Consider the following 55,548-nt stretch of genomic DNA (forward strand, 5'->3'; position numbering starts at 1 on the left):
CGTCGGCCGCGGCCGACAGGCGCTGGTGCCGGTAGATGGCGTCGAAGCACAGCAGCAGATTCAGGTCGAAGCGCAGCAGGTCCATGCCGGAGTGATATCAACGCCGTTGATATTGAAGATAAACCATTTTGCTAGGAATTGATATCGCTCGGTCATAGACTGGCTTCGCCATCACGAAAACAGGCGCCCACGAAGGCGCCACGGGAGACAGACGCTTGGACGCTCATACGACGCCTGGCGCGCATCAGGCCGGCCGCCTCCAGATCCTGGGGATATGCGGCAGCCTGCGGCGCCGTTCCTACAACCGCATGGCGCTGCTCGCCGCGCACGACCTGATGCCGGTCGAGTTGTCGCTGGAACTGGCCGAACTCGACGGCATTCCCATCTACAACGGCGACATGGAGGCCGAAGGCATTCCCGGGCCGGTGCGGCAACTGGCCGATCGCCTGCGCGCCGCGGACGGACTGCTCATCGCCAGTCCCGAATACAACTTCTCGGTCAGCGGCGCGCTCAAGAACGCCATCGACTGGCTCTCGCGGCTGGATCCCCAGCCCTTCCGCCACAAGCCGGTGGCCCTGCTGTCCGCCACCCAGGGGCCGGTGGGAGGGGCGCGCAACCAGTACGACCTGCGCAAGATCCTCGGCTGCCTGGAGGCGCAGGTGCTGCTGCGGCCCGAGGTATTCATCGGTTCCTGCCACACCAAGTTCGACGCCAAGGGCCGGCTGGCCGACGAAGCCACGCGCAAGGTGCTGGGCGACCAGATGACGGCCTTCGCCCATTGGGTCCGGCGCCTGCGCGCGCTGGACCAGGCGCGCGCCTAGAACAACAGGAGGAGACACCATGAAAATCGCATCCCCCCGGTCCGGCCGCATGGCCGGATTCGCCCTGTGCGCGGCCCTGGCCGCCGCCGCCCTGGCCATGGCCCCCGCCATGGCCCAGCCCATCAAGATAGGCATCATCACCGACAAGGTCGGTCCCGCCAAGCCCTATGCCGAACCGGTAACGGCCGGCGCCGTCTTCGCCGCCAAGGAGCTCAACGCCAAGGGCGGCATCCTGGGCCGCCAGGTCGAGCTGCTGATCGAGGACGACCAGGCCCGACCCGACATCTCGGCCACGGCCGCGCGCAAGCTGGTGGAGGCCGGCGCCACCTTCATCCTGTCGCTGTCGCTGACACCGTCGACCCAGCAGGTGCAGACCGTCACGCTGGAAACCAAGACGCCGCAGCTCACGCCGTCCAACAGCGGCGACACCCTGACCACGCAGATCGACAATCCCTATTTCTGGCAGACCGGCCCCCTGGGCTCGACCCAGATCGCCACCCTGCTGGCCTACGCCGCCAACCGCAACTTCAAGCGCGTGGCGCTGGTGGGGGAAAACTCCGACCTGGGCCAGCTGACCAACCGCTCGTTCAAGGCCGGACTGGAGAAATCCGGCGCGCAGATCGTGGCCGAGGAAGTGGTCCCGCGCGGCTCGACCACCGCCGACCCGCAGATGCAGAAGGTGCGCGCGGCCAAGCCGGACGCCATCTTCCTGACCGGCGTCACCACGCCCGAGAACGTGCTCATCCTGCGTTCATACCGCCAGCTCGGCCTGAAGATGCCGGTGCTGGGCAATTTCAACCTGTCGGTACCGCAGACCGCGGTGGTGGCCAAGGGACTGCTGGACGGCGTGGTGTTCGTCGACGCCTTCGACCCGGCCAAGCCGGAAGCGCGCCGCTTCATCGAGGCCTACAAGAAAGAGAACGGCGTCGAGCCCTACAACCTGAACGGCTACGGCTACGACGGGCTGATGCTGGTGGCCGACGCCATCAAGCGCGCCGGCGGCACCGACAAGGAAAAGGTGCGCGCGGCCATGCAAGCCACGCAGGGCTACGTGGGCGTGCTGGGCGCGGTGGGGTCTTCCTATGGGTTCTCCGGGGGCAAGCGCACGGGCTTCGACCGCAACGGCATGGTGGTGCGGGTGTACGAGGGCGACAAGCAGGGCAAGGTCGTCTTCTCGGGCGCGCAGTGACGCGGGTGCAGGGGCCTCATGACCGATCTACTCGAACTTCTCGTCAGCGCCGCCGCCAGCGGCTGTATCTACGGACTGGTGGCGCTGGCCTACCTGCTGATCACGCGCCCGACCGGCATCATCAACTTCGGCGTGGGTGAATGGGCCATGGTGGCGGCCTTCGGCGCCTATGTGGCGCTGTCCCGCGTGGAGCTGCCCTATGCCGTGTCGATTGCGCTGGTGGCCGCGCTGATGGTGGCCGTGGGCTGGCTGACCGAACGGCTGGCCGTGCGGCCGCTGGTGGTCAAGGGCGCGCCGCCGCTGGCGCCCGTGCTCGCGCTGCTGGGCATGCTGGTGGTGTTCCGCGAAGTGGTATCGCTGGGCTTCGGCCCCGATCCGCAACCCGTGCCGCCGGCCTTCGGCTTCGGCCGGCTGGAACTCGGGTTGCTTGCCGGCTCGTACCAGAGCTTCTTCATCATCGCGGTGGCCCTGGCGGTGTTCGGGGGCGCCTGGTACTTCTTCGAACGTACCCTGACCGGCCGGTCGTTCGAGGCGGTCGCGCTGGACCGCCGCGCCGCCGCGCTGATGGGCATCAACCTGTCGCGCGTGACGGCCCTGTCCTTCTCGGCCGGGGCGGTGGTGGCCGGACTGGCCGGCGTGCTGGTGGCGCCCAACGTCTCGGCCCACTACCTGATGGGCATGCCGCTGGCCATACAGGGCTTCACCGCGCTGGTCATAGGCGGGGCGACACGGGTCGAGGGCGCCCTGCTGGGCGGCCTGATCCTGGCCTTCGCCGAGCAGTTCACGGTGCGCTACGCGCCGGTGCCGCCGGGCCTTGCCATGGGCGTGCCGCTGGTGCTGCTGATCGCCTTCCTGCTGGTGCGCCCGGCGGGCCTGCTGCGTCCCCGGGAGGCCCGCGCATGAAGTCCTTTCTTTCCTACGCCGTGGCGGCCGTGGTGCTGTCGGCCATCGCCTTCGCGCTGGGGGCCTACCAGACCGACATCTACCGCAAGATGCTGCTGTGGATCGCGCTGGCCATCAGCTACAACTTCCTGTTCGGCATCTCGGGCCAGATCGCCTTCTCCCACTTCAGCTTCTATGGCATCGGCGCCTACACCATCGTCATCCTCGTCACGCAGGCGGGCCTGTCCCTGCCGCTGGCGGTGCTGGCCACGGTGGCGGTCTGCGTGGCGCTGGCGCTGGTGGTGGCCATACCCGCCACCCGCCTCGAAGGCTTCTACCTGGCCCTGGCCACGCTGGCCTTCGCCCAGCTCTTCATCGTCGTGCTGAACGAGGGCGGCGCGATCACCGGCGGCACCGGCGGGCTCGCCAGCTACCGGCTGCCGGACATCTTCGGCGTGCATGTCACGGGCCCCTGGTACACGGTGGTGATCGTGGTGCTGATGCTGGCGACCATGGCCATCATCGGCCGGCTGGACCGTTCATGGTTCGGCCGCGCCTGCCGCGCGGTGCGCGACAACCCCGAAGCCGCCGCGGCCATGGGCGTGGACGTGCGGCGCACCAAGGTCATCGCCTATGCCGTCACCAGCGCGCTGGCGGGCGTGGCCGGCATGGTCTACGCCTTCGTCGACAACACCGTGAACCCGCACATCTTCGGTCTGGAGAACGCCTTCCTGCTGCTGTTCATGGTGATCGTCGGCGGCAGCGGCCGCATGGCGGGCGCCATCCTGGGCGCGGTGCTGCTCTACCTGATGCCGCTGGTGCTCTCGCCCATCATCGGGCACCACCATGCCCTGGTGTTCGGCGTGTTCATGGTACTGGCGGTGCTGTTCCAGCCGCGTGGCCTGATCGGGCTGTGGGACCGGCTGCAAGCCCGTCGCCACCCGTCTCCCTCGGCCCTGCCTCGCGTGCCGGCGGTCGAGCCCAAGGCAGTGAAACGGGAGGGCCTGGCATGAATTCCCCCCTGTTGCAGGCACGCGGCCTGTGCAAGCGTTTCGGCGGCCTGCACGCCGTTTCGGACCTGGACCTGGACGTGCGCGCGGGTGAAGTGGTGGGCGTGATCGGCCCCAACGGCGCCGGCAAGACCACCACCTTCAACATGATCGCCGGCGCTTTCGCGCCCACCAGCGGGACACTGGCCTTCGACGGCCGGTCCCTGGCGGGCGTGCCCACGCACGGCTTCGCGCCACGCGGCATCGTGCGCACCTTCCAGCACAACAAGTCCTTCGACAGCCTGTCGGTGCGCGAGAACGTCATGGTCGGCATGCACACGCGCATGCCGGCGTCGCTGTGGCGCGTGCTGGCCGGAACCCCCGACTCCTATCGCTCCGAGCGCGAGGCACGGCGGCGGGCGGACGAACTGGTGGACTTCGTCGGCCTGGGCGAGTTCGCGCAGGCCGAGGTCTCCACGCTGTCGTTCGGCCAGGGGCGCCTGCTGGAAATCGCCCGCGGACTGGCGGCCGGCCCGCGCCTGATGCTGTTCGACGAACCGGCCGCCGGATTGGCACCGGGTGAATGCGCGCGACTGGAGGAGATCATCCTGGGCATCGCCCGCCAGGGCATCGCGGTCCTGCTGATCGAGCACGACATGCGCTTCCTGATGGCCCTGGCCGACCGGGTGGCGGTCCTGAACTTCGGCCGCAAGATCGCCGACGGCACGCCCGACGCGGTGCGCGCCGACCCGGCGGTGATCGAGGCCTACCTCGGCAACGTGGAGAACCTGGCCCATGCTTGAACTACGCAATGTCAGCGGCGGCTATGGCCACGCACCCGTGGTGCGCAACGTCGACCTGCGGGTCGAACGGGGCGAGACCGTCGCGCTGCTGGGGCCCAACGGCGCGGGCAAGACCACGCTCCTGGCGGCGCTGTCGGGCATCCTCGTGCAGCGCTCGGGCACGGTGAAGCTGGCCGGCGCCGACATAGGCGGACTGCCCAGCCACCGCATCGTCGAATGCGGGCTGGTCCAGGTTCCCGAGGGCCGGCATGTGTTCGCGCCGCTGTCGGTGGAAGACAACCTGCGCCTGGGCTCGGTCACGCTGGTCCGGCGCGACCGTTCGCGTGCCGAGGAACGCTTCGATTTCGTCTACCGGCTGTTTCCCCGGCTGGCCGAGCGGCGCCGGCAGCTTGCCGGCACCCTGTCGGGCGGCGAGCAGCAGATGGTGGCGATCGGCCGGGCGCTGATGTCCGCGCCGCGCGTGCTGCTGCTGGACGAACCCTTCCTGGGCCTGGCGCCGCGCGTGGTGGACGAGATCCTGGCGGTGCTGGACCGGCTGCGGGCCGATGGCCTGACCATGCTGCTGGTCGAGCAGAAGCTGGACATCGCGCTGCCCTTCACGCGCCGCGCCTATGTCCTGATGAAGGGCGGTATCGCGCTGGCCGCCGACAGCGCCGAGCTGGCCCGCCGCGACGACCTCGCCCAACTCTATTTCGATCTGGCGCGGCAGGCGGCATGAGCCCGACGCGACCCCACGTTTCATCCGGAGCAACACCATGACATCTTTCGTACCCATCCGCGGCCTGCACCACTTCGCCTACCGATGCCGCGACGCCGAGGAAACCCGCCGTTTCTACGAGGACATCCTGGGCCTGCCGCTCACGCACCTGGTGCGAGCCGAGACTATCCCCAGCACCGGCGAAGACTGCCCCTACGTCCATCTGTTCTTCGAGATGACCGACGGCAGCAACGTCGCCTTCTTCGACCTGGGCGACAACCAGGCGGCCGACCCCTCGCCCAATACGCCGCGCTGGGCCAACCACCTGGCGCTGCGCGTGGACTCGGTACAGGCGGTGGAAGAAGCGCGTGCCCGCCTGCTGGCCGCCGGCGTGGAAGTCCTGGGTCCCGTCGATCACGAGGGCTTCGTGCAATCCATCTACTTCTTCGATCCCAACGGCGTGCGGCTGGAGCTGACCACCACCGTGGCCAGCGACGAGGAAATGGCCGGCTACCGGGCCACGGCGCGCGCCCAGTGCGATGCCTGGACCCGCGAGAAGGCCGCTCGCCTGGCCGCCGCGGGCTGACCACAGGGAGATCTCGCACAGCATGAGCAAGGACAGCCCCCTCCACGACACCCAGGCCGAATGGGTGCACGTCGAATTCCCCGAACAGGCCGCCTTCAAGTCGGTATACGGTTTCGCAGGCTCGCTCGGCACCATCCACCTCGAAGGCGTCCGCTACGTCCCCAAGGGCGTGAAATCGCGGACCCTGCTGGTCTTCATGCATCCGGCCACCACGCTGCAGCTGCTGCCCATGCCGCGCGCCCTGGCCGCCCGCGGCCTGCACGTGCTGTGCGCCGGCAGCCGGTATGCGCGCAACGACAGCGCCCTCATCATGGAGAACGTGGCGGTGGACCTGGGCGCCTACATCCGCCATGCCCGCGAAACATGGGGCTACGAGAAGATCGTGCTGATGGGCTGGTCGGGCGGCGGCTCGCTGTCGCTGTTCTACCAGTCGCAGGCCGAACGGCCCACCATCACCCACACGCCGGCGGGCGATCCCTGCGCCATCACCACCGCCGGACTGATACCGGCCGACGCGATGATCTTCCAGGCGGCGCACGTCTCGCGCGCCGTCACCTTCGCCGACTGGATCGACCCCAGCGTCGTCGACGAGAACGATCCCGATCGCCGGGACCCGGAGCTCGACCTCTACCACCCCGATCGCAAGCCGCCCTATTCGGCCGAATTCCTCGCGCGCTTCCGCGCCGCGCAGCTGGCCCGCATCCGCCGCCGCACGGCATGGGTGAAGGAAACGCTGGAGACCTTGAAGAAGCGCGGCGGCAAGGAAATGGAGCGCGGTTTCGTCACCCACAGGACGATGGCCGAACCCCGATTCCTGGATGGCGCCATCGACCCCAACGACCGCCCCATCGGCACCTGCTTCATGGGCGTGCCCGAGACCGCCAACAACGGCCCCATCGGGCTGGCGCGATTTTCCACGCTGCGCTCGTGGTTGTCGCAATGGTCGCCGGACGACACCAACGCGCACGGCGAGAAATGCGCCGCCGGCATCCACGTGCCGCTGCTGGCGATCGAGCATTCGGCCGACGACGCCGTGCCGCAGCCTCACACCCGCCGCATCTTCGATGCGGCGGCAAGCGCCGACAAGAGCATGACCGTGATCCGGGGTGCCAACCACTATTTCGTCGGCCAACCCGAACATCTGCAACAGGCGGGGGACCTATGCATGGACTGGCTTAGGCAGCGCGGACTGCTTGACTGACCGGCGCGCCCTCCGCCGGTCGCAGGCCCGGGGCACGGGCCTGTCCTGACCGTCCGGCGCGCCACCACACCTGACGACGGGTTTCGCATCCGGACGCCCCCGCGCGCCTGGAGGACCCTGCTTTGCCCATCGCCAGGCCATCACCAACAAGAGGGGAGACACCATGAAGACACGCATCGCGGCCTCCGCCGCGGCAGGCTGCGGACTGCTGGCAGCGGCCCTGGCCGGCACCGCCCAGGCCCAGACCAGCGTCACGCTGTACGGCATCATTTCCGAGGGCCTGTCCTACACCAATAACATCGGCGGCAAGAGCCTGACCGAACTCAAGGCCAACGTCATGCAGGTCTCGCGCTGGGGGCTGCGCGGCACCGAGGACCTGGGCGGCGGCACGCGCGCGCTGTTCAACCTGGAAAGCGGCTTCTCGCCCGACACCGGCACCTGGACCCAGGGCCGCCTGTTCGGCCGCACCGCGATCGTCGGCCTGGCCAACGACACCTGGGGCCAGGTCACCATCGGCCGGCAGATGGACGCCATGTCGCAGACCCTGGTGGGCTACGAATCGGCCATCCAGTTCGCGTCGATCGGCACCCACATCGGCGACAACGACAACCTGTTCCCGGTGGCCCGCATCAGCAACTCCGTGCAGTACATGAACAAGTTTGGAGGATTCCAGTTCATCGGCGTCTACGGCGCCGCCGAGAAACCCGGCGACTCCACCGACAACCGAAGCATCAGCGCCGGCCTGGGCTATACCCAGGGGCCCTGGTCGGTGGGCGTGGCCTACCACGACATGCGCCGGCCCAACAGCGCCACCAACCCCAACGGCGCGATCTACGGCGACTGGGGCATCACCTCGCCCTTCGTCACCAGCCCCGGCGGCGCGGGCGTGAACCGCCAGTCCATGTACGGCGCGGGCGGATCCTACTCCATCACGCCGGCGCTGAAGGTCTCGGCCCTGTACACCCACAGCAAGTTCGACTACTTCGACAACAGCGACCTGAAGCTGTCCAACTACGAGGGCACAATCACCTACTTCATCAACCCCAGCACCCTGGTGGGCGCCGGCTATATCTTCACCGACGGCAAGTACAGCAGCAACGGCAACAAACCCAAGTGACACCAGCTGAACCTGGGCGTGGACTACTTCCTGTCCAAGCGCACCGACGTCTTCCTGGTGGGCATCTACCAGAAGGCCGCCGGCGACGCCCGCTACGCGCAGATCTTCAGCAACCTGCCGTCGGACTCGAAGACGCAGATGTCCGTCATCGCCGGGATACGGCACAAGTTCTGAAGCTGTCCCCGCGCCGGTGTGGCACGCCGGCGCGGGCCGGTCTCGGCCGGGCGGATAGTGGCCAGGGCCGTGCCCTTCGGCGCGCTCAGCGGCGAGGAATGGCGGAACCTCTCGCGATCAGTTCGGGCCGGATGCGGATCTTGCGCAGCGCGGGCGCGGGACCGCCTGGCTTTGCCTGCGCGCCGATGCGCGTGAAGACCAGCTCGGCCGTGGACGCCGCCAACGCATCGATGGGCAGCCGGATGGCCGCCAGCGGCGGGGTCGTCAGTTCGTACCACTTGGGATCGCCATAGCCCACGACCGAGATGTCCGACGGAATGGACAGGCCATGCTCGCGGATGACCGCCAGCGCGACGATGGTCAGCTCGGAACTGCCAATGACCACCGCGGTGGGCCGCTCTCGCGCGGCCAACAGCCGGCGCATGGCCTCGGCACCGTACTCCTGGCGCGGTGGCACCTGCACGACCAGATCGGGGTCCGCTTCCAGCCCCGCCTCGGCATGCGCCTTCACGAAGCCGCGCAGGCGGTCGCGCCCCGGCTTGATGCGCGCGTATCCGCCCACGTAGCCGATGCGCCGGTGGCCCAGCGCCAGCAGGTGGGCCGCCGCGTCATGCGCCGCCGCGGCATCGTCCATCGCCACCACGTCGGTGGCCAGCGCCGCGACGCTGCGTATCAGTTGCACCGCGGGCGTGCCGGCCAGCAGTTCGACCGTGCGGGGCAGGGGCGCCGGCGAAGGCGTGATGACGATCCCGGCGGCGCGGGCCTGGATCAGCGCCTGGACTTCGCCGCACTCGGCGTCGGGATCGTCCTCGGTGATCGCCAGCACCATCTGGAAGCCCGCGTCCCGGCAGCGCTCCGCCAGGCGCTTGGCGATCGCGCTGTAGAAATCGTTCTGGATGTCGGGGATGACCAGCCCCACCAGCGGACTGGCGCCGCCGCGCAGGATGCGCCCCGAGGCGTTCAGCACGTAGCCCAGTTCCCGCGCCACCTGCCGCACCCGCGCCTTGGTGTCGTCGCTGAGCTTGGGATGATCGTTCAGCGCGCGCGAGACGGTGGTGTGCGAAATGCCCAGCGCGGCGGCGATGTCCTTGATGGTGACGGGACCGTGGGCGGGCTTGGAACTGGCCATGGGCTTCCTGTGGGCATCCGGTGCCCAGAGTGTACCCGTCCGCCTGTCCGTGCGCGGGCAGGCGGCCACCCCAGGCGCGCGGCTATTGCACGCTAATGCCGGCGTCCTTGACGATGCGCGCCCACTTGGCGAGATCCTCCTTGATCACGCCGGCGAAGGCCTGCGGCGTGTCGCCGATGGGTTCGCCGCCCAGTTCCCGGAAACGGCGCCGCACGTCGTCGGCCTGCAGAATGCGCGCCAGTTCGGCATGCAGCTTATCGATGACGGGCGCGGGCGTGCGGGCGGGCGCCAGGATGCCGTACCACGACGAGACATCGAAGCCGGGCACGCCGCCCTCGGCCACGGTGGGAATGTCGGGCGCCCCGGCCGCGCGCTTGCCCGAGGTCATCGCGATGGCCCTGAGCTTGCCGCTCTTGATGAAGGGGTCCGCGGTGGCCAGCGCCGTCACCAGCAGCGGCACCTGTCCGCCCACCACGTCCGTGACCGCCTGCCCGCCGCCCTTGTAGGCCACGTGCGACATGCGTATGCCCGTGCGCGACTTCAGCAGTTCGCCCGCCAGGTGGCCGGTGCTGCCCAATCCCGCGGACGAGAAATCCAGGTCGGCGTCGGCGCGCTTGCCCAGGGCCACGAGCTCGGGCAGCGTGGAGGCCTTCAGCTGCGGATTGGCGACGATGATCAGCGGTACCAGCACCACCCGCGACACTGGCGCGAGGTCGCGCTCGACGTTGAACGGCAGCTTCTCGTACAGGCTGGGATTGATCACCATGGTGCCATCGGCGGCGAACAGCAGCGTGTAGCCGTCCGGCTCGGCCTTGGCGACGATGTCCGTGCCGATGTTGCCGTTGGCGCCGGGCCGGTTCTCGACCACGACCTGCTGGCCGAAGGCGGTGGAGAGTTTCTGGCCCACCAGCCGCGCGAACACGTCGCTGGTGCCGCCCACCGCGAACGGCACGATCAGGCGGATGGGCTTGTCGGGATAGCGGGCGGCGGGCTGGGCGGACGCCGGTCCGGGATTTGCCAGCAGCAGGGCGGAAAGCAGGCTGGCGGCAAGCGCGAGGCGCCGCCCGCGGCCGCATCGTCGGGTATCGGGGTCCATATGCAGGTCTCCTCTGGCGTCTGTGCGCCTTGATGGTGAGTCAGTCCGGACCGGTCTCGGCCAGTCGCCGCCTGACGTATTCCACCAGCCCGCCCTGCCGGATCATGTCGGCCAGGAAGGGCGGATGGACGGGAAACGGGTAGGCGCGCGCCCCCAGCCAGACCTGTCCGCCGTCCAGGTCCACCCGGATCGCGTCGCCTTCGCGGGCATCGCGGACCGCGTCCGGGCAGGCCACCAGCGGCAGCCCGTTGTTGAGCGCGTTGCGAAAAAAGATGCGGGCGAAGCTCTCGGCCACGATGCACGAGATGCCTGCCGCCTGCAGCGCCAGCACCGCATGCTCGCGCGAGGAACCACAGCCGAAGTTGCGGCCCGCGACCAGCACGTCGCCGGGCCGGACCCGTGCGGCGAATCCGGGGTCCAGCGGTTCCATGCAATGGCGGGCCAGCACTTCCGGACGATGCGAGGTCAGGTAGATGGCGGGAATGATCACGTCGGTGTCGATGTCGTCGCCGAAACGGCGCACCGTTGCGCTGGCTTGCGTCACAACGCCTCCGGATGGATGAGTTCGCCCGCCACGGCGCTGGCCGCCGCGACGTGGGCGTTGGCCAGGTAGACCTGGGAACCCGGATCCCCCATGCGGCCGCGGTAGTTGCGGTTGGTGGTCGCCACGCAGACCTGGCCTTCGGCCAGCACGCCCGTGCTCAGCCCGGCGCAGGCGCCGCAGGTCGAGGGCGACACCAGCGCGCCGGCCTCGGCGAAGATATCGATCAACCCCTCGGCCAATGCCTGCCGATAGATGTCCCGCGTGGCCGGCACGACCACGCAGCGCACGCCGCGCGCCACCTTGCGTCCGCGCAGGATGGCCGCGGCCTGGCGCAGGTCGGTCAGGGTACCGTTGGCGCAGTTGCCGATGTAGGCCTGGTCCACCCGCACGCCGCGCACCTCGGCCACGGGCGCCACGTTGCCTGGCGAGTAGGGCTTGGCGCACAGGACCGGCAGCGTCTCCAGCGCCACCTGCAGGCGGCCGGCATAGTCGGCGTCCGCGTCCCCGTGCTCGATCATGCCTGCGCCGCCGGTTGCGCGCCGTGCCCATGCCCGCGTCGTGTCGTCGGGCGGCACGATGCAGGTCTTGGCGCCGGCTTCCACCGCCATGTTGCACAAGGCCATGCGCTCGTCCATGGTCACTCCGCCCATGCCGGGGCCGCCGAACTCCATGCTTTGGTAAGCCGCCCCGTCCACGCCCAGGCGCTGGAGCAGGTGCAGGATCAGGTCCTTGCCGGTCACATAGGGCTGCCGCTCGCCGCGGAACTCGATGCGCAACGTGGCCGGAACGGTGAACCACAGCTCGCCCATCGCCAGCGCCGCCGCGATGTCGGTGGAACCCATGCCTATGCCGATCGCCCCGAAGGCGCCATAGGTGCAGGTATGGGAATCGCCGCCGACGATCAGGTCGCCGGGCCGCACCAGCCCCAGCTCGGGAAGCAGGGTGTGCTCGATCCCGCCCGTGCCGATGTCGTAGTGGTGCCGCACGCCGTGCTCGTCGGCGAAACGCTGGAGCGACCGCAGCGCGCGCGCCGAGGCCACGTCCTTGGGCGGCGCGAAATGATCGCCCACCAGCACCGCCAGGTCCGGTTCGCGCAGCCGCGCCACGCCCATCTGCGCCAGCCGCTCGAAGGCGATCGGCCCGCTGACGTCGTTCAACAGCGCGCGGTCGATCCGGGCCGTGACGATCTCGCCGGGGCGCACCCGGTCGCGCCCGGCGTGGCGGGCGAAGATCTTCTCGGTGGCGGTCATGCCCATGGGCGGCTCCCGGATGCCATCAGCGCGCCGCCCGGCGCTCGCGCTGGCGGACCAGCGCCGTCAACGTCGCGTTGACCGGGGCCTGCATGCCCGCCAGCGCCGCTTCCCGGGGCACGGCGCCGTTGATGACATCGATCTCGCTGGGCCTGCCATTCTCGAGATCCTGCAGCAGCGACGGCTTGGCATTGGGGATCTTGGCACCGAACGCGCGCACATGGGCCACCGGATCCTGCACCGCCAACGCAACGCCGCGCGCCCGCGCGACTTCCCAGGCCTCGACCGCCGCGGCCCGGCTGACCGGCCCCATGTCGGCATCGTCCATGACCTCGCCCACCGTCATGCCGGTCAGCGCGCACGGCGCGCTATAGGCCACGTTGCAGATCAGCTTCTCCCACTGCATGGCGGCGATGTTGTCCACGGCCTCGGCCTTGAAGCCGGCCGCCCGCCACAGGGCCGCGATGGCGTCCACCTGCTCGCGCGCCAGCGTCGAGTAGGCGCCCATGCGGATGATCTCCATCCCGTTGTGGAAAGTGTGGCCGGGACCGCGCATCTGCGCGCCGAAGCCGCCGGCGATACCGACCGCCACCCGCTCCGCGCCCACCGCCCGCGCCACCATGTCCGCGCTGCCCATGCCGTTCTGGATGGTCAGTACGCGGGTGTCCGGCCCCACGGCCGGAACCAGCCGGCCTGCCGCCTCGGCCACGTGCGCGGCCTTGACCGCCACCACGACCAGGCCCATGGCTTCGTCCGGCACCTGTTCCAGCGCGCGTACCTTCACCACCCGGTCGCCGCTCGCGCCTTCCACCCGCAAGCCACGGTCGCGCATGGCTGCAACGTGCTCGCGCCAGGTGTCCACCGCCACCACTTCGTTGCCGCCCGCCGCCAGCAGGCCGGCATAGATGGAGCCCATGGCCCCGCAGCCCATCACCAGGATCTTCATGCGCGTCTCCTTCACGCCAGCAGTTGTCCGATCGCCTCGCGCAGCTCCGGCTTGCGCTCCAGCCCGAAGCCGGGCGCGCTCGACGGCGCGATGCGGCCGTCGCCCGCCACGCAATCGTCGCAGTAGCCGCCGAAGGGCTGGAACACGCCGGGATAGGCCTCGCAGCCGCCCAGTTGCAGTCCCACGGCGATATGCAGGTTGATCAGGTGGCCGCCATGGGGATAGAGCTGCGCCCGCCGGTAGCCATGCGCGTCCATCTCGGCCAGGATGCGGCCATATTCCGTCAGGCCGTAGCTCAGCCCCGCGTCCATCTGGAAGATGTCACGGTCCGCCCGCATGCCGCCGAAGCGCAGCAGGTTGCGCACGTCGGCGGCCGAGAACAGGTTCTCGCCCGTGGCCACCGCACCCGGATAGCCTTCGATGAAACGACGGTTGGCATCGAAATCCAGCGGATCGCAGGCTTCCTCGAACCAGCGCAGCCCGTACTGCGCCATGGCCTTCCCATAGGCCGCCGCCTCGTCCACCGAGAAGCGGCCGTTGGCATCGACCGCCAGCCTGGACCCGTCGCCGGCCACCTCCAGCGCCGCCTCGACCCGCGCGACGTCGGTGGCCAGGTCGGCGCCGCCTATCTTCATCTTGAAGGCCGAGAAGCCCATGTCACGGTAGCGCAGCAATTCGTCGCGCAGGATGGCGCACGGATCGCCGGGATAGTAGTAGCCCCCCGCGGCATAGACGTCCACATCGTCGCGCAGGCGCGAGACCCCATGGGCGCGGCTTATGGTCTGGAACGCCGGTTCGTCGTCCAGCTTGGCGTTCAGGTCCCAGAACGCCAGCTCCAGCGCGCCCACCGCGGCGGCCCGGTCGCCGTGGCCGCCGGGTTTTTCGTTGCGCATCGCGCAGGCGTGCACCTTGGCGGGATCGAAGCGGCGGCCCAATGCATCCAGCAGGGATTCCGGGCGGGCGGCCAGCAGGCGCGGGAAGAAGCGCTCGCGCAGCAGTCCGCCCTGGGCGTAGCGGCCGATGGAGTCGAAGGCGATGCCGGTGACCGGCTTGCCGTTGCGCACCACGTCGGTGACGACCGCCACCAGCGAGACGGTGTGCTCCGAGAAATTGACCAGGGCGTTGGAGATGTTGCCGCGCAGCGGGACCGTGAGTTCCCGCAGCTCCTTGATGATCATGGTGCCTGTTTCCTGTGGATGGCCCTTGTCGCCCGGCGACGCCGGCCGCTTCTTTTTCATACCGGCCGCCAGCATAAATGCACACGTGTGCATTCGTCAAGGGAGCGCATGGCCGGGGGAAAACCCGTGGCCCGCCATGCTATCGTCATGCCCAGTCCGGCCGCCGCCGCGGCCCCTCCGATACGGCCTTCCTCATGGACGCTCTCAACGCCTTCTTCTCGACCCCGGCCATCCGGGCCATCTGGACCGACCAGGCGGTGATCGCCGCCATGATCCGCTTCGAATCCGAACTGGCCGCCGCGCAGCGCGACTGCGGCGTCATCCCGGCCGACGCAGCCGCGGCCATCATCGATACCTGCTCGTCCTTCTCGCTCGACGCCGGCAAGCTGGCGGCCGATGCCCGCGTGGCCGGCACCCTGGCCATCCCGCTGGTCAAGATGCTCAAGGCCGCGGTAGGCGGGCGCAACGAAGGCGCCGCCGCGTACGTGCACTACGGCTCGACCAGCCAGGACCTGGCCGACACCGCGATGGTCACGCTGGCCCGGCAGTCGCTGGACCTGCTGCGGACCGAGCTGGTCCGGCTGGGCGATGCGCTGGCCGGGCAGGTCGAGGCCCATCGGCGCACGCCGCTGCTGGGCCGCACGCTGATCCAGCCCGCCGCGCCCGTCACCTTCGGCTGGAAGGTCGCAGGCTGGCTCGACGCCGCGGGGCGCAGCAGCGTGGCCCTGAAACGCGCGGGCGACGAAGCCTGCACGCTGCAGTTCGGCGGCGCCAACGGCACGCTGGCCACCCACTACGGCGAAGGCCAGCGCGTCGCGCGGGCGCTGGCCGACCGGCTGGGCCTGCGCGTGCCCGCCATCTCGTGGCAGGGCGGACGCGACCGGCTGGCGCGGCTGGGCAGCGAGCTGGCCATCCTGTGCGGCGCACTGGGCAAGATCGGCCGCGACATCTCCCTGCTCATGCAGGCCGAAGTGGCCGAGGCCTTCGAACCCACCGGCGAAGGACGCGGCGGCTCGTCGGCCATGCCGCACAAGCGCAACCCCGTCTCCAGCATGTACCTGATGGATGCCGCGTATCGCGCCCCGGCGCTCGCGTCCATCCTGGCCGGAGAGCTCGCTTCCGAGCACGAACGCGGCCTGGGCACCTGGCCCAATTCGCTGCCGGTGCTGGCCGACCTGTTCAGCCTTGCCGCCAGCAGCATCGCCGCGGCGGTCGACATCGCCGAGGGCGTGCGCGTCGATGCGCAGGCCATGCAGGCCAACATCGACCGCCTGTACGGCGTCGTCTATTCGGAAGGCATTTCGCTGCGGTTGTCGGCTCTGCTGGGCCCGGCGCAGGCGCAGCGCATCATCGGCCAGGTGTGCGAACAGGCCATTTCGCAGCGCACGCCGGTGGCCGAACTGCTCAAGCAGATTCCCGAAGTCACCGCCGTGCTCGGCGCGCAGGACATCGATACCCTGGCCGGCCCGCAGCCGCAGATCGCCGCGTGCCAGCCCATGTGCAGCGCCGTGCTGTACCAATGGCAGGAACAGAAGACCCTTATCCAGGAGGACTAGAACATGCCCCACGTTGTCAGCGGCGACGCCCGCATCTACTGGCGCAGCGACGGCGACGAAAACCTGCCGCCGCTGGTGCTGGGCAATTCCATCGGCACCGACTTCGCGGTCTGGGACGACGTGCTGCCGCGCCTGATGCGCCATTTCCGCGTGATCCGCTTCGATGCGCGCGGCCATGGCGCCTCGGACGCGCCGGCCGGCGACTACACGCTGGAGCAGCTGGGCAACGACCTGGACGCCGTCGCCACGGCTGCCGGCGCCGAAAGCTTCGACTACGCCGGCGTCTCGCTGGGCGGCATGGTGGGCATGTGGTACGGCATCAACAAGCCGGGGCGCCTGCGCCGCCTGGTGTTGTGCAACACCTCGTGCCAGATGGACCCCAAGGCCTGGCAGACCCGCATCGACACCGTGCGCGCCAACGGCATGCAAAGCATCGTCGACATGGCCATGGGCCGCTTCTTCACGCCGGAATACGTCGAACGCAACGGCATCCCCTACCAGCGCGTGCGCACTACCTTCCTGCAGACGTCGGCGACCGGCTACACCGGCTGCTGCGCGGCCATCCGCGACATGCAGGTGGCCGACGATCTGCACCGCATCACCGTCCCCACGCTGGTCGTCACCGGCGAGCGCGATGTCTCGACGCCGCCGGCCGCGGGCGAATTCATCGCCGGCCGGATCCCGGGCGCCACGGCCCGCATGCTGCCCGCCGCCCATATCGCGGCCAGCGAGGTGCCGCTGCAGTTCTGCGACACGCTGATCGAGTTCCTGACCGATCCGCCGGTCGAGACCGAGCAGGACCGCTACGATTACGGCATGGCGCGCCGTCGCCAGGTGCTCAGCCCGGCCTACGTCGATGCCCGCAACGCCGCGATCACGCCCTTCAACCGCCGCTTCCAGGCCTTCATCACGCGCTACGCCTGGGGCGAGGTCTGGACTTCCAGCCGCTTCGAGGACACCACCCGGCGCATCGCCGTGCTGTCCATGATGCTGGCGCTGGGCCGCTGGGAAGAGTTCGAGATGCACGTGGCCGCCGCACTGCGCGCCGGCATCGAGCCCGCCGTCATCGAGGAAACCCTGGTGCAGGCCGCCATCTATGCCGGCGTACCCGCGGCCAACACCGGCTTCCACCTGGCCGGCAAGGTGATCGAGAAGCACAAGCAGGGCTAGCGCCTGCTCCCGTCCGGGGCTCCGGGGGGGGGCGAAATTCCCCACGCCCCCCGCCTGGACCACGTATCGGCGCGGGACGCAGGAAAATGCCAAAAAAAACCCGGATGGCCAGGCCATCCGGGCTGTAAATGGGGGTGCGCCCGTACCGCGGCAACGCCCCCTCCTTGGTCGTTCAGGCGCCCACGGGCTTGCCGTCCTTCCGGCTGACCACGATCGTGGCGGACCGCGCGTCGCCGCCGCCGGCGCGCTTGGTGTTCCACACGCCGTTCGGGTGCTGGATGTTGATGAAGAAGGTCGCAAGGTCGGGCGTATAGGCGATGCCCGTGATCTCGCAGCCCTTGGGGCCTACCAGGAAGCGCTTGGACTCGCCCGTTTCCTGATCGATGTAGTACATCGAGTTGTTGCCGAAGATGTCGGTGATGTTCGAGCCCGTGCCCGAATCGGTCTGCACCCACAGGCGGCCCTGCGGATCGACGCGGATGCCGTCGGGGCTGGAAAACTCGTCGCCCTTGATGTTGCCGGTCACGTTGGCCGCGGCGCCGTCCGCCGGGTCCTGGCCGGCCAGCAGCAGCAGTTCCCATTCGAACGTCGTGGCCAGCGGCGAATCGCCGCGTTCCTTCCAGCGCACGATGTGGCCGTGCGAGTTGCTGATGCGCGGATTGGCGGCGCTGGTGCGCTTGCGGCTGCCGTTGTTGGTCAGCGTGCAATAGACGGTCTTGTCCACGCCCACCGTGATCCACTCGGGACGGTCCATCAGCGTGGCGCCGGCCACGCGCGCGGCGACCTTGGTATTGATCAGCACGTCGGCCTGGCTGGCGAAATTGACGATGACGGGCGTGGGCGGCTGGTCCGGCGCGGTCTGCGTGTAGTTGCCCGGGTCGATGGCGTTCAGGGTGAGGTTGTTCTTGCCGTGCGTCAGCTCGACCCAGTTGCCGGTGCCGTCGTCGTTGAAGCGGGCGGCGTACAGCGTGCCTTCGTCCAGCAGGTTCAGGTTGGCCGCGCGGTTCTTGGGGTCGTAGGCCTTGCTGGGAATGAACTTGTAGATGCAGCCCGGCGTGCCGTCGTCGCCCATGTAGAACGCGACGCGGTTGGCCTCGTCCGTCATGTACGCGGTGTTCTCGTGGTCGAAGCGGCCCATGGCGGTGCGCTTGACCGCGGTCGAGGTCGGCGTGTAGGGATCGATCTCGACCACCCAGCCGTAGCCCTTCTCGTCCTGCGTGGGATCCAGGTAGTTGTCCGTCGTCTCTTCGCAGGTCAGGTACGTGCCCCAGGGCGTCGGGCCGCTGGCGCAGTTGTTCAGCGTGCCCACCACCTTGCGGGTGCTGCTGACGGCCGAGGCGGCCGGGCCGCCGACGTTGTAGACGGTGTTGCCGGTATAGCGCTTGTTGTAGCGGGAGTTGGCCTTGACCGCCCACGTGCCGTCATCGCCGCGCGCGACCTCGACGACCGAGACGCCGACGTTCGACAGACGCGTCTTGGTGCCTTCCACGGCCAGGTTCAGCGTGGCGTTGTCGGTGCTTTCATGGTTGATGGCCAGCAGGCCGCCCTTGTTGGGGTCGACGCCGTCCAGCGGATAGAAGTGCATGCCGTCGTGCTGGCCGCCGGCCTGCGTCTCGGTGTCCGGCCACGACTGGGGCGTACCGGCGTACCCGGCGGAACCCGTCTCGCACTTGTCGCCGGCCGAGTACAGGATCTGCACCTGGTAGTCCTTGGGCACGGTCACGGTGTCGGCCGTGATCTTGTCGGCCAGCCGTTCGAACTTCACCGAGTAGTCGGGGCCGACCGGATCGGTGTCACCACCACCGCCACCTCCGCCGCCGCCCGGCGCGGGCGCGGAATCGCCGTCGCTGCCACAGGCGGCCAGCGTCGTGGCACCGAAGACCGACAGGATAGACAGGCCGAAGCTGTTCCTGAGCAGCGTGCGGCGAGCGGGGTTGGCGGCGACGATCTCGTCGAACATCTGGCCGGGGACGGTGACTTCTCCCTGCGCCTCGCGAGACGGAGCGCGCAATTTATCTGTCAGGTAGGACATTCAAACCTCGTGGTGTGAAAAGACGGTATTAAGCTGCTTGTCAGCTTGACCGAGCGCGAGGTTAAAAGACCCAGATGACAGCCGGGTTACGGACGAAAAAAAGTCCGCCCCGCGAGGCGGACCCGGAAGCGGCGGATAGACATCAGCGCAGGTGCGCGGTGGCTTCCTCCTCGACCATGGCCTTGATCTCGCGCGCCATCGGCTCGCGCAATTCTTCCAGCACGTGCGCCACCAGCCCGATGGCCCGCGACATGACGCCTATGCCCCGGACCACGCGCCAGGGAATGCCCAGTTCGCTGGCCACCGCGGCGATGGCGCCGGTGGCGTTGACCGGCAGGCTCTTGCCCAGGCGCGACTGCGCCGCCTCGGCCACCGCCTGCATCAGCGCCACGTAGGGTCCGTCGAAGCCGTTGTCACGGGCGATCTCGAACAGGCGCGGGGCACGCGGGTCGACCGGCTTGTGGATGTGGTGGCCGATGCCCGGCACCGTGCGGGCGCGCGCCGCGTGTTCGTCGACGATGCGGGCCGCCAGGGCGGCGATGTCCCCGGGCCGGGCCGGATCCGGCAACGCCTCCTGCAGCATGCGGGCGGCATTCTCCATGCTGCCCACGAACACGCTGCCCAGGCCGCTGAGTCCGGCCGCCACCGCGGCCTGCATGGCTTCGGGCGCACCCGCCAGCGTCATGCGGGTCACGATGGCGCTGGGCGTCATCCCGTGCTCGACCAGGATCACCGCCAGCGCGTTGAACACGCGTGACTCGCGCTCATTGGGCAGGCGGTCCATCATTTCCAGGAAGGCCATGTCGCCCAGCGACACCTTGCCCATGATGTCCTGGCACAGGTCCAGCCCCTTGATGGTGATCTTGTCTTCGGTGCTCCAGCAGATGTCGGTCCTGAGTTGCTTGCGCTTGGCCATGGGTCGTGTCTCCTTCGATGTCAGATTCGCATTGTGCCCGCGACGGCGGGGGATGGGTTCAGGCCTGCAGGTCCACGATCCGTTCCCTGACGGCGGGATCGTCGCGCAGCAGGTTCTTGGCGATCTTGTGCGTGGGCGTGTGCGGCAGCTCGGGCAGCAGCGCCACGTAGCGCGGCACCTTGATGGCGGCCAACCGGCCGCGGCACCACTCGGCCACCTCGGCTTCGGCCAGCGTGGCGCCCGGGCGCGGCGCCACCACCACCAGGATCTCGTCCTCGCCCAGTTCGGACGGCACGGCCAGGGCCGCCGCCTCGAACACGGCGGGGTGCTCGTTGATGACCATTTCGAGTTCGGCGGCGGCGATGTTTTCGCCGCGGCGGCGGATGATGTCCTTCTTGCGCGAGACGTGGAAGAAGAAGCCGTCGGCATCGCGCCGCACCAGGTCGCCGGTCTTGAGCCACTCGCCTTCGAAGGCCTGGCGGGTCTGTTCGGGATCGCGGAAGTACCCCTGCATGACGATGGGCGTGGCCACCCAGAGCTCGCCGACCTCGTCCGCGCCCACGTCCCGGCCGGCATCGTCGACCACGCGGCATCGCGCCCAGGGCCGGGCCGGATCCGGATGCGCGGCCACCACGCCCATGCTGCCCGGCTTGTCGGGCCCGTCGTAGGGATTGCAGGTAACGCCGGGAATCTCGGTCATGCCGAAGCCCGAGAACAGGTGCGGCACTCCGAATTCGTCGCGGAATGCGGGTGCCGACTTCCTGCGCACGCCGTATACCGCGCGCAGGCGGTGATCGGGCCGGTATTCACGCCGGTCGCGGGAAGCGAGGATGGTGCCGATGGCCTCGATGATGTTGACCACCGTGGCGCCGTTGTCGGCCGCCACCTGCCAGAACGTCGAGGCGGAAAAGCGCGGCACCAGGATCATCGCCGCGCCGCAAGCCAGCGCGCCGCCCACCGAGTAGAACAACGCATTCATGTGGAAGAACGGCAGGATGATCATCAGCCTGTCGTCGGGCTGCAGGTGCACGCGCGCGACGTTGGCCTCGCCAGCGGTCACGAGGTTGTACTGGCTGTGCATGACGCCCTTGGGAAATCCCGTGGTGCCGGACGTGTAGATGATGACGCAGGTATCGGTGGCCGCCGGGACGGGTAGCGGCGCCTGCCCCACCGGCTGTGCCAGCGCGGCGGCCAGCGACCCGGCATCGTCCTGCGGGCCGTCCATGGTCATCAGCCAGGGGGGGACCTGGAACCCGGCGGCGATCGGCCGCACCAGGTCGAGCAGGCGCGTTTCGGCCAGGATGCCCTGCACCTCCGCGTGCCGCAGCGCATAGTCCATCTCGCGCGGACCGAAATCGGGATTGACCGGCACCATGGTGGCGCCCAGCCGGGCCAGCGCGAACAGCGCCAGCACGTGCGCCTTGTCGTTGCGCCCGGCCACCGCCACGCGGGCGCCGGGCCCGATTCCCCGCGCGGCCAGCGCCCGCGCCAGGCGTTCGTAGCGCCGGCCGAACTCGGCCCAGGTCCAGCATTCGCCGTCCTGGATCAGGAAAGGCCGGGACGCTTGCTCGGCGCACCGGCTCAGGAAGGCGTCGTGCAGGGTTCCGTCGTGGGGGCGATAGCGGTTCAGGACTTCGAGCGGACTTTGCATGGTCGAGCGGCTCGGAACAGGATTCGACCTTGCCAGTTTACTTCCTGGATACGTGCGTGCACAATTGTATTCAAACGAATACCGATAGTGCCCGACCCCGCCTGCGGCGGCGCCACGGGCACGAACCCCGGCCCCCCTCAGGAGGAGACATGAAGCACGCATTTGGCGCAGCGGTCTGTCTGGCCGCTTTCGCCCTGCCCGGCCACGCCGCGCCGGCCGACCACTATCCCGAAAAACCCGTCCGCATCGTGGTGCCGTTCGCCGCGGGCGGCGGCGGCGATTTCATCGCCCGTGCCTTCGCCGAGAAGCTGTCGGCCACCCTCAAGCAGCCCGTCATCATCGACAACCGCGGCGGCGGCAATACCGTGACGGGCACCGAGGCGGTGGCCAAGGCCGAACCCGACGGCTATACGCTGCTGATCGTCAGCCCCAGCTTCGCCACCAACCCCACGCTGCTGCCCAAGCTGCCCTACCGGACGCCCGACGATTTCGCGCCCATCGGCCTGGTCATCACCTACGCGATGGGACTGGCCGCGCGCGCCAACCTGCCCGCCAACGACATTCCACAGTTGCTGGAACTGGCTGCCAGGCAACCGGGCAAGCTGACCATCGCCACCTCGGGCGAGGGATCCGCCTCGCACATGGCCACCGAACTCTTCAAGGCCGCCACCCACGCCAACATCCTGGACGTGCCGTATCGCGGCGCCGGTCCGGCCATGCTCGACGTCGCCAGCGGCCACGTGGATCTGGCGTTCACCGGCCTGTCGCAGATCAAGCCCCACCTGGACAGCAAGCGGGCCAAGCTGCTGGCCACCAGCGGACTGCGGCGCCTGCAGTCGGCGCCCGACGTCAAGACCATCGCCGAACAGGGCGTCAAGGATTTCGAGGCCGTGGTGTGGTGGGGCATGTTCGCGCCGGCCGGCACGCCCAAGCCCATCATCGACAAGATCAACGGCGCGCTGCGCACCAGTCTCGCGGACCCGGAGGTCGCCAAGCGATTCGACGTCATCGACGGCGAGGTACGCGTGTCGTCCCCGGAGGAATTCGGCCGTTTCGTGCGCGAGGAAATCACGCGCTGGAGCAAGCTGCTCAAGCCTTCCAAGGCGGCGACAGCCTCGCCTTGAACCAGGGCGGCACGCGGGAGCAAGGCACGGACTTGGTTATGATCCTTGCTTTGCCACCCGCCATTCCGCCGTCCATGCCCAGAAAGAAAGCGGCGCCCGCCGTGCCCAGCGCGAAGAACCTGGGACAGACCTCGTGCTCGCGCGGCGAGCAGGCCTACCAGTATGTGCGCACCGCCATCCGCACCGGCGAACTCGCTCCCGGCACGCGCCTGCGCGAGATCGAGCTGGCCGAATTGCTGGGCCTGAGCCGCACGCCCGTACGCGAGGCCCTGAGCCGCCTGGAAAGCGAGGGGCTGGTGGCAAACGAGTCCGGACGCGGGCTCATCGTGACCGAGCTCGACCAGAGCATGGTCAACGAACTGTATGTCATGCGCGAGGTGCTGGAAGGCACGGCCGCGCGGCTGGCCGCGCGCCATGCTTCCGACGTGGAGATCTCGGCCCTGAGGGAGATCGCCGACCGCGACGCACAACTGGTCGGCCAGCACGAACAGCTCGCGATCAACAATCGCTTCTTCCATGAGACGCTGTACCGCTGCGCCCACAACCGCTATCTGCTGAAGACGCTCAATTCGCTGCAGGAGTCGATGGCGCTGCTGGGCCCCACCACGCTGGCCATACCCGAGCGTGCCGACGTCAGTTCACGCGAGCACCAGGAAATGGTGGCGGCGCTGGAACAGCGCGATCCCGATCTTGCCGAGCGCATCACGCGGGAACACATCCGCGCCGCCTACAAGGTGAGGCTGACGCGCATGCTCCGCGCACTGTAAGGCGCCTGGCCCGATCCTAGTTGCCTCCCCGCAACTATCGTCCGGGCCGCCAGACGCGGCCCGGTATCGGCGTATCGGCCCGCTTGTTGTTGTAACGCAGCATCCTCCGGCGCGTGCGCGAACGGCGCGCGCCATGGCGCGCGCAAACCCTCTTCTCCATACCACAGCCCTACGGTGCGATGCTGCGTCGCATGATCGTTGCGATGCGCATCGACCCTTGCCGCGCCTTGCCCGCGCGGTCGCGAATGCGCCGCCCCGCGCGGCCCTCCGGGCCACGCCGAGCGCCGTGCCGTGCTCAACCGGGCATACAATGTTCGTTCACGTGCCGCTACTGTTCTATATATAAAACAATGGATTCTTCGCTTACCGATAAGGCGCTCGCCTATCATCAGTTCCCCATCGCCGGAAAGATCTCCGTCGTCCCCACCAAGCCGCTCGACAACCAGCACGACCTGTCGCTGGCCTATTCGCCGGGTGTCGCCGCCGCGTGCGAAGCCATCGCCAACGACCAGCAGGCCACGCGCTACTACACGTCGCGCTCGAACCTGGTGGCGGTCATCTCGAACGGCACCGCCGTGCTCGGCCTGGGCAACATCGGGCCGTACGCCGCCAAGCCGGTCATGGAAGGCAAGGCCTGCCTGTTCCAGAAGTTCGCAGGCATCAACGTCTTCGACATCGAGCTGGCCGAGACGGATCCCGACAAGCTGGTCGACGCCATCGCGATGATGGAGCCCACGTTCGGCGGCATCAATCTCGAGGACATCAAGGCGCCCGAGTGCTTCTACATCGAGCGCCGGCTGACCGAGCGCATGTCGATCCCGGTCTTCCACGACGACCAGCACGGCACGGCCATCGTCGCCTCCGCCGGCATCGTCAATGGCCTGAAGCTGGCCGAGAAGTCGCTGGACCAGGTCAAGCTGGTCTGCTCGGGCGCCGGCGCCGCGGCCATCGCCTGCCTGGACCTGCTGGTGCGCCAGGGGCTGAAGAAGGAAAACATCCTGCTGGTGGATTCCAAGGGCGTGGTCTACGAAGGCCGCGACGCGTCCATGGAGTTCAACAAGTCGCGCTATGCCACCACCAGCACCGCGCGCACGCTGGCCGATGCGGTCAAGGACGCCGACGTCTTCCTGGGATGCTCCGCCGCCGGACTGCTGACCCCGGAGATGGTCTCGACCATGGCGCTGCGCCCCCTGATCCTGGCGCTGGCCAATCCCGAACCCGAGATCCGTCCGGAAGTGGCCCGCGCCGTCCGCTCGGACTGCCTGATCGCGACGGGTCGTTCGGACTACCCGAACCAGGTCAACAACGTCCTCTGCTTCCCCTTCCTGTTCCGCGGTGCGCTGGACGTGGACGCCATGCGCATCACCGACGAGATGAAGCTCGCCTGCGTGAACGCCATCGCCAATCTCGCGCAGCAGCCCATCCCGCCCGAAGTCGCCAAGGCCTATCCCAACCACAAGCTGGAATTCGGCCCCGACTACTTCATTCCCACGCCGTTCGATCCCCGCCTGATCAGCGAAGTCGCGTCCGCCGTCGCACTGGCCGCGATGGATTCGGGCGTCGCGCGCCGTCCCATCGGCGACATCGACGCCTACCGCCAGTCGCTGCTGAAGTAGTCTTCCCACACGCTGGCGCAGGAGCGGAACGGCAATTTGCCTTCCGCTCTGGCGGCGAGCGGATCATCACCTGCTGGATACCCATCCGGGGCACAGCGGATCCGGCTCCGCCGGTCCGCCAGTGCCGCCCCTTGGGGGACGCGCGAAGCGCGTAGGGGGGATCCATCCATAGAGGGCTTCTCATGTCGTCGTTCACGCACAAGATCGTCTTCCTGGACCGGGCCAGCCTGCAGGCCACCATCCGGCCGCCCGCCTTCTCCCACGCCTGGGTCGATCACGAGATCACTTCCCGCGATGAGGTCGTGGCGCGATTGAAGGATGCGTCCATCGCCGTCACCAACAAGGTGCCGCTGCGCCGCGCCGAGCTGGACCAGTTGCCCGCGCTGAAGATGATCGCCGTGGCGGCGACGGGCACGGACATCATCGACCTGGCCGCCTGCCAGGAACGCGGCATCGTCGTGTCGAACATCCGCAACTACGCCACCGCCTCGCTGCCCGAGCATACCTTCGCGCTCATCCTGGCGTTGCGCCGCAACCTGCGCGCCTATGCCGCCGACGTCGAAGCCGGCAAGTGGCAGCGGTCGCAGCAGTTCTGCTTCCTCGACTACCCCATACGCGACCTGTCCGGCAGCCGGCTGGGCATCGTCGGCTACGGCGCGCTGGGCCGGTCGGTGGCCGCGCTGGGCCGCGCCTTCGGCATGGAGATCTGCGTCGCCAGCCGCTCGCCGGTGGACGAGCCGGGCATCGTGAACCTGCCCCTGCCGGAGCTGCTGCGCACCTCGGACGTCGTCACGCTGCACCTGCCGCTCAGCGCCGCCACGCGCAACATGATCGGCCGCGCCGAACTGGCATCCATGAAACCCACCGCGCTGCTCATCAACACCGCCCGCGGCGGGCTGGTGGACGAAGCGGCGCTGGCCGAGGCCCTGCGCGCCGGCACCATCGCCGGCGCCGGCTTCGACGTGGCCGACGGCGAACCGCCCGCCGACGCCAATCCGCTGCTGCACGTCAGGCAACCCAATTTCATCCTGACCCCGCACGTGGCCTGGGCCAGCCAGGAAGCCATGCAGACGCTGGCCGACCAACTGGTGGACAACCTGGAAGCGTTCGTCGCGGGCAAGCCGCGCAACGTGGTCCTGCCGAAGTAATACTCGCGCATACGCGCAATTCCTCATGGACGATCGGTGGCCACCGATCGTCCATGAGCACGGGACGGGGGCTAGGGTAGAGGGGTCTTCCAAGGAACTCTCATGCAGCCCACCATCGGCTTCGTCCCGTCCTCCGCCCCCAGGCCCGCCTTCACGGAAACCTTCACGCTGTCGGAGCCGGGGCAGCCGCTTCCGGCAGATCCCTCCCGACGGGCGCCGCCCCCTCTGCTCGACCTGCGCAATGACTTGGTCTTCAAGCTCTTGTTCACGCGCGCGCCACATCTGCTGGCCGACCTGATCAACGCCGTGCGCCACGACGAGACTCCGATCGTCGTCGAACGCATCCTCAACCCCCAGCTCGATGCCAGTGATCTGGACGGCAAGACCATCGTGCTGGATCTGCACGCGCGCGACGCGAGCGGCCAGCTCTACAACATCGAGATGCAGGTACGGCGCTACGAGCGCTGGCCGGCCCGCAGCGCCTACTACCTGGCCCGCACGCTGTCCGAGCAGATCCAGCGAGGCCAGGACTATGAACTGCTGAAGCCGGCGATTGCCATCCATTTCCTGGCGCACGATCTGTTCGACGATCCGGGGCAGGCGGACTGGCGTTTCGAATTGCGCGACCGGCGCCAGCCCGCGATACGACTGGGCAAGGAACTCCAACTGCATATAATCGAGCTAACCAAGGCGGAGCGCCTGGGGTGCCTGCCGGCGGCGCTGTCGGCCTGGGTCGCGTGCTTCCAGCACGGATGGGAGGAAGCCAGCATGAAGGACATCACCCACGAACCGGTGCGTGAAGCGGTCGGCAGGCTGAAGGTCCTGACCATGGACGAAGATGCGCGCTGGCGCGCGTATGCCCGCGAGAAGGCAATCGCCGACGATGCGGCGGCGCTGGCCTACGCGACTCGGACTGGGTTGGAACGGGGCCTCGAGCAAGGCCGAGCGCGAGGACTTGAACAAGGTCTCGAACAAGGTCTCGAACAAGGCCTGGCCCAAGGCCTTGCCCAAGGTCGCCGGCAAGGCGAATCCGCCCTGCTCGAACGCCTCCTGGCCCGCCGCTTCGGCCCCCTGCCCGATGCCACGATCCAGCGCCTGCGCGACGCGTCGGACGCCGACTTGGAAACCTGGTCCGTCAGCGTACTGGATGCCGCGACGCTGGCCGAAGTGTTCGGCGACTAGGCGACGCTACACGCCGCTCGACTCCTGCCGCCAGCGTCCATACCCCGCCGCCCGCAGTTCACAGGCAGGGCAAGTCCCGCATCCGTAGCCCCAGTCGAATCTCTTGCTGCGATCGCCCAGGTAGCAGGTATGGCTGTGCTCGGCCACGACCTCGACCAGCGCGTCGCCGCCCAGGTCCTGGGCCAGTTGCCAGGTCCGGGCCTTGTCCAGCCACATCAGCGGCGTCTCGAAGGTGAAACGCTGCCCCATGCCCAGCGACACCGCGACCTGCAAGGCCTTGACGGTATCGTCGCGGCAATCGGGATAGCCGGAGAAATCGGTTTCGCACATGCCGCCGACCACGACCTCCAGCCCGCGGCGATAGGCCAGCGCCGCGGCCATGGTCAGGAAGACCAGGTTGCGTCCTGGCACGAAGGTATTGGGCAGTCCGGCATCGGTCAGCCTGATCTCGGTATCGCGCGTGAGCGCGGTGTCGCTCAGGGCGCCCAGCACCGACAGGTCGATGGCGTGGTCCTCGCCCAGCCGGGGCGACCAGGACGGGAAGCGGGCGTGGATCTCGCGCAGCACGTTGCGGCGGGCATCGAGTTCCACGCGATGGCGCTGACCGTAGTCGAAGCCCACGGTCTCGACCCTGGCGTAGCGGTCGAGCGCCCAGGCCAGGCAGGTGGTGGAGTCCTGGCCACCGGAGAACAGGACGAGTGCCTTGCGCGCGTCCATCAGTCGATCACCGCGGCGCAGGCGTCGGTGGGCGCGGCGGCGATATCACCCACCACGGGGACGATCTTGAGACCGGCGGAGGCGATGCGGCAAGGCGCGGCCACCACGCCGCAACCATTCAGCGCGGTCGCGCAGGCGAAGGCAAGCAGAAGACTTTTCATGTAACCCTGGCAGGAGTGTCGTGCGTGTCGCCACCAGGGTAGCACTATGGGATGGCATGTCGTGCACCGGGAGCCCGCGGCCCCCGGAACGCCCCCGTCAGGCCTTGGCCAGGACCGGCTTGGCACGCGGCCGGCCGAGATCCGGCAGGAAGGCGGTCAAGAGACCCAGCAGCGGCAGGAACGAGCACAGGTGGTAGACGTATTCGATGCTGGTCACGTCGGCCACCTTGCCCAGCACCGCGGCACCCAGGCCGCCCATGCCGAAGGCGAAGCCGAAGAACAGGCCCGAGACGGTGCCTACCTTGCCCGGCATCAGCTCCTGGGCGAACACCAGGATCGCGGAGAAGGCCGACGCCAGGATCAGGCCGATGACGAAGCTCAGGACGCCGGTCCATGCCAGTCCCACATAGGGCAGCACGAGCGCAAACGGCGCCACGCCCAGGATGGAGCCCCAGATCACCTTCTTGCGGCCGATGCGGTCGCCGATGGGGCCGCCCAGTATCGTGCCCAGGGCCACCGCGATCAGGAAGGCGAACAGGTGCATCTGCGCGGCCTGCACCGACACGTCGAAGCGGTGCATCAGGTAGAAGGTGTAGTAGCTCGTGAAGCTGGCCATGTAGAAATACTTGGAGAACAGCAGCGTGAGCAGGATGGCCATCGAGCCCGTGACGGTCCCGCGGCTGAGCGTGGGCGCGGGCGCCGCCGGCCGGGCCTTGCGCGGGCCGGACAGGTGCTGCCGCTTGTACCAGGCACCCACCTGATAAAGCACGACCATGGCCAGCAGCGCGGCCAGCGCGAACCACGCCAGGCTGTCCTGGCCGCGCGGAATGATGAACCAGGCGGCCAGCAGCGGTCCCATGGCGCTGCCGGCGTTGCCGCCCACCTGGAAAATGGACTGCGCCAGGCCGTGGCGGCCGCCCGACACCAGGCGCGCGACGCGCGAGGATTCGGGATGGAAGATGGACGATCCGGTGCCCAGCAGCGCCGCGGCCACCAGCAGCATGGCGTAGTTGGGCGCGAAGGCCAGCAGCACGATGCCGGCCATGCTGCACGCCATGCCCATGGGCAGCGAATAGGGCTTGGGATTGCGGTCGGTGTACAGGCCGACCAGCGGCTGCAGCAGCGAGGCGGTCAACTGGTAGAGCAGCGTGATCAGGCCGATCTGGGTGAACGACAGCGAAAACTCGCTTTTCAACAGCGGATACACCGCCAGGATCAGCGACTGCAGCATGTCGTTCAGGAAGTGCGAGAAGCTGATCGCGCCCAGTATCTTGAAACCGGTGCGTTCAGCCTGGGCGGGCGGAACTTGGGCAGGGTTGACGCTTTGCATGGAGTCTCTGGAGATGCCCGATGGGCTCAGGGTTTTTACGTATTTTCGTAAGCGTACCTGTCCAGATTGCGCCTGTCTTGCGAAAATAAGGCACACGCCTTCTAGAAATGGACAAAAGCTCCCATTTTCCCGACTACCACGACTACGACCGCCGCGAGCGGCCGGTCACGGCCATGGCCAAGGACTTCCCGCCGGACTACCGCACCGGGCCGCACCAGCACCCTTCGGGTCAACTGGTCTACGCCCTGTACGGCGTGGTGGTCGCGCATACCGAGATGGGCCGGTGGGTGGTGCCGCCCACCCGGGCCCTATGGATGCCGCCCGCCGTGCGCCACGAGTTGCGCATGGTGGGCGCGGTGCGGATGCGCACCGCCTACATCCACGCGGAAGCCGCCCGGCAACTGCCGCCCCACTGCTCGGTCATGGCGATCTCGCCGCTGCTGCGCGAGCTGATCCTGGCGGCGATCGACATCCAGGGCCCCTACGACGAAGATACCCGCGACGGCCGGGTAATGCGGCTGCTGCTGGATGAACTGCGGCAACTGCCCACGCTGCCGCTGCGCCTGCCCCGGCCCGCAGACCCGCGCCTGCAGGCGGTGTGCGAAGCCATCGTCGCCGCTCCCGACGACAAGACCACCGCCCAGGGCTGGGCGGCCCGGCTGGGCGTGGACGCCAAGACCGTGCACCGTCTTTTCGTGCGCGAGACCGGCATGACCTTCGGCCAGTGGCGCCAGCAGGCCCGGCTGCTGGAGGCGCTGGAGCGCCTGGCCGAAGGGGCGAAGATCCTGGATGTGTCGCTGGAGCTGGGCTATGCCAGCCCCAGCGCGTTCTCGACCATGTTCAAGCGGCAGTTCGGCGTGGCGCCGAGCGCCTTCTTCGACCAATAGACGGCCATTCGGTCAGGGTTGATCCAGGAAATCCGCGACGACGGCGTTGAACCAGTCCTCGCGCTCCAGATGCGCGGCGTGGCCGCAGCCCGGCAGTACGCACAGGCTGGCGCCTGGAATGGCCTGGCGCAGCGCCAGCGCGGCGTCGGGCGGATGCGAATGATCGTGCTCGCCCAGAACGACCAGCACCCGCGCCGTCACGCCATCGAGCCGCCCGGTGAAATCGGCACGCTGCATGGCCTCGATCGCCGCGCTGCCCGCCTGCTCCGACATGCGCGCCCCGTCTTCGACGCAAGCCGCATGACGCGGGTCGTCCTCCCCGCGCGCGAACCACGTCGCCGTCACGCGGCGCACGCAGGACGCCACGCCGTCCTCGTGCAGCCGGGCGATGGTGCGCTCGGCCGGCTCGAAGCGCCGGCGCGGATCGATGCGCAGCCCCGCGCCGTACAGGACCGCGCGGCGCACGCGCTGCGGATGCGTGCGCAGCAGTTCCTGCACGACGAAGCCGGCCATCGAATGGCCCAGCGCGTCGAAACGCGCGAGCCCGTGCGCATCGGCCTGCCGCAAGGCCTCGGCGGCGAAGCCCGCGAGATCGAGGCAGGGCGGCTCGCCGCCGCGCGCACCGAACCCCGGCCAGTCGAAGGCCACGCAGCGGCGGTCCGCCAGCGCCGCCACGGTCGGCCGCCAGATGGCCGACGAAGCGCCGAAGCCGTGCAGCAACAGCAGGGGCGTGCCGTGCGCCATCGTCAGTTGTCCAGCATCACGCCGGACTTGCGCACGATGTCCTGCCAGCGACGCGCTTCGCTACGCAGCGCGGCCTCGAACTCGGCGGGCGAGCCCTTGCCCGGCACGAAACCGCCCTGGGCATAGGACTCGCGCACCTGGGGCATGGCCAGCACCTCGTTCAGCGCCTGCGACAGGACGGCGATGACGGCCGGATCGGTGCCCTTGGGCGCCGCCAGTCCCCACCAGTTGCTGAGCACGACATCAGGCATGCCGGCCTCGGCCGCGGTGGGCACCTCCTTCAGGCCCGGATAGCGGGTGGGTGAAGCGACGGCCAGCGCGCGCACGCGGCCCTGCGGCATGTACGAGGCGGCGATGCTGTAGCCGCCTATGTAGAGCTGGATCTCGTTGGCCAGCAGGGCCTGCACGCCCAGCGACGACCCGCGGTACGGAATGTGGGTCATGCTGGCGTGCATCGCCTCGCTCAGCATGTAGGCCGACAGGTGGGGCGTGGTCCCGGCCCCCGGCGAACCGTAGTTCAGCTTGCCCGCATGCTGCCTGGCGTACTGCGCGAAGGCGGCGTAGTCCTGCGCGGGCACCGCGGCGCTGATGTAGATGAAGGCGGGCACGTCGGCCAGCTTGCCCACCATCGCCAGGTCCTCCAGCGGATCGAAGCCCAGCTTGCGATACAGGAACTGGTTGATGACGAAGTTGTTGGTCGCCCCCAGCACCAGGGTGTAGCCGTCGGGCTTGGCGCGCACCACGTCCTGCACGCCGATGTTGCCGCCCGCCCCGGTGCGGTAGTCGATGACCAGGGGCTGGCCCAGCCGCTTCTCCAGCAGCGGCTGCACCTGGCGGATGGCGATGTCGCCCGCCGCCCCCGGCGCATAGGGCAGCACGATGCGTATGGGCCGGTCGGGATAGCCGGCTCGTGCGCCGGCGGCCAGACAGCAGAGAAGGCCGGCGGCGAACAGCGCGGCGCGGCGGCTAACGGTATCGGTCACGGCATGCCCTCCTTCAAGCGATGCGCCGGATCTGCCGCCGGCGCGGCGGCGTGACGCTACAGGTCGATGCGCATCAGGTCGTGCGCCAGGCGCAGCGGACCGTCGTAGTTCTTGCGTATGTCGGCCACGATCTCGTCCATCAGGTGCGGCCCCATCAGCTCCACCGGCAGGTGCTTGGCGGCGGCGCGCCGGAGCACCGGGCTGGTGGAATCGAAATGGCCGAAATGCGTGGCCACCAGGCTCTTCACGTTGGCCCGGCGGGCGATCTTGCCCAGGTCCGTGGGACTCGTGTGGGCATAGGTCCCGACGCCGGTCTTGGCGCGGTGGGCGATGAAGGACTCGGGGAAGGTGCACTCGTGGATCAGCAGGTCGGCGTCCTGGGCCAGCCGCACCATGGCCTCGCAAGGCGCCGTGTCGCCGCTGAAGGCAATGACCTTGCCCTCGGCCTCGACGCGCACCCCGAAACATTCGCAGATGTCGCGCGGGATGTGCTCGACCCAGTCCACCGAGATCTTCACCTTGTCGTCCTCGAACACCACGCCGGGCTGGACCTCGCGCACCTCGGGCCGCGCCGCCTCGATGTTCTGCTGGCGCACGGGATAGGCGCTGCGGGCGCGGAAATCGGCCTGGAACGCGCCGTGCTCGAACAGGTGGTCAACGAAATGCCGGGTGCCCTTGGGGCCCAGCACCAGCGGCGCGCCGGTCTTGTTCAGCATCCAGCTGGAGATGACGAAGTAGGGATAGTCGCAGATGTGGTCGTGGTGCAGGTGGGTCAGGAAGACGAATCCCACCGTGGCCGGGTCCACGTTGGCGCGCACCATCTGCCGCGTGGCGCCTTCGCCGCAGTCGAACAGGTAGTGCCGGTGGTCGTCCAGCGTCAGGAGGATGGCCGACTGGCCTCGGTCGGGGTCCGGCAAGGCGGCGCCGGTGCCCAGCATCGTGATCTTCATCGGGGTCTCGCGGGTAGGGGGAAAACGGGCCCAGTGTAGGCACGCAGTGACTACCAATGCATAAATTCTTAGAATCAAGTGAAAACCAATAGGAATCACTCTTTGGACACCGCCTACCGTATCCCTACCGTCCGTCAGATACGTTCCAGGCTGCGGCTGCGCCACCTGGACCTGCTCGAGGCGCTGCACGCCACCGGCAGCGTGCACAAGGCCGCCGCGCGCCTGGGCATGACCCAGCCCGCGGCCAGCAAGCTGCTGGTGGAACTGGAAGAAGCCTTCGGCGTGCCGCTGTTCGTGCGCTCGCGCCGCGGCATCTCGCCCACGCCGTATGGCGAGACGCTGGTGCAGAAGGCCGGCGTGCTGCTGGCGGACCTGGACGGCGCGCGAAACGAGATCGAGGCGCTGACCCGCGGCGCCACCGGCCGGGTGCGCGCCGGCGTGCTGCAGGTGGTGCTGCCGGTGCTGGTGCCGCGCGCGCTGGCGCGCATGCACGCGGCCCATGCGGGCATCACCGTGATGATCCAGGAAGGCACCAACGACCTGCTGCTGGCGGCGTTGGCGCGGGGCGAGCTGGACTGCATCATCGGGCGCCTGATGCAGGGCGCCTCGCAGGCCATGTTCCGCACCGAAGTGCTGTACGACGAACCCATCTACGTCGTCGCGCGGGTCGGGCATCCGCTGGCGCGCTCGAACCGCGTGACGCCCGCCACGCTGGCGCGGCAGGCGTGGATCCTGCCCCCGCCCGACGCGCCGCTGCGCCAGCGCATCGATGCCTATTTCGCCGAACAGGGCCTGACGCTGGGCGTGCCGCTGGCCGAATCCGTCTCGCTGCTGGCCAACGAGGTCCTGCTGCGCAACACCGACGTGCTGGCCGCCATGCCCCGCGGCGTCGCGCGGCACTATGCGCGGCTGGGGATATTGACCATCTTGAACTTCCGGCCGTCGTGGGCCTTGCCTTCGGTGGGGGTCGTGCTACGCTCGGACGTGGCGCCGTCGCCCGCGCTGGAATTTTTCCTGCGGGCGGTCCGCGAGGAAGCCGCCGGACTGCGCCACCAGGCGGAACAGGAGTAAATCCTGGCGCCTGGAATCGCCTCATCCCGCACCGTGGATCATCAACGGACAGGAAACGAACTCTTCCGTTTTGCACGATTGATTGCCTGACAGTACGCGCCTATATTGCCGACAAAGGCCACGCCACAGGAGCTGCCATGTCCGCCTCGAGCGCCCACCGTCTGCCCACGTTCTTCATCCCCCATGGAGGCGGTCCCTGCTTCTTCATGGAATGGCCCGGCGATCCCCACATGTGGGACCGCATGGCCGCCTTCCTGAAGGGACTCGCCGCGTCGGCGGGCGCCCGTCCCGACGCGGTGCTGGTGATCTCGGGCCACTGGGAAGAGGACGACTTCACCGTCAACGCCAGTCCCAACCCGCCCCTGCTGTTCGATTACTACGGCTTTCCCGAGCACACCTACCGGCTGCAATACCCGGCGCCGGGTTCGCCCGCGCTGGCCGGCCGCGTGCGCGAGCTGCTGGGGCAGGCGGGTATCGCTTCGGGCTCGAACACCGAGCGGGGGCTGGACCACGGCGTGTTCGTGCCGTTCAAGCTGATCTTTCCCGACGCCGACATTCCTGTCGTCCAGTTGTCCATGAAGACCGGCCTGGACCCCGAGGCCCATTTGGCGGCGGGCCGCGCGCTGGCGCCGCTGCGCGACGAAGGCGTGCTGATCGTGGGCAGCGGCATGAGCTTCCACAACATGCGGGGCTTCGCGCCGGCGTTCAAGCCGGCCTCGCAGCGCTTCGACGACTGGCTGGCCGAGACCGTGGCGCTGCCGCGCGAGGCGCGCGAACGGGCCTTGGCGAACTGGACCTCGGCGCCCGACGCGCGCGTCTCGCAGCCCCGGCCCGATCACCTGCTACCGTTGATGGTGGCGGCGGGCGCGGCCGGCGACGACCCCGGCAGCCGCATTTTCCAGGATGAAGTCATGAACGTCATCGTCTCGGCTACCCGGTTCGGGTAGGGAAACCCACCCCCTACGCCCTTCGGGCGCCGTGGTCCTGGACACAGTCTTTTTCACCCGCGTGTCACTCTTGAAGGAAAATAGCCAATGCAGACCTCCACCAACGACACCCTCACCGTCTGGGCCCCCCGCGCGCAAGCCGTCATGCGCATCGTCATCGCCTACGTGTTCCTGCAGCACGGCACGGCCAAGTTCTTCGACATCCCGTCGCTGGGCATGCAAGGCATCCAGCTGTTCTCGCTGATGGGCCTGGCCGGCGTGCTGGAGATCGGCGGCGGCCTGCTGATGATCCTGGGCCTGTTCACCCGGCCGGTGGCGTTCATCCTGTGCGGCTTCATGGCCGTGGCCTACTTCATGGCGCATGCGCCCAAGGCCTTCCTGAGCCCGCTGCAGAACGGCGGCGAGCCGGCGGTGCTGTACTGCTTCGTGTTCCTGCTCTTCGCCGTGGCCGGCGCGGGCGCCTTCAGCATCGACGCGTCGCGCGGCAAGGCCTGAACGCTTGGACACGCTGGTCAGCATGAAGGTGTTCCGCCTCGTGGTCGAGGCGGGCAGCTTCGCGCGGGCGGCCGGACAACTGGGGATTTCGCCGGCCATGGCCAGCAAGCACCTGGCCCACCTGGAACGCAGCCTGGGCGCCCGCCTGCTCAACCGCACCAGCCGGCACGTCAGCCCGACCGAGGCGGGGCAGGTCTACTTCGAGCAGTGCTGCGAAGCGCTGGACCTGCTGGACAACGCCGAGGCCACCCTGCAGGACAGCCATGCCGAGCCGCGCGGCCAGTTGAAGATCACCGCGCCGGTCTGGTGCGCCAACGGCCGCTTCGCCGGCATGCTGGCGTGCTACCGCGAACGCTACCCGCGCGTGGTCATCGACCTGCGCCTGAGCAACTACAAGGTGGACCTGGCCGAGGAAGGCTTCGACCTGGCCCTGCGCGCCACCACCACGCAGAACGCGCCATCGCTGATCGTGCGGCCGCTGTGCGAGGTCCGCTTCGTGCTGGCGGCCTCGCGCGACTACGTGGAACGGCACGGCCCCTTCGAGTCGCCCGCCCGGCTGGCCGACCGTCCGGCCGTCCTGCCCGCCTACATCAAGCGATCCGAGGAAATCCCCCTGCTGGGACCCGGGGGACCCTCGACGCTGCGCGTGCCCACGGCGCTGAAGACGGACGACTCGTCCCTGGCGCGACACAGCCTGTTGGCGGGCATCGGACCCGGCTACCTGCCGGAATGGCTGATCGCCGACGACCTGGACAGCGGCGCGCTGGTGCGCCTGCTGCCGCAGTACCGGCCCCCTTCGGTGACCCTGTACGCCGCCTATACCAGCCGCAAATTCATGGCGCCCAAGGTGCGGACCTTCATCGACTTCTTCAGCGAGGCATTCGCCTAGGGGCCTGTTCAGCCCTGCCCCGGGTGCACCACGGCCATCCAGATCGGTTCGCTGCGATCGAGCATGACCCGCAGGGCCCGGTTCACCTCGGCCAGCGGGAAATGATGGGTGATCAGCGCATTGGCGTTCAGCCGGCCCGATGCCAGCAGTTCCAGCACGGCGTCGGTATCCGATCGCGTGCAGGCCCGGGTGCCGACGATCTTCCAGCACATCTGCATGGCTTCGGCCACCGTCAGCGACAGCGGCACGGCGTTGCCGCCCATGTGCACCAGCGTGCCGCCCAGCGCCAGCGCGCGCAGTGCCTGCATCGTGCCCGGGCCGCCCGGGAAATAGTCCAGCACGGCATCCGCGCCTCCCGGCAGCACCTCCCGCAGCCGGCGGGTCAGGCCCTGGCTCTCGGCCCAGTCGGGCGCCAGTTCGTCCAGCGCGACCAGCTCCACGGGCAGGTCGCCCGCCAGCGGCCGCAGCGCCTCCAGGCGTTCGCGCGACCGCGCCACCAGCACCAGGCTGCGCGCGCCGTAGAACCGCGCCAGCAGGATGCTGGCCGTTCCCATGGTGCCGGTGGCCGCGGTGATGACCAGGCGCCCCGGCTCGGGAATGGCCGCGCACTTGAGCGCGCGCACGGCATTGGCCAGGTCGTGCACCTTGGCGCCGACGTCGAAGCCGACGTTGTCGGGCAGGGGGTCGACCAGCCAGTCCGGGGCGCGCGCATACTCGGCCAGGCCGCCGTCGTGATAGCGCGCGTAGAGCTCCAGCTTGCCGGTGCCGAACGCGGCGTGCCCGATCATGGCGGTCTCCGCGCACAGTTGCTGGCGGTCGGTGCGGCAATAGACGCAGTCGCCGCAGGACAGCATGGGATGCACCCGCACCCGCCGGCCGACCAGCGAGGCGTCGGCCTCGCGTCCCGCCGCGACGACCACGCCGGCGATCTCGTGGCCGGGCGTGGACGGCAGGTGCTTGAAGCGGCCGCGCTCGAGCAGCTTCATCATGCCGGGCGCGATGCCGGCGGACGCGACCTTGATCAGCACGTCCCGTGCGCCGGGCTCGGGCACCGGCACCCGCTCCAGCCGCAATTCGGTCGCGCCCTGGTGGGCGCGCGCGGCAAGCATGTCGCTCATATTGCTGTCCTTGTGTGTCAAGTCGGTTTTCCAGGGCGCAGCGCGTCGATTTCCGACGGCGTCATTCGCTCGGCCTGGCGGGCGCCTTGCGCCACCTGCGGGATGGGTTGGGTCGAGACCAGCGACAGATGCGTGCTGGGCTCCGCGTGGATGCTGGCGAAGGCCACGGCGCGGGGAATGCGGACGAAGTCCCCGGGCGCCAGGCGCAGCACGCCCCGCTGGGTCACCAGCGTGCGCGTACCCGAGACCTGGTACTGGATCTCCTCGGCGTTGCGCAGCCGGCGATAGACGTGTCCGGTCGAGGCGGCGGCGGCCGTGGTTCCGATCATGGCCGTGGGGCCGCGATACAGCCATTCGCTGCCCGATCCGATGCGCAGGACCTCCAGCCGCTCCTGTGTTTCATCGGCATGGGACAGCAGCAGCCGTTCGTCGATGGGAGACAGCGCCACGTCCTGGCCCGGGCCGGCCACGCCTTCGGTGACGAGCTCGTTCAGGGGCGCGGGCGACCAACCCGGAAACGGCGGGATCCTGGCCTCGGAGCGACGGTCCACCGCGCCCAGGCGCTCGACCGGACCTGGCGCGTAGAACAGCAGGTGGATGTCGCGGCGGCCGTAGTTGTCGTGGGCCACGCCGTCGGGCAGCCGGGCGAACTCGCCCGGCGCCACGTCCACGCTGCCCAGTTCCGTCATGATGGTGCGGTCGCCGCACACCTGGAACGAGATCTCGTCCACGCCGCAGTTGCGGTGGTAGAAAGGCTGGCGGGCATTCATCGTCTGCCACTCTATCCGCATGGCCGCGCTTTCGTAGACCCCGCGCGGGGGCACGAAGGGCTGGTCCACGTACCCGGGGGGAAAATGCACCGCCTCGACGGGCGGGTACGCGCGGGGAGGGCGGCCGCCGCCCGGCAGGGGTTCGGCCAGCAGCAGTTCCTCGCGACGGCGCAGCACGCGGGGCGGCGCGTCGAAAGGAAATGCCTCCAGGTATTCAAGGACTTCGGGCACGGCGGTCTCCTTCGGGGCGGGCGGGAACGAGCGGCTCAGGCCAGCAGCCCCGCCTCGCGGTAATAGCGTTGCGCGCCCGCATGCAGCGCGATGGACGGCCGGGCCATCCTGGCGGGATCGATGGGATAGGACAGCGGACTGCGCTGCGGCGGCAGGTGGCGGTACTGGCGCTCGATGGCCTCGCGCGTCTCCACCAGGCACCAGGTCAGCAGATGCGCTACCTCCTCGTCCATGTCGTCGCGCACCAGCACCAGGAAGTCCGAGAAGTCCAGGGCCTCCACCGGCGTCTCGAGATTTTTCCAGTAGCCTGCGGGCAGCGCGTTGGCCGGGAAGCCGTGATCGGCGCGCAGCCGGGCCAGGGCGGAAGGTTCCGCGGACAGCGGCACCGCCAGTCCGGACTCGACGATCCGCGCCCACCACGGCGTCATGATCGCTTCCTGCAGCACGCCGTCCACCTCTCCCGCCTCCATGCGCGCCAGGCTGTCGCGGGGATTGGTGTCCTCGACGTAGGATCCGCCCCAGGCCGCCAGCGTGGCCTCGTCGATGCCGTGGGCCGCCATGAACAGGCGGCTTATATAGCCGATGAAGTTGGTTCCGTCGTTGCGCGACGTGGCGATGCGCAGGGCCGGCCGGCGGCTGCGCAGTTCCTCGAAAGAACGGATACCCAGGTCCGGGCGCAGCGCCAGCACCATGCGGTCGTTCTGCGGCAGCACCGCCAGCGAGCGCAGGTTGGGCGCGGCGCGTCCCTGGAAGATGGACTGGCCCGTCAGCGCGGCCGGCATCAGCATCGCCGGCGTCACCAGGCACAGGTCCACCTCGCCTTCCTGCACCAGGTCGATGGCCTCGATACCGCCGGCGCGTATGCTCCATATGGCCACGCGGCTGCGCGGGCCGGCGCGCTTGCAGAACTCCTCGCACAGCCAGGAGCAGATGCGGTGGAAGTTCGCCTGGCCCCAGTCGCCGACGAAGCGCAGGTGGTACGAGCGGGAAAGTGCGGGTTGCATGAAGGAACTCCTATTCGACCTTGACGTGGGCGTCCTGGATCACCTTCGCCCAGAATGCATTCTGCTCGCGCACCAGTGCCCCGAAGGCCTGCTGGTTGCTGTCCACCGGCTCGAAGCCCAGTTCCAGCAGGCGGCTGCGGATCTCGGGACGCGCCAGTACCTTCTGCACCGAGGCGGCCATCTTCGCCGTCAGCGCGGCGGGCGTGCCGGCCGGCACCAGCAGGCCGCCGAAGCCGACCACTTCGAACCCGCCGTAGCCCGACTCCTTCATGGTCGGAATGTCGGGACTGATGGGCGAGCGCGTCGAACCGGTGCTGGCAAGAATGCGCAGGGTGCCCGCCTGCACGTGCGGCAGCAGGTCGGAGTAGGACGCGAACACGCTGGAGATGCGCCCGGCCGCCACGTCCATCACCGCGGGCGGGATGCCGGTGTAGGGCACGTGCAGCATGTCGATGCCGGCCTGCTGCATCAGGATGACCATGTTCAGGTGCGGGGTGGAACCCTGGCCCGGGCTGGAGAACGACAACTGGGCGCCAGGCCGCGCCGCGTACGCGGCGAACTCCTTGACTGTCTTGACGGGCAGCCCGGCGTTCACGCCCAGCCAAAGCTGGGCGGTGAAGAGCTGGGCCACCGGCACGAAGCTGGCCACCGGGTCGTAGCCGGCCGAGCGCAGCAGGTGCGGCGCCTGCACGTAGGGTGTGGTGCCCAGCAGCATGGTGCGGCCGTCGGGCGGCGACTTGGCCACGTGGGCGGCGCCGATGACGCCGGAAGCGCCGGCGCGGTTGTCCACGACCACCGGCACGCCCCACTCCTTGGACAAGGGTTCGGCCACCAGTCGCGCGGCGTTGTCGAACGAGCTGCCGGCACGGCCGGACACCACGATGGTCACGCGGCCACCGTCGAAAGGCTCGGCCGCCGCCGGCACCGCGCCCACGAACAGCGCGGCGCATGCCAGGACCGGCAGGCAGGCCAGCACGCGGCATGCGCGCCGGCGCGCGCGAACGCCAGAAATGTCTGATTCCATGGTTGTCTCCCCTTTTCCCGGGTGGTTTGTCGTGCGAATACTGGAATCCGGGCGGGAAGCGGTCAAACGGAATTCTCGCCGGCTGAGACAACGCAAACGGCTGCCGTCGCCGCCCCCGCGTCGGCGCATCCCCATGGGGTAAACGAGCCTGGATATCCGAACAGGCGTATCGTTGCCAACATTGCTTCCTGGAAACACGCTTTGAACACACCTGCTCCTGCGCGCCGCCCCGGCGGCGGCCTGGCCACCCTGCGCACCCTGCTCCCCTACCTGTGGCCGGCCCACGCGCCCCGGCTGCGCCTGCGCATCGTGGCCGCCCTGGCACTGCTGGTCGCCGCCAAGGTCGCCAACGTCTACGTCCCCATCTTCTACAAGTCGGCGGTGGACGCCCTGGGCGGCACGGCGGCCGCCGCGCTGGCCATCCCGGTGGGGATGATCCTGGCCTACGGCGGCGCCCGCGTCCTGTCGCTGGTGTTCTCGGAACTGCGCGACGCGGTGTTCGCGCGCGTGGCGCAGAACGCCATCCGCGTCGTCGGCCTGCAGGTGTTCCGCCACCTGCACGGGCTGGCGCTGCGCTTCCACCTGGCCCGCCAGACCGGCGGGCTCACGCGTTCCATCGAGCGCGGCACGCGGGCGATCAGCACGCTGCTGTCCTACATGCTGTTCAACGTGCTGCCCACGCTGTTCGAGATCGGGCTGGTCACCGTGATCCTGTGGCACATGTTCGACGCCTGGTTCGCGCTGGCGACCCTGGTCACGGTGGTGCTGTACATCGCCTACACGCTGCTCGTCACCGAATGGCGCACGAAGTTCCGGCGCCAGATGAACGAGACCGACTCCGAGGCCAACACCAAGGCCATCGACAGCCTGCTCAACTACGAGACCGTGAAGTACTTCGGCAACGAGGAACACGAGGCGCGGCGCTACGACCACGCGCTGGGCCGCTACGAGCGCGCGGCGGTCAAGAGCCAGGTCAGCCTGTCGCTGCTGAACATCGGCCAGGCCGCGATCATCTCGGTCGGCCTGACCGTGGTGATGTGGATGGCGGCGCGCGGCATCGTCGCCGGCCGCCTGAGCATCGGCGACTTCGTGCTGGTCAACGCCTACCTGCTACAGCTCTACCAGCCGCTGAACTTCTTCGGCTTCGTCTACCGCGAGATCAAGCAATCGCTGATCGACATGGACCGCATGTTCGAGCTGCTGTCGGAAGACCGCGAGATCGCCGACGAGCCCGGCGCGCCCGACCTGCGCGTGGACGGCGCCACCGTCGAGTTCCGCCACGTGGTGTTCGGCTATGATCCGCGGCGCCTGATCCTGAAGGACGTCAGCTTCACCATACCCGCGGGCAGGACGGTGGCCGTGGTGGGCTCGTCGGGCGCGGGCAAGTCCACCCTGAGCCGGCTGCTGTTCCGCTTCTACGACGTCAGCGGCGGCGCGATCCTGATAGACGGCCAGGACATCCGCAAGATCAGCCAGTCCAGCCTGCGCGCGGCCATCGGCATCGTGCCGCAGGACACCGTGCTGTTCAACGACACCATCTACTACAACATCGCCTACGGGCGCCCGGGCGCGACCCAGGCCGAGATCGAGGAAGCCGCGCGTCTGGCCCACATCCACGATTTCATCCTGGCCATGCCCGACGGCTACCAGACCGTGGTGGGCGAACGCGGACTGAAGCTCTCCGGCGGCGAGAAGCAGCGCGTGGCGATCGCCCGCACCATCCTGAAGCGGCCGGCGGTGCTGGTGTTCGACGAGGCCACCAGCGCGCTGGACACGCACACCGAACGCGAGATCCAGGGCAACCTGCGCGAGGTCAGCCGCGGACGCACCACGCTGACCATCGCCCACCGCCTGTCCACCATCATCGACGCCGACGAGATCATCGTGCTGGACGGCGGCCGGGTGGTGGAGCGCGGCCGCCACCACCAGTTGTTGACGCTGGACGGGGTCTATGCGGCCATGTGGCGCCGGCAGCAGGAAAGCACCGCAGGCGGCGACGAGCTCAAGCCCTACCAGGCCGCGGAGCAGGCCACCTGATTCGATCCGGTCAGGCGGCCGCGGCGTCCTGGAGCGTGGCCTGGAGCGACGCCACCAGCGCCTCGGTGTCGCGCGCGGCCAGCCGCGCCTTGTCGAACAGGTTGCTGCCCATGCCGACGATATCGGCGCCGGCGCGGTAATAGGCGGACATGTTCTCGCGCGTCACGCCCCCGGTCGGGCAGAACAGCGTGTCGGGGAAGACCGCCTTCACCGCCGCCAGGTGGCCCGGGCCGCCGGTGCCGGCGGGAAAAATCTTCACCACGTCGGCGCCGGCCGCCTTCGCCGCCAGGATCTCGGTGGGCGTGAACGCGCCCAGCATGCTCAGGGCGCCCGCCGCGCCCGCCAGTTCCACCAGCGCCGGCACGACGCCCGGCGCGACCAGGAAATCGGCGCCCGCTTCCAGGGCCGAGCGGGCCTGCTCGGCATCCAGCACGGTGCCCACGCCTATCAGCACGTCCGCGTGGCCGGCCCGTTCGGCCTCGGTCCGCAGCGATCGCAGGACATCCAGCACGCCGGGAATGGTCCAGGTCAGCTCGATGCCCCGGCAGCCGGCGCGCAAAGCCACCTGCGCGGCGTAAAGGGCGGTCTCGGCGTCCTGGTAGCGCAGGACGGGGATCAGCCGCGCGGCCCGCAGCACGGCCCAGCGCTGCTGGGGGATGGAATCGGCCATGTTCGTCGTCCGGGAAGAATCCGACACAGGCTAGCATGGCGCGCGGCGCGCGCCTGTAAGGGGCGGCAACACGCGCCGCTAGCGGGCGGACGGGGATACGGCCCTGGATGCGCGCGGCCGCAGGGTCCAGGCCGCCGCGGCGGCCAGCGCGGCCACGGCGCCGCCGATCGACACGCCATGCCAGCCGGCATGCGCGTATAGCCAGGCCGATGCCAGCGAGCCCAGCGAGCCGCCGATGAAGTAGCTCGTCATGTAGGCCGCCGTCAGGCGGCCGCGCGCCTCGGGGCGGATGCGATAGATGGCGTTCTGGTTGCTGATGTGCGAGGCCTGCGCGCCCAGGTCCATCAGGATCACGCCGACCACCAGCAGCGCCACGGAATACTGGCCGAGCACGATGGGCAGCCACGACACCAGCAGCACCGCCAGGCCGAAGCGCGTGGCGGTCTCGCCCCTGCCGCGGTCGGCCAGCCGCCCCACCCGGGCGGCCGCCAGCGCGCCGGCCGCGCCCGCCAGGCCGAACAGGCCGATGGTGAAGGTGGAATAGCCGAACGGCGGCGCCGACAGCAGGAAGGCCAGCGACGTCCAGAACATGGCGAAGCTGGAAAAGGTCAGGGCGCCGAGCAGGGCACGGGTGCGCAACACCGGCTCCTGGGCGAACAGCGCCGCGATCGATGCGATCAGCCGGGGATACGGCATGCCGGCCGCCTGCGCCGGATGGTGCGGCAGCGAGCGGCGCAGGATGAAGGCCAGCGCGGCCATCAGGAGCGCGGCGATCCCGTAGACCAGGCGCCAGTTGCCCAGCGCCGCCACCAGTCCCGCGAAGGTGCGCGCCAGCAGGATGCCCAGCAGCAGGCCGCTCATCAGCGTGCCCACCACCCTGCCGCGTTCGTTCGGCGCCGCCAGCGTGGCGCCGAAGGGCACCAGCACCTGGGCGACCACCGAGAACAGCCCGGCCACGGTCGTGCCGGCCAGCAGGACCGGCAGGTTGCCGGCCAGCGCGCTGGCGCACAGCCCGCCGGCGGCCAGCAGCGTCATCACGAAGATCAGGTTGCGCCGGTCCAGCAGATCGCCCAGCGGGACCAGCAGGAACAGTCCCACCGCGTAGCTGACCTGGGCCGCTGTCACGATGGAGCCGGCCTCGGGCACGGACAGGCCGAGGTCGCCGGCGATCACGTGCAGCAACGGCTGGGCATAGTAATTGGCCGCCACGGTCAGGCCGGTGGCGATGGACATCAGCCAGACGAGGCCGGGACTCAGGGAAGGGGAAGAAGCGGATGCGGTCATGACGACATTATTCCGCACGAAGCCTTATCTGATCCAACGCCGGCGGGCACGTTTTCCGCTGGTAGACTCGATTCCCCAGCCATTTTCGAATCGATCCATGCAAGAACTCGACAGCACCGCCCCCCTGGAAACCGTACTCGTCCGCGTGACCGGCAGGGTCCAGGGCGTCGGCTATCGCCTGGCCACGGTCCGGCGCGCCCACCTGGTAGGCGTGGGCGGCTGGGTGCGCAACAATGACGACGGCTCGGTCGAGGCGCTGGTGCAGGGCACGCCCGACCAGGTCGACCAGATGCTCGAATGGATGCGCCAGGGCCCGCCCCAGGCGCGCGTGGACGACCTGGCGAGCGAGCGCCAGTTCATCGACCGGCGGTTCGCCCGCTTCGAGCAGCAATGATCAGCCCAGCTTGACGTTCACGTTCTTGGTGTAGGTGAACTCCAGCAATTCGGCGAAGCATTCCTCGCGGCCGATGCCCGACTGCTTGACGCCGCCGAAGGGCGCGCCCAGGAAATGCTGGCTGGTGTTGTTGATCCACACATAGCCCGTCGTCATGCGCCGTGCGGCCCGGTGTGCCGTGTCCAGGTCGCGGGTCCAGATCGATCCCGTCAGCCCGAAATCGACGCCGTTCACCTGCTCGAACAGCGCATCCTCGTCGCGCCACTTGAAGACCGACAGGATGGGACCGAAGACTTCCTCGCGCGCCAACCGCATGTGCGGCTGTACGTCGGCGAACACCGTCGGTTCGAAGAAGAACCCCTGCGCCAGCGCGGGGTCGGCGGGCCGCTTGCCGCCGCTCACCAGCCGCGCCCCTTCCTCCAGGGCGGAAGCGACGAAGCCCTCGACCTTCTGCAATTGCGCCCGGCTGACCAGCGCCCCCATGGTGGTGGCCGGGTCGATGGGGATGCCGGGCTTGTGGCGCTCGGGCAGCAGGCGGGCCACGGCCTCGAGCACGCGGTCGTGGATGGACTCGTGCAGGAAGACCCTGCTGGTGGAGCCGCAACTCTGGCCCGACCAGGTGAAGTTCATGCCACCGATGATGCCCTGCACCAGCTTGTCGAGATCGGCATCCGGATAGGCGATCAGGGCGTTCTTGCCGCCCAGCTCCAGCAGCACGGGCTTCAAGTCGCGGGCCGCCGTCTCCATGACCGCCTTGCCGGTCGGCACGCCGCCGATCAGCGTGACCTTGCGCACCAGCGGATGCCGCGACATGGCGTCGCCGCATTCGCGGCCGCCGCACAGGAAGTTCACCACGCCCGGCGGGAAGATGTCGCCCACCAGCTCGGCCAGCCGGATGATGGACAGCGGCGCCTGGTCGGGCGCCTTGACCACCACCGTGTTGCCCGCGGCCAGCGGCGCCGCGATGCGCAGCGCCGCGAACATCAGCGGATGGTTGTAGGCGACGATGCGGGCGATCACGCCCATGGGCTCGCGCACGGTGTAGTTCAGGTTGCCGTCGCCCATGGGTATCGTCTCGCCCTTGACCTCGGCGGCCAGGCCGGCGAAGTACTCCAGGCCGTCGGCGGCGAAACCGGCATCGTTCAACAGGGCGGAGACGGGATTCCCGTTGTTCAGCGAATCGAGCTGCGCCAGCGGCAGCGCGTGTTCGCGCAGGACGGCGGCGGCGCGGCGCAGGTAGTCGGCCCGGCGCGCGGGCGGCAGGCTGGCCCAGGCCGGAAACGCGGCCTGGGCCGCGCGCACGGCGGCGTCCACGTCGTCCGCGCCCGCCACCGGAGCCTGGGTGATGGCTTCGTCATAGGCGGGATTGATGGTGTCGGCATACAGGCCGGAGGCCGGTTCGTGCCAGGCGCCGCCGTAGTACAGGCTGCGCCGGGTGGGAAGTATGCCCGGGGGGATCTCGTGAGCACGCATGGAAGACTCTCTTGAAAAAAGCGGAAGCTAGTGGCTGGAACGGGTCAGGCCCGCGGTCATGGCGGGGTTGTAGCCGGGCTGGACGATGGCATCGACGACCACGATGCCGCCCTGCCTGACCGTCGCGACGGCCTCGGCCAGGACGCGCTCGAGCTCGTCCGCGCGCCGGACCGGCCCGATGCCGGTCAGCCCCTGTGCCCGCGCGATCGCCGCCAGGTCGGGGGCGGGCTCGTCGATCCGCTGTCCTACCCAGCGGTTCTCGACCGGCCGGCCGCGCTGGCGCGCCACGCGTTCCTGGTGGACCTCGTCGTTGAAGAACGAGCGGTTGTTGCAGACGATCATCAACATGGGGATGCCGGCATGGGCGGCCGTCCACAGCGCGTTCACGCCCATCATGTAGTCGCCGTCGCCGATCAGCGCTACCGGCAGGCGATCGCCGCCCTTGAGCGCCAGCGCCGATCCGATCGCCATGCCGGGGCCCGAGCCCACGCCGCCGCCGCCGTCGTAGCCGACGAAATCCAGCGGATGCCGGAAGTCCCAGAACTCGCCGCTCCAGCTGAGCGGCAGGCGCGTCAGGCACGTCGGCGCATCGCCCAGCACCTTGCGCAACACGGCGGCCACGGTGGGCACGGTCATGGGCGCGGCCGGGTCTCCGGGTATTTCGGGGCGCCGCACCGGCGCCGCCGCAGGCGCCTGCTCGCGGCGCGGCGTCACGTGTTCGTTCAGCAGCGCGACCGCGGGTTCGGGTTCGGACAACAGGAAGAGATCGACCGGCGGCAGGCCCTGGTGGTCCATGCTCCAGCCGTTGTGGCTGTAGTGGTCCACCGACACCTGGATGACGCGGCTGCCCACCGGGTCGGCGCCCCAGGCCTGCTTGAGCGTACCCGCCAGGTCCAGCCAGTCCAGGCTCAGCACCACGTCGGCCTCGCGCAGCACCTTCTGCGCCTCGGGATGCAGGAACATGCCGCTGGGCGCTGCATGCAGCGGATGATCGGTGGGGAAGGCGGCGCCCACCTTCAGGTCGGTCAGCACCTGCGCCCGCAGGGTCTCGGCCAGGCGCACGCGCGCGGCCCAGCCTTCCTCGGAGCGCGACACCCGTCCGGCCAGGATGACGGGGCGCTTCGCCTGCGACAGCCAGGCCGCGGCCTGCCGCACCTGCTCGTCCGCCGGCCGGGCGGGCGGCGGCGGCAGGTAGCGGGCGGGATCGGGCAGCGGGATGTCCTCGTCGCAGCGCGCCTCCTGCACCGCCGCATCCAGACAGACGTATACCGGGCCGTGCGGCGCCGTGGTCGCGATCTGGCGGGCGCGCAGCAGGGCTTCCAGCGCGGCGGGCACGGACGCGGGCTGGGCGTCCCACTTGACGAAGTGCCGCACCAGGGCGCCCTGGTCCTGCGCGGTATGGATCCAGTCTATCCACGGCCGGCGCTTGGCCGCATCCACCGGCCCGGTCGCACCCAGGATGATCACCGGCGCGCGGTCCACCCAGGCATCGTAGATGGCCATGGACCCGTGCATCAGGCCCACGTTCGCATGCAGCGCAGCGCCCAGCGGCTTGCCGGTCACCTTGGCATAGCCGTGCGCGATGGCGACCGCGTGCTCTTCGTGCAGCACCACGATCATCTGCGGCTGGCGGTTGCCCAGGTGGTTGACCAGGCTGTCGTGCAGGCCGCGATAGCTCGACCCCGGGTTCAGGATCAGATAGGGAATGTCCAGCTCGCGCAGCAGGTCGGCGATCCTGTCGCTGCCCCATGCCACGCCGTCGTGTTCCCACGGCTGGGGTTCATCGCGTCGCACCAGCGATTCGGTGGAGGACTTCATGGTGTTTCCTGTGTATGAAGAAAAAGGCGGGGAGAAGATTCAATCGACGCGGATGTTGGCGCGCTTGATGACCTCGGCCCAGCGCTTGCGGTCGTCGCGCATCATCCGGTCCAGCTCGGCCGGCGTGCTGGTGGCGGCCTGTATGCCCTGCTCGGCCAGCTTGGCCTGCACCGCCGGCATCTTCAGCGCGCGGTTCAGCTCGGCGTTCAGCTTCTGCACGATATCGGGCGGCGTGCCGGCGGGCGCGATCAACCCGATCCAGATGTCGCTCGCGAAATTCGGCACCTTCTCGGCAATGGTGGGCACCTCGGGCAGCGTCTGCAGCCGCTGCGCACCCGTCACGCCCAGCGCCCTGAGGCGGCCGTTCTGGATGTAGGGCAACGCGGAATTGATGGGGCAGAACATGACGTCCACCGTGCCCGCCAGCACGTCCACCAGCGCCGGGTTCGAGCCCTTGTAGGGCACGTGGGTCATCTGGGTGGAAGTCAGCGACTGGAAGATCTCGGCCGACATGTGCTGCGGGCTGCCTGAACCGGCCGACGCATAGGTCAGCTTGCCCGGCTCGGCCTTGGCCATGGCAATCAGTTCCTCGATCGAACCGGCCTTCGACTGGCTGGGCACGACCAGCGTCATGGGCAGCGTGGCCATCAGGCCGATTCCCATCAGGTCCTTCTGCACGTCGAAAGGCAGCTTGGGATACAGCGCGGGGTTGACGGCCACGGTCTGGTTGGGCGCGATTCCCAGCGTATAGCCGTCGGGCCTGGCCTTGGCCACCTGGTCGGTGCCTATGTTGCCGGCGGCGCCAGGCTTGTTCTCCACCACGAAGGGCTGGCCGAGCGTCTTCGACATTTCCTCGCCCAGCACGCGGGCCAGCACGTCGTTCGAGCCGCCCGGCGGCAGCGGCACGATGATGCGTATGGGCTTGCTGGGATAGTCCTGGGCGGACGCGGCGGCGGCCGCGCAACAACCGATGAGCGCCGCGGCGAACGCCGCGCGATAGGGATGTTTCATCATGTCTCCTCGCTGTGGCCCGCGCCGCGCGAGGCGAGAGGCGTCACGCAGCGGGCCGTTTCGTTGGCGGGGCCATGATAGGGACTGGCATCCGGGCGTTCAATCTTGAATGTTGAATCAATTCACTCAACCTTGAATGATGATTCAATGTTCGAAACCGAGGCGACGCGCGCGGGACGGCGCGGACGACGGCGCGGGTCGTCACGGGCCGGGACGAAAAGAGAAGGGAAGAGACGGGAAGAAAAGACGGCCGGCGAATCGGCCGGGCGGAAAGCGGAGCCGCCGCGGCCCGAGCGGCCACGGCGGCGGCGGGAATCAGCGTCCCTTGAACACCGGGGCGCGCTTCTCGATGAAGGCGCGCATGCCTTCCTTCTGGTCCTGGCTGTCGAACAGCCGCTCGAAGGCGCGGCGCTCGATGGCCAGCCCGGCTTCCAGGCTGGCGTCCGCTCCCAGCCGCACGGCATCGCGGATGGCGCGCACCGCCAGCGGCGGCATGGCGCAGATCTGGCGCGCGATGGCCAGGGCGCGTTCGAGCGCGGTGCCGTCGGGCACGAGTTCGCTGACCATGTTGGAGTGATAGGCCGTCCTGGCCGGGATGCGATCGCCCGTCAGCGACCACAGCAGCGTCTTGTACTTGCCCGCCGAGCGCAGCAGGCGCTGCGTGCCGCCGCCGCCGGGAATGATACCGACCTTGATCTCGGGCTGGCCGAAGCTCGCGCCCTCGGCCGCGATGATGATGTCGCAGGCCAGCGCCAGCTCGCATCCGCCTCCCAGCGCGAAACCCTCGACCGCCGCGATGACCGGCTTGCCCAGCCCGCGCAGCACGTGGAATACCTGGTCGCCGCCCTGCAGGGCGTGGTCCGTGGGCTGCATGGTGGACATCTCGACGATGTCCGAGCCCGCGACGAAATAGCCGCCGGCGCCGGTCAGCACGATGCAGCCGATGGCCGGGTCCTGCTCGAACTCGCGCAGGTAGCGCACCAGCGTGGCCTTGACCTCGGCATTCAGGGCATTCTTCCGCTCGGGGCGGTCGATCACGATGACGCCGACGTTGTCGTGACGCTCTTGGCGCACCGGCGCCTTGTTCTGTTGGGCTTGACTGTCAGACATGGGGAATCCAGTGGAGTTGGGGGAAAGGCGGTTGCAGGCTGCGATCTTCGAGAATACACAAAAATGGCGGCGTGGCTTCCGTGCCTTTTCCGCACGCGGGGATGCCGATGCGGCAACTACCCCGTACCGGCCTGTGAACCCTTCCGCGCGGCTGGTACAGTGTTTCCGGACTCAATCGACATAGGCACGCCATGAACCGACTGTCTTCCCTCGTCGTGGTGCTGGCCCTGGCAGCCATCGGCACCGGCCTTTACCTGTGGCTGCGGCCACAGCCAGAGCCGCCGGCGTCCGTGGCGGAGTCTCCTCCGGCGGCCGCGGAATCCGCCGAACCGCCCGCGCCGCCGCCGCCCGAGCCGGAGATCCAGCACCCCATCGAACCGCCCCCCGCCGCCGAGACGGCCGAGCCGCCGGCCGCGCCCGACATCACCGTGGCCATGACCGGCCTCCTGGGCCGGGATGCCGTGCTGTCTTTCTTCAACCTGGATCATTTCATCCAGCGCGCGGTGGCCACGGTGGACAATCTCGCCCGCCCGCACGCGCCCCCGCGGGTCTGGCCGGTCAACCCCACGCAGGGCCGCTTCGCCGTCGAGGGCGCGGCGCCCGGCGAACGCATCGCCGCCGCCAACTACAACCGCTACCGGCCCTTCGTGGCCGCCGTCACGGCCGTCGGCACCGACAAGGCGGCCGCGCTCTACAAGCAGCTCTATCCCCAGTTCCAGAAGGCCTACGAGGACCTGGGCTATCCGCGCGGCTACTTCAACGACCGCCTGGTGGCCGTGATCGACACGCTGCTGGCCACGCCCGATCCGGCCGAGCCCGTGGCCGTGAACCTGCCCGAGGTGAAAGGCCCCAAGGAACTCCAGCGTCCGTGGGTAAGTTACGAATACTCCGACCCCGCCCTGGAATCGCTTACCTCGGGGCAGAAGATCCTGCTGCGCATGGGCCCGGACAACCGGCGCGCGCTCAAGGCCAAGCTGGCGGACTTCCGGCGCCACGTCACGCAATCGATGACGCGCTGAGGCCGGTGCGAGCCGGGCGGTCAAGGCGCGGTCCCGCTCCTTGCTGCCATTAATTACCGGCCACTCGGTTTGCATTTACGTCCAGATCAGTGTAAACCCTAGGTTTTTCCAGCGACGCCGTCCGCGCGAGACGGCCCTCCGGCAACAAGTCGACACACCTATGTGTCCTCGCCAGCCCATGGTCCAGCTAGGGTAATGGTGGCTCCGCATCGCGTCGCGAGCCGGCCGGTTGAACGCCACCAACACAGGAAACGAACATGGCATCGTTAAAACTCCAGGTGAACGGCGGAGAGCATTCCGTCGAAGCCGACAAGGACACCCCGCTGCTCTACATCCTGCGCAATGATCTGGCCTTGAACGGACCGAAATTCGGCTGTGGACTGGGCGAATGCGGCGCCTGTACGGTGCTGATCGACGGCAAGGCCGCGCGCTCATGCCTGATCCCCGCTGGCAGCGTGCAGGGCAACCCCATCGTCACCCTGGAGGGCCTGGCCAAGGGCGACGCCCTCGATCCCGTGCAGCAGGCGTTCATCGAAGAAAACGCCGCCCAGTGCGGCTACTGCATCAACGGCATGATCATGGCCGCGCGGGCGCTGCTGGACCGCAATCCGCGCCCCACGGTGGACGAGATCAAGCAGGCGCTGGCCTACAACCTGTGCCGCTGCGGCACCCACATCGAGATCATCAAGGCGGTGCAGCGGGCCGCCGAACTGCAAGGCAAGGCCGCGCCCATGACGGCCGCCATGGCGGAGGGCGCGCAATGAAGACGACTTCGCACGCCCCGCGCCTCTCGCGCCGCCAGTTCCTGGCCGCCACCGGCAGCCTCGCGGTCACTTTCACGTTCCCCGCCCTGGTCAAGCGCGGCATGGCCGCCGCCGGCCCGGCCACCGATGCCGGCTCGCAACTGGTGGACAAGACCCTCGTCTCGGCCTATGTGCAACTGATGGCCGACGGCACCGTCCGCGCCTGCAACGGCCACGTCGACCTGGGCACCGGCATCCGCACGGCGTTCATGCAGATCGTGGCCGAAGAACTGGACGTCGGCATGAGCCAGGTCACCATGGTGCTGGGCGACACCGACGCGACGCCCAACCAGGGTCCCACCATCGCCAGCAACTCGGTACAGGCGTCGGCCGTGCCCATGCGCAAGGCCGCGGCGCAGATCCGGCAATTCCTGCTGGAAGAGGCGGCGCGCCGCCACGGCGTGCCGGCCTCCTCGCTCGTCACCCGCAACGGCCAGGTACTGCGCGCCAGCGGCGAACGCCTGGCCTCCTACGGCGAACTGATCGAGAACAAGACGCTGTCGGTGCCGCTGGCGGCCGACGTTCCGCTCAAGCCGGTCTCGGAATACACCATCGTCGGCAGCCCCGTGCCGCGCGTCGACATTCCCGCCAAGGTCGCCGGCAAGCTGACCTACGTCCACGACGTGCGCCTGCCGGGCATGCTGCACGCGCGCATCGTGCGGCCGCCCTACCTGGGCCGCGACTCGGGCGGCATGGTGGCCACCAGCCTGGAATCGGTGGACGAGTCCTCGGTGGCCAAGGTGAAGTCCCTGGTGAAAGTCGTCGTCATCAAGGACTTCGTGGCTGTCGTCGCGCGCCGCGAGGAAGACGCCATCCTGGCTTCGCGCCTGCTGAAGGTGAAATGGAAGGCGCCGCCGGCGCTGGGCTCCATGGCCTCGCTCACCGACGCGCTCGCCTCCCAGCCTTCCAAGCAGCGCCCCCTGGCCAGGAAGGGCGACCCGGACAAGGCCCTGGCATCGGCCAGGAACACGGTGAAGGCGACCTACGTGTGGCCCTACCAGATGCACGGCTCCATCGGCCCGTCCTGCGGCGTGGCCGACTGGAAGAACCAGAAGCTGACTGTCTGGAGCGGCAGCCAGAACCCCCATAACCTGCACAGCGACATCGCCAAGATGCTCGACATCCCGGAAGACCGCATCCGCGTCGTGCGAATGGAGGCCTCGGGCTGCTACGGCCGCAACTGCGCCGACGACGCTTCGGCCGATGCCGCGGTGCTGGCGCGCGAGCTGGGCCAGCCGGTGCGCGTGCAATACATGCGCGAGGAAGAGCACGCCTGGGAGCCCAAGGGTACGGCCCAGACCATGGACGTGCACGGCGGCATCGCCGGCTCCGATTCGCTGGTCTACCGCTTCGGCACCCGCTATCCCTCCAACGGCGCGCCGCTGCTGGCTTCGCTGCTGATGGGCAAGGAGAAGGCCGAGGCCACGGTGTTCGAGATGGGCGACCGCACCGCCATCCCGCAGTACCGCGCCTCGGACCTGGACATCGTGGCGCTGGACATGGCGCCCATCGTGCGCGCGTCGTGGATGCGCGGCGTGGCGGCGCTGCCCAATGTCTTCGCGCACGAATCCTTCATGGACGAACTCGCGGCCAGGGAGGGCGCCGATCCGGTCGAGTTCCGCCTGCGCTTCATGGAGGACCCGCGCCCCATCGCGCTGCTCAAGGCCGTGGCCGAGAAGGCCGGCTGGCAGCCGCGCAAGGCGCCGGCCGGGCGGCCCGCCAAGGGCATCGTCAAGGGCCGCGGCGTGGCCCAGCACCAGTACGTGCACGGCACCTTCCCCGGCGTGGGCGCCTCGTGGTGCGCCTGGGTGGCCGACGTCGAGGTCGACCTGGACACCGGCAAGGTACGGGTGACCCGCGTCGTGGCGGGCCAGGACTGTGGCCTGATGATCAATCCCGACGGCGTGCGCCACCAGGTGCAAGGCAACGTCATCCAGACCGTCAGCCGCACGCTGAAGGAAAGCGTGAGCTTCGACCAGAACGGCGTCTCCAGCCTGGAATGGGGCGCCTATCCCATCCTCAAGTTCACCGAGCTGCCCGAGGTCGACGTGGTACTGATGCCGCCCAACGGCAATCCGCCGTTGGGCTCCGGCGAATCGGCGTCCGTTCCCGGTCCCGCCGCCATCGCCAACGCGATCTTCGACGCCACCGGCCTGCGCCTGCGTGAAGCGCCCTTCACGCCCGAACGCGTGCGGGCCGCCCTTGCCGCCGCCAACAAGGAGACCAAATAATGAGCCGCGCCGCCAAGTGGTTGCTGACCATCGTGATCCTGCTGGTCGTCGTCGCGGCCGGCGCAGCGCTGATCGCGCATGAGCCGGAGATCCCCACCGCGACGGTGGATACCAGGCAATTCCCCGAAGAACAAGTCCGGCGCGGCCAGGAAGTCGCAGCCGCCGGCATGTGCGTCGTCTGCCATACCGCGCCGGGCGGGCAGGCCAACGCCGGCGGGTTCCACATGGAGACGCCCTTCGGCGTCATCGTCTCGACCAACATCACGCCCGATACCGAGACCGGCATAGGCGGATGGTCGTTCGAGGCCTTCGAGCGGGCCATGCGACGCGGCATCGCCCGCGACGGCACGCACCTCTACCCGGCCTTCCCGTACACCTCGTTCACCAAGATGAGCGACGAGGACATGCATGACTTGTACGCCTACATGATGAGCCAGCCGCCGGTCCGCAACCAGCCGCAGGAAACCCATCTGCCGTTCCCCTTCAACCAGCGCATGCTGATGGCCGGGTGGAACCTGCTGTTCCTGGACCGCGATCCGGTGGCCAAGGTGGCCTCGGAATCGGAAGCCTGGAACCGCGGCCAGTACCTGGCGGTCGCGCTGGGCCACTGCAG

53 protein-coding genes and 1 pseudogene (2 of these 54 running past the window's edge) are annotated in these 55,548 nt (G+C 69.0%); 28 read left to right on the top strand and 26 right to left on the bottom strand.

What is annotated here, in order from left to right; all coding sequences use genetic code 11:
• Positions 1-85 carry the 5' portion of a LysR family transcriptional regulator gene (locus CDO46_RS13295; protein ID WP_087838942.1) on the bottom strand. The gene continues 839 nt to the left of window position 1, outside the view, so 85 of the gene's 924 nt are visible here — the first part of the coding sequence; its start codon is at positions 83-85; the stop codon falls past the left edge of the window.
• Between the two features lie 130 nt (positions 86-215).
• On the opposite strand from CDO46_RS13295, the gene CDO46_RS13300 reads away from it, so the two are divergent.
• The 10 genes from CDO46_RS13300 to CDO46_RS28670 all read left to right on the top strand — a co-directional run bounded on the left by CDO46_RS13300 (position 216) and on the right by CDO46_RS28670 (position 8,459).
• Positions 216-821, top strand: coding sequence for an NADPH-dependent FMN reductase (locus CDO46_RS13300; protein WP_087838943.1), 606 nt, complete (start codon positions 216-218; stop codon positions 819-821).
• Between the two features lie 19 nt (positions 822-840).
• Positions 841-2,010: an ABC transporter substrate-binding protein gene (locus tag CDO46_RS13305; RefSeq protein ID WP_087838944.1), complete on the top strand. Its 1,170-nt coding sequence runs from the start codon at positions 841-843 to the stop codon at positions 2,008-2,010.
• A gap of 18 nt (positions 2,011-2,028) precedes the next feature.
• The gene (locus CDO46_RS13310; RefSeq protein WP_087838945.1) at positions 2,029-2,913 is read left to right on the top strand and encodes a branched-chain amino acid ABC transporter permease; all 885 of its coding nucleotides are present in this window, start codon (positions 2,029-2,031) and stop codon (positions 2,911-2,913) included.
• Complete coding sequence (locus CDO46_RS13315; RefSeq protein ID WP_087838946.1) at positions 2,910-3,905, top strand: branched-chain amino acid ABC transporter permease; 996 nt, start codon at positions 2,910-2,912, stop codon at positions 3,903-3,905. The genes CDO46_RS13310 and CDO46_RS13315 overlap by 4 nt, the downstream gene beginning before the upstream one ends.
• Positions 3,902-4,684 (top strand): ABC transporter ATP-binding protein, encoded by a 783-nt coding sequence (locus CDO46_RS13320; protein WP_087838947.1) that lies wholly within the window; start codon positions 3,902-3,904, stop codon positions 4,682-4,684. The genes CDO46_RS13315 and CDO46_RS13320 overlap by 4 nt, the downstream gene beginning before the upstream one ends.
• A complete protein-coding gene (locus CDO46_RS13325) occupies positions 4,677-5,402 on the top strand; it encodes an ABC transporter ATP-binding protein (RefSeq protein WP_087838948.1) in 726 nt (241 codons plus the stop codon). Before CDO46_RS13320 ends, CDO46_RS13325 begins: the two co-directional genes overlap by 8 nt.
• A gap of 37 nt (positions 5,403-5,439) precedes the next feature.
• Positions 5,440-5,967 carry a VOC family protein gene (locus CDO46_RS13330; RefSeq protein WP_087838949.1) on the top strand — a complete coding sequence of 176 codons (528 nt, stop codon included), beginning with the start codon at positions 5,440-5,442 and terminating at the stop codon, positions 5,965-5,967.
• Between the two features lie 22 nt (positions 5,968-5,989).
• A complete protein-coding gene (locus tag CDO46_RS13335; protein ID WP_087838950.1) occupies positions 5,990-7,168 on the top strand; it encodes an alpha/beta hydrolase in 1,179 nt (392 codons plus the stop codon).
• Between the two features lie 163 nt (positions 7,169-7,331).
• Positions 7,332-8,285, top strand: coding sequence for a porin (locus tag CDO46_RS13340; protein ID WP_243724501.1), 954 nt, complete (start codon positions 7,332-7,334; stop codon positions 8,283-8,285).
• A gap of 18 nt (positions 8,286-8,303) precedes the next feature.
• Positions 8,304-8,459 (top strand): hypothetical protein, encoded by a 156-nt coding sequence (locus tag CDO46_RS28670; RefSeq protein ID WP_243724500.1) that lies wholly within the window; start codon positions 8,304-8,306, stop codon positions 8,457-8,459.
• 85 nt (positions 8,460-8,544) lie between these two features.
• On the opposite strand, the gene CDO46_RS13345 is transcribed toward CDO46_RS28670, so the two are convergent.
• The 6 genes from CDO46_RS13345 to CDO46_RS13370 form a co-directional block, all read right to left on the bottom strand.
• Positions 8,545-9,588, bottom strand: a complete 1,044-nt coding sequence (locus CDO46_RS13345) for a LacI family DNA-binding transcriptional regulator (protein WP_087838951.1) — start codon at positions 9,586-9,588, stop codon at positions 8,545-8,547.
• Between the two features lie 82 nt (positions 9,589-9,670).
• Entirely contained in the window at positions 9,671-10,684 is a 1,014-nt protein-coding gene (locus tag CDO46_RS13350) for a tripartite tricarboxylate transporter substrate binding protein (RefSeq protein ID WP_087838952.1), read from the bottom strand.
• 40 nt (positions 10,685-10,724) lie between these two features.
• Complete coding sequence (locus tag CDO46_RS13355) at positions 10,725-11,228, bottom strand: 3-isopropylmalate dehydratase small subunit (RefSeq protein WP_176400733.1); 504 nt, start codon at positions 11,226-11,228, stop codon at positions 10,725-10,727.
• Entirely contained in the window at positions 11,225-12,484 is a 1,260-nt protein-coding gene (locus CDO46_RS13360; protein WP_087838953.1) for a 3-isopropylmalate dehydratase large subunit, read from the bottom strand. Before CDO46_RS13360 ends, CDO46_RS13355 begins: the two co-directional genes overlap by 4 nt.
• Before the next feature lie 19 nt (positions 12,485-12,503).
• A complete protein-coding gene (locus CDO46_RS13365) occupies positions 12,504-13,424 on the bottom strand; it encodes a ketopantoate reductase family protein (protein ID WP_087838954.1) in 921 nt (306 codons plus the stop codon).
• Between the two features lie 11 nt (positions 13,425-13,435).
• Complete coding sequence (locus CDO46_RS13370; protein ID WP_087839109.1) at positions 13,436-14,602, bottom strand: enolase C-terminal domain-like protein; 1,167 nt, start codon at positions 14,600-14,602, stop codon at positions 13,436-13,438.
• Positions 14,603-14,796: 194 nt separating this feature from the next.
• On the opposite strand from CDO46_RS13370, the gene pcaB reads away from it, so the two are divergent.
• Positions 14,797-16,158, top strand: coding sequence for a 3-carboxy-cis,cis-muconate cycloisomerase (pcaB, locus tag CDO46_RS13375; protein WP_165963133.1), 1,362 nt, complete (start codon positions 14,797-14,799; stop codon positions 16,156-16,158).
• 3 nt (positions 16,159-16,161) lie between these two features.
• A complete protein-coding gene (gene pcaD / locus CDO46_RS13380; protein WP_087838956.1) occupies positions 16,162-17,328 on the top strand; it encodes a 3-oxoadipate enol-lactonase in 1,167 nt (388 codons plus the stop codon).
• Between the two features lie 172 nt (positions 17,329-17,500).
• Here the strand turns inward: pcaD and CDO46_RS13385 are convergent, their stop codons facing one another.
• The 3 genes from CDO46_RS13385 to CDO46_RS13395 all read right to left on the bottom strand — a co-directional run bounded on the left by CDO46_RS13385 (position 17,501) and on the right by CDO46_RS13395 (position 21,927).
• Positions 17,501-19,360, bottom strand: a complete 1,860-nt coding sequence (locus CDO46_RS13385; RefSeq protein WP_087838957.1) for a PhoX family phosphatase — start codon at positions 19,358-19,360, stop codon at positions 17,501-17,503.
• A gap of 142 nt (positions 19,361-19,502) precedes the next feature.
• A complete protein-coding gene (locus CDO46_RS13390; RefSeq protein WP_087838958.1) occupies positions 19,503-20,276 on the bottom strand; it encodes a citryl-CoA lyase in 774 nt (257 codons plus the stop codon).
• 58 nt (positions 20,277-20,334) lie between these two features.
• The gene (locus tag CDO46_RS13395; RefSeq protein WP_087838959.1) at positions 20,335-21,927 is read right to left on the bottom strand and encodes a class I adenylate-forming enzyme family protein; all 1,593 of its coding nucleotides are present in this window, start codon (positions 21,925-21,927) and stop codon (positions 20,335-20,337) included.
• A gap of 149 nt (positions 21,928-22,076) precedes the next feature.
• On the opposite strand from CDO46_RS13395, the gene CDO46_RS13400 reads away from it, so the two are divergent.
• From CDO46_RS13400 to CDO46_RS13420, 5 genes and pseudogenes are all read left to right on the top strand, one after another.
• On the top strand, positions 22,077-23,051 hold the full coding sequence (locus CDO46_RS13400; protein ID WP_087838960.1) for a tripartite tricarboxylate transporter substrate binding protein: 975 nt from the start codon (positions 22,077-22,079) through the stop codon (positions 23,049-23,051).
• 38 nt (positions 23,052-23,089) lie between these two features.
• A complete protein-coding gene (locus CDO46_RS13405) occupies positions 23,090-23,818 on the top strand; it encodes a GntR family transcriptional regulator (protein WP_243724499.1) in 729 nt (242 codons plus the stop codon).
• Between the two features lie 350 nt (positions 23,819-24,168).
• Positions 24,169-25,425 (top strand): annotated as a pseudogene (locus CDO46_RS13410) (malic enzyme-like NAD(P)-binding protein); the annotation flags it as partial.
• Positions 25,426-25,616: 191 nt separating this feature from the next.
• Positions 25,617-26,582, top strand: a complete 966-nt coding sequence (locus tag CDO46_RS13415; protein WP_087838963.1) for a D-2-hydroxyacid dehydrogenase — start codon at positions 25,617-25,619, stop codon at positions 26,580-26,582.
• A 102-nt stretch (positions 26,583-26,684) separates the two neighbouring features.
• Positions 26,685-27,764 (top strand): Rpn family recombination-promoting nuclease/putative transposase, encoded by a 1,080-nt coding sequence (locus CDO46_RS13420; protein WP_087838964.1) that lies wholly within the window; start codon positions 26,685-26,687, stop codon positions 27,762-27,764.
• 6 nt (positions 27,765-27,770) lie between these two features.
• Here CDO46_RS13420 and queC read toward each other — a convergent pair whose 3' ends face one another.
• The 3 genes from queC to CDO46_RS13430 all read right to left on the bottom strand — a co-directional run bounded on the left by queC (position 27,771) and on the right by CDO46_RS13430 (position 29,972).
• Positions 27,771-28,481 carry a 7-cyano-7-deazaguanine synthase QueC gene (queC, locus tag CDO46_RS13425; RefSeq protein WP_087838965.1) on the bottom strand — a complete coding sequence of 237 codons (711 nt, stop codon included), beginning with the start codon at positions 28,479-28,481 and terminating at the stop codon, positions 27,771-27,773.
• Positions 28,481-28,642: a DUF6726 family protein gene (locus CDO46_RS28375; RefSeq protein WP_165963132.1), complete on the bottom strand. Its 162-nt coding sequence runs from the start codon at positions 28,640-28,642 to the stop codon at positions 28,481-28,483. Before CDO46_RS28375 ends, queC begins: the two co-directional genes overlap by 1 nt.
• A gap of 97 nt (positions 28,643-28,739) precedes the next feature.
• A complete protein-coding gene (locus CDO46_RS13430) occupies positions 28,740-29,972 on the bottom strand; it encodes an MFS transporter (protein WP_087838966.1) in 1,233 nt (410 codons plus the stop codon).
• Positions 29,973-30,079: 107 nt separating this feature from the next.
• On the opposite strand from CDO46_RS13430, the gene CDO46_RS13435 reads away from it, so the two are divergent.
• Positions 30,080-30,859: a helix-turn-helix domain-containing protein gene (locus CDO46_RS13435; RefSeq protein WP_087838967.1), complete on the top strand. Its 780-nt coding sequence runs from the start codon at positions 30,080-30,082 to the stop codon at positions 30,857-30,859.
• 12 nt (positions 30,860-30,871) lie between these two features.
• Here CDO46_RS13435 and CDO46_RS13440 read toward each other — a convergent pair whose 3' ends face one another.
• The 3 genes from CDO46_RS13440 to CDO46_RS13450 are packed head-to-tail and all read right to left on the bottom strand — an operon-like array spanning position 30,872 to position 33,536.
• Positions 30,872-31,603: an alpha/beta fold hydrolase gene (locus tag CDO46_RS13440; RefSeq protein WP_087838968.1), complete on the bottom strand. Its 732-nt coding sequence runs from the start codon at positions 31,601-31,603 to the stop codon at positions 30,872-30,874.
• 2 nt (positions 31,604-31,605) lie between these two features.
• Positions 31,606-32,586: a tripartite tricarboxylate transporter substrate binding protein gene (locus CDO46_RS13445; protein WP_254914600.1), complete on the bottom strand. Its 981-nt coding sequence runs from the start codon at positions 32,584-32,586 to the stop codon at positions 31,606-31,608.
• Between the two features lie 56 nt (positions 32,587-32,642).
• The gene (locus tag CDO46_RS13450) at positions 32,643-33,536 is read right to left on the bottom strand and encodes an MBL fold metallo-hydrolase (protein ID WP_087838969.1); all 894 of its coding nucleotides are present in this window, start codon (positions 33,534-33,536) and stop codon (positions 32,643-32,645) included.
• 102 nt (positions 33,537-33,638) lie between these two features.
• Here CDO46_RS13450 and CDO46_RS13455 point away from each other — a divergent pair, with 102 nt between their 5' ends.
• The 4 genes from CDO46_RS13455 (at position 33,639) to CDO46_RS13470 (ending at position 36,938) form a co-directional block, all read left to right on the top strand.
• Complete coding sequence (locus tag CDO46_RS13455; RefSeq protein WP_087838970.1) at positions 33,639-34,607, top strand: LysR substrate-binding domain-containing protein; 969 nt, start codon at positions 33,639-33,641, stop codon at positions 34,605-34,607.
• Positions 34,608-34,744: 137 nt separating this feature from the next.
• The gene (locus CDO46_RS13460; RefSeq protein ID WP_087838971.1) at positions 34,745-35,554 is read left to right on the top strand and encodes a class III extradiol ring-cleavage dioxygenase; all 810 of its coding nucleotides are present in this window, start codon (positions 34,745-34,747) and stop codon (positions 35,552-35,554) included.
• An 87-nt stretch (positions 35,555-35,641) separates the two neighbouring features.
• Positions 35,642-36,049 carry a DoxX family protein gene (locus CDO46_RS13465; RefSeq protein WP_087838972.1) on the top strand — a complete coding sequence of 136 codons (408 nt, stop codon included), beginning with the start codon at positions 35,642-35,644 and terminating at the stop codon, positions 36,047-36,049.
• Positions 36,050-36,053: 4 nt separating this feature from the next.
• The gene (locus CDO46_RS13470) at positions 36,054-36,938 is read left to right on the top strand and encodes a LysR family transcriptional regulator (RefSeq protein ID WP_087838973.1); all 885 of its coding nucleotides are present in this window, start codon (positions 36,054-36,056) and stop codon (positions 36,936-36,938) included.
• 8 nt (positions 36,939-36,946) lie between these two features.
• Here the strand turns inward: CDO46_RS13470 and CDO46_RS13475 are convergent, their stop codons facing one another.
• The 4 genes from CDO46_RS13475 to CDO46_RS13490 are packed head-to-tail and all read right to left on the bottom strand — an operon-like array spanning position 36,947 to position 41,085.
• Positions 36,947-38,056, bottom strand: a complete 1,110-nt coding sequence (locus CDO46_RS13475) for an alcohol dehydrogenase catalytic domain-containing protein (RefSeq protein WP_087838974.1) — start codon at positions 38,054-38,056, stop codon at positions 36,947-36,949.
• A gap of 17 nt (positions 38,057-38,073) precedes the next feature.
• On the bottom strand, positions 38,074-39,057 hold the full coding sequence (locus CDO46_RS13480; protein WP_087838975.1) for a hypothetical protein: 984 nt from the start codon (positions 39,055-39,057) through the stop codon (positions 38,074-38,076).
• 35 nt (positions 39,058-39,092) lie between these two features.
• Complete coding sequence (locus tag CDO46_RS13485) at positions 39,093-40,061, bottom strand: TAXI family TRAP transporter solute-binding subunit (protein ID WP_087838976.1); 969 nt, start codon at positions 40,059-40,061, stop codon at positions 39,093-39,095.
• A 10-nt stretch (positions 40,062-40,071) separates the two neighbouring features.
• A complete protein-coding gene (locus tag CDO46_RS13490; RefSeq protein ID WP_176400734.1) occupies positions 40,072-41,085 on the bottom strand; it encodes a tripartite tricarboxylate transporter substrate binding protein in 1,014 nt (337 codons plus the stop codon).
• A gap of 201 nt (positions 41,086-41,286) precedes the next feature.
• On the opposite strand from CDO46_RS13490, the gene CDO46_RS13495 reads away from it, so the two are divergent.
• Complete coding sequence (locus CDO46_RS13495) at positions 41,287-43,122, top strand: ABC transporter ATP-binding protein/permease (protein ID WP_254914601.1); 1,836 nt, start codon at positions 41,287-41,289, stop codon at positions 43,120-43,122.
• 10 nt (positions 43,123-43,132) lie between these two features.
• Here the strand turns inward: CDO46_RS13495 and CDO46_RS13500 are convergent, their stop codons facing one another.
• Positions 43,133-43,792 (bottom strand): bifunctional 4-hydroxy-2-oxoglutarate aldolase/2-dehydro-3-deoxy-phosphogluconate aldolase, encoded by a 660-nt coding sequence (locus CDO46_RS13500; RefSeq protein WP_087838978.1) that lies wholly within the window; start codon positions 43,790-43,792, stop codon positions 43,133-43,135.
• Between the two features lie 78 nt (positions 43,793-43,870).
• Complete coding sequence (locus CDO46_RS13505; protein WP_087838979.1) at positions 43,871-45,076, bottom strand: MFS transporter; 1,206 nt, start codon at positions 45,074-45,076, stop codon at positions 43,871-43,873.
• A gap of 97 nt (positions 45,077-45,173) precedes the next feature.
• Here CDO46_RS13505 and CDO46_RS13510 point away from each other — a divergent pair, with 97 nt between their 5' ends.
• The gene (locus CDO46_RS13510) at positions 45,174-45,470 is read left to right on the top strand and encodes an acylphosphatase (protein ID WP_087838980.1); all 297 of its coding nucleotides are present in this window, start codon (positions 45,174-45,176) and stop codon (positions 45,468-45,470) included.
• Here the strand turns inward: CDO46_RS13510 and CDO46_RS13515 are convergent, their stop codons facing one another.
• The 4 genes from CDO46_RS13515 to CDO46_RS13530 form a co-directional block, all read right to left on the bottom strand.
• A complete protein-coding gene (locus CDO46_RS13515) occupies positions 45,471-46,943 on the bottom strand; it encodes an aldehyde dehydrogenase family protein (protein ID WP_087838981.1) in 1,473 nt (490 codons plus the stop codon).
• Positions 46,944-46,970: 27 nt separating this feature from the next.
• On the bottom strand, positions 46,971-48,761 hold the full coding sequence (locus tag CDO46_RS13520; protein ID WP_087838982.1) for a thiamine pyrophosphate-binding protein: 1,791 nt from the start codon (positions 48,759-48,761) through the stop codon (positions 46,971-46,973).
• A gap of 39 nt (positions 48,762-48,800) precedes the next feature.
• Positions 48,801-49,775, bottom strand: coding sequence for a tripartite tricarboxylate transporter substrate binding protein (locus CDO46_RS13525; protein ID WP_087838983.1), 975 nt, complete (start codon positions 49,773-49,775; stop codon positions 48,801-48,803).
• Between the two features lie 312 nt (positions 49,776-50,087).
• Positions 50,088-50,882, bottom strand: a complete 795-nt coding sequence (locus CDO46_RS13530; RefSeq protein ID WP_087838984.1) for an enoyl-CoA hydratase-related protein — start codon at positions 50,880-50,882, stop codon at positions 50,088-50,090.
• 191 nt (positions 50,883-51,073) lie between these two features.
• On the opposite strand from CDO46_RS13530, the gene CDO46_RS13535 reads away from it, so the two are divergent.
• The 4 genes from CDO46_RS13535 to CDO46_RS28505 form a co-directional block, all read left to right on the top strand.
• The gene (locus CDO46_RS13535) at positions 51,074-51,901 is read left to right on the top strand and encodes a DUF3014 domain-containing protein (RefSeq protein ID WP_087838985.1); all 828 of its coding nucleotides are present in this window, start codon (positions 51,074-51,076) and stop codon (positions 51,899-51,901) included.
• 257 nt (positions 51,902-52,158) lie between these two features.
• A complete protein-coding gene (locus tag CDO46_RS13540) occupies positions 52,159-52,665 on the top strand; it encodes a (2Fe-2S)-binding protein (protein ID WP_087838986.1) in 507 nt (168 codons plus the stop codon).
• The gene (locus CDO46_RS28500; protein ID WP_087838987.1) at positions 52,662-54,935 is read left to right on the top strand and encodes a molybdopterin cofactor-binding domain-containing protein; all 2,274 of its coding nucleotides are present in this window, start codon (positions 52,662-52,664) and stop codon (positions 54,933-54,935) included. Before CDO46_RS13540 ends, CDO46_RS28500 begins: the two co-directional genes overlap by 4 nt.
• A protein-coding gene (locus CDO46_RS28505; protein WP_087838988.1) for a cytochrome c crosses the window boundary here: on the top strand, positions 54,935-55,548 show its 5' end (the start). It continues 715 nt past the right edge of the window; the window shows 614 of its 1,329 coding nt (coding positions 1-614); its start codon is at positions 54,935-54,937; its stop codon lies off the right edge, out of view. Before CDO46_RS28500 ends, CDO46_RS28505 begins: the two co-directional genes overlap by 1 nt.

It is taken from the genome of Pigmentiphaga sp. NML030171 (assembly GCF_002188635.1).
In the GTDB taxonomy this organism is placed as follows: domain Bacteria; phylum Pseudomonadota; class Gammaproteobacteria; order Burkholderiales; family Burkholderiaceae_B; genus Pigmentiphaga; species Pigmentiphaga daeguensis.

Bases quoted from the DNA above. Each gene is read 5' to 3' on its own strand.
- CDO46_RS13340 (WP_243724501.1), top strand. From the start codon at position 7,332: ATGAAGACACGCATCGCGGCCTCCGCCGCGGCAGGCTGCGGACTGCTG.
- CDO46_RS13505 (WP_087838979.1), bottom strand. From the start codon at position 45,076: ATGACCGCATCCGCTTCTTCCCCTTCCCTGAGTCCCGGCCTCGTCTGG.
- CDO46_RS13345 (WP_087838951.1), bottom strand. From the start codon at position 9,588: ATGGCCAGTTCCAAGCCCGCCCACGGTCCCGTCACCATCAAGGACATC.
- CDO46_RS28375 (WP_165963132.1), bottom strand. From the start codon at position 28,642: ATGAAAAGTCTTCTGCTTGCCTTCGCCTGCGCGACCGCGCTGAATGGT.
- CDO46_RS13365 (WP_087838954.1), bottom strand. From the start codon at position 13,424: ATGAAGATCCTGGTGATGGGCTGCGGGGCCATGGGCTCCATCTATGCC.
- CDO46_RS13405 (WP_243724499.1), top strand. From the start codon at position 23,090: ATGATCCTTGCTTTGCCACCCGCCATTCCGCCGTCCATGCCCAGAAAG.
- CDO46_RS13535 (WP_087838985.1), top strand. From the start codon at position 51,074: ATGAACCGACTGTCTTCCCTCGTCGTGGTGCTGGCCCTGGCAGCCATC.
- CDO46_RS13400 (WP_087838960.1), top strand. From the start codon at position 22,077: ATGAAGCACGCATTTGGCGCAGCGGTCTGTCTGGCCGCTTTCGCCCTG.
- CDO46_RS13420 (WP_087838964.1), top strand. From the start codon at position 26,685: ATGCAGCCCACCATCGGCTTCGTCCCGTCCTCCGCCCCCAGGCCCGCC.
- CDO46_RS13450 (WP_087838969.1), bottom strand. From the start codon at position 33,536: ATGAAGATCACGATGCTGGGCACCGGCGCCGCCTTGCCGGACCCCGAC.
- CDO46_RS13430 (WP_087838966.1), bottom strand. From the start codon at position 29,972: ATGCAAAGCGTCAACCCTGCCCAAGTTCCGCCCGCCCAGGCTGAACGC.
- CDO46_RS13335 (WP_087838950.1), top strand. From the start codon at position 5,990: ATGAGCAAGGACAGCCCCCTCCACGACACCCAGGCCGAATGGGTGCAC.
- CDO46_RS13330 (WP_087838949.1), top strand. From the start codon at position 5,440: ATGACATCTTTCGTACCCATCCGCGGCCTGCACCACTTCGCCTACCGA.
- pcaB (WP_165963133.1), top strand. From the start codon at position 14,797: ATGGACGCTCTCAACGCCTTCTTCTCGACCCCGGCCATCCGGGCCATC.
- CDO46_RS13460 (WP_087838971.1), top strand. From the start codon at position 34,745: ATGTCCGCCTCGAGCGCCCACCGTCTGCCCACGTTCTTCATCCCCCAT.
- CDO46_RS13370 (WP_087839109.1), bottom strand. From the start codon at position 14,602: ATGATCATCAAGGAGCTGCGGGAACTCACGGTCCCGCTGCGCGGCAAC.
- CDO46_RS13500 (WP_087838978.1), bottom strand. From the start codon at position 43,792: ATGGCCGATTCCATCCCCCAGCAGCGCTGGGCCGTGCTGCGGGCCGCG.
- CDO46_RS13540 (WP_087838986.1), top strand. From the start codon at position 52,159: ATGGCATCGTTAAAACTCCAGGTGAACGGCGGAGAGCATTCCGTCGAA.
- CDO46_RS13390 (WP_087838958.1), bottom strand. From the start codon at position 20,276: ATGGCCAAGCGCAAGCAACTCAGGACCGACATCTGCTGGAGCACCGAA.
- CDO46_RS13315 (WP_087838946.1), top strand. From the start codon at position 2,910: ATGAAGTCCTTTCTTTCCTACGCCGTGGCGGCCGTGGTGCTGTCGGCC.
- CDO46_RS13305 (WP_087838944.1), top strand. From the start codon at position 841: ATGAAAATCGCATCCCCCCGGTCCGGCCGCATGGCCGGATTCGCCCTG.
- CDO46_RS13475 (WP_087838974.1), bottom strand. From the start codon at position 38,056: ATGAGCGACATGCTTGCCGCGCGCGCCCACCAGGGCGCGACCGAATTG.
- CDO46_RS13395 (WP_087838959.1), bottom strand. From the start codon at position 21,927: ATGCAAAGTCCGCTCGAAGTCCTGAACCGCTATCGCCCCCACGACGGA.
- CDO46_RS13510 (WP_087838980.1), top strand. From the start codon at position 45,174: ATGCAAGAACTCGACAGCACCGCCCCCCTGGAAACCGTACTCGTCCGC.
- CDO46_RS28500 (WP_087838987.1), top strand. From the start codon at position 52,662: ATGAAGACGACTTCGCACGCCCCGCGCCTCTCGCGCCGCCAGTTCCTG.
- CDO46_RS13435 (WP_087838967.1), top strand. From the start codon at position 30,080: ATGGACAAAAGCTCCCATTTTCCCGACTACCACGACTACGACCGCCGC.
- queC (WP_087838965.1), bottom strand. From the start codon at position 28,481: ATGGACGCGCGCAAGGCACTCGTCCTGTTCTCCGGTGGCCAGGACTCC.
- CDO46_RS13515 (WP_087838981.1), bottom strand. From the start codon at position 46,943: ATGCGTGCTCACGAGATCCCCCCGGGCATACTTCCCACCCGGCGCAGC.
- CDO46_RS13310 (WP_087838945.1), top strand. From the start codon at position 2,029: ATGACCGATCTACTCGAACTTCTCGTCAGCGCCGCCGCCAGCGGCTGT.
- CDO46_RS13385 (WP_087838957.1), bottom strand. From the start codon at position 19,360: ATGTCCTACCTGACAGATAAATTGCGCGCTCCGTCTCGCGAGGCGCAG.
- CDO46_RS13490 (WP_176400734.1), bottom strand. From the start codon at position 41,085: ATGGAATCAGACATTTCTGGCGTTCGCGCGCGCCGGCGCGCATGCCGC.
- CDO46_RS13520 (WP_087838982.1), bottom strand. From the start codon at position 48,761: ATGAAGTCCTCCACCGAATCGCTGGTGCGACGCGATGAACCCCAGCCG.
- CDO46_RS13485 (WP_087838976.1), bottom strand. From the start codon at position 40,061: ATGCAACCCGCACTTTCCCGCTCGTACCACCTGCGCTTCGTCGGCGAC.
- CDO46_RS13525 (WP_087838983.1), bottom strand. From the start codon at position 49,775: ATGATGAAACATCCCTATCGCGCGGCGTTCGCCGCGGCGCTCATCGGT.
- CDO46_RS13325 (WP_087838948.1), top strand. From the start codon at position 4,677: ATGCTTGAACTACGCAATGTCAGCGGCGGCTATGGCCACGCACCCGTG.
- CDO46_RS13415 (WP_087838963.1), top strand. From the start codon at position 25,617: ATGTCGTCGTTCACGCACAAGATCGTCTTCCTGGACCGGGCCAGCCTG.
- CDO46_RS13440 (WP_087838968.1), bottom strand. From the start codon at position 31,603: ATGGCGCACGGCACGCCCCTGCTGTTGCTGCACGGCTTCGGCGCTTCG.
- CDO46_RS13530 (WP_087838984.1), bottom strand. From the start codon at position 50,882: ATGTCTGACAGTCAAGCCCAACAGAACAAGGCGCCGGTGCGCCAAGAG.
- CDO46_RS13350 (WP_087838952.1), bottom strand. From the start codon at position 10,684: ATGGACCCCGATACCCGACGATGCGGCCGCGGGCGGCGCCTCGCGCTT.
- pcaD (WP_087838956.1), top strand. From the start codon at position 16,162: ATGCCCCACGTTGTCAGCGGCGACGCCCGCATCTACTGGCGCAGCGAC.
- CDO46_RS13360 (WP_087838953.1), bottom strand. From the start codon at position 12,484: ATGGGCATGACCGCCACCGAGAAGATCTTCGCCCGCCACGCCGGGCGC.
- CDO46_RS13320 (WP_087838947.1), top strand. From the start codon at position 3,902: ATGAATTCCCCCCTGTTGCAGGCACGCGGCCTGTGCAAGCGTTTCGGC.
- CDO46_RS13465 (WP_087838972.1), top strand. From the start codon at position 35,642: ATGCAGACCTCCACCAACGACACCCTCACCGTCTGGGCCCCCCGCGCG.